Source organism: Mycobacterium sp. UM_11, from assembly GCF_001414075.1.
GTDB lineage: Bacteria > Actinomycetota > Actinomycetes > Mycobacteriales > Mycobacteriaceae > Mycobacterium.
In genome coordinates, this window is record NZ_LATC01000003.1 from 1 (window position 1) to 57,409 (window position 57,409).

A 57,409-nucleotide genomic window follows, 5' to 3' on the forward strand; every position below is an offset into this window, starting at 1 on the left:
AGATGTGTATAAGAGACAGACCAGATTCAGCGGGTGGTCATGTCGCGGGCGTTGCTGCGTTGACCTATAGGATCTCCGGCGGTTAACCGCTCTCGGGCCGTACGGCCACCGTAGAGTCGTCCAGATGGGTCGTTCCGCAGCCAGGGGGGTCGAAGTGAACAGCGCGACTTCCTTTGCGCGTCGACGGGTGACCGGGATTTGATGCCCGCGGGCGCTCCCGTGACGCCGGCGGCGAGTTGGCAGTCCCTGTCGTTGCTGCTGGTCGAGGATGACCGTGCCGACGCCCTGCTGGTGGAGGAACTGATCGCCGACGCGCTGGCCGACATCCGGGTGGTGTGGGCGCAGTCGATGGCGCACGCCGAGCGCGAGCTGGCGTCCGCCCGCCCCGACTGCGTGCTGCTGGACCTGCACCTGCCCGACGCCAACGGCATCGACGCGCTGGACCGCATCGCGCAGCGCGATGCCACCGTCCCGATCGTCGTGCTGACCGGGCTGAACGACGAGTACTTCGGAGCCTCCGCGGTCGCGGCGGGTGCGCAGGACTACCTGGTCAAGGGCCGCGTCGAGCCCGAGATGCTGCGCCGGGCGCTGCTGTACGCGATCGAGCGCAAGCGCGCGGAGCTGATCGCCGCCGACCTACACGCGACCCAGCTGCGTGCCCGCGAGAACGCGTTGCTGGAACGCGGCCTGCTGCCCTCGCCCCTGCTGCTGGACCACCCCGGGGTCGACATCGTCGCCCGGTACCGGCCCAGCCGGGAGAATGCGTTGCTCTGTGGCGACTTCTACGACGTCGTCCAGACGCCCGACCGGGTGGTCCACGTCCTGATCGGCGACGTCGCCGGCCACGGGCCGCACGAGGCCGCGCTCGGCGCGGCGCTGCGGATCGCATTTCGCGCGCTCACCCTCGCCGGCGTGCACGGCGTGGAACTGATGCGTCAGCTGGAGCGGGTGCTGCACTCCGAGCGAACGGGCACAGGGGTTTTCGCGACGGTGCTCGGCCTGGAGATCCCGGCCGATGGCCCGCGCATCACCGCCATCCGTGCCGGCCACCCGGCGATGCTGTTGCAGCGCGACGGGACCGTCGAATGGGTGGAGCCGCCGGGGGGCCCGGCGCTGGGGCTGCGCGCCGACGACTGGCCCCGCTACGAGATGGACCTGCCGGCGGGGCAGGGCCTGCTGCTGCTGACGGACGGGCTGTTCGAGGGCTATGCCGGACGCGGCAACCAACGCCTCGGCGAGGACGGCCTGCTCGAGCTGGCCCGGGCGCACGCGGACAAGCCCGGCCCGGAGTTCGTCGACGCGTTGATCGACGGCGCCCAGGGGCTCGCCCAGTCCCACGGCGGGCTCACCGACGACATCGCCGTGCTGCGGATCGAAAGGACCACCGCGTGACCGCGACGTTGCGCGGCCTGCGTCTCTCGGAGCTCACCGTGCGCGGGTGGCAGGCCGTCGTGCTGATCAGCATGGGTGTGATGGTGCTGGCCGGCGCGGTCGTCGGTGCGCTGCTGCTGAACCGCACCGACGACATGACGCACCAGCTCGTCGACAACATCCAGCCTGCGCGGGTGGCGGCCTTCGAGCTGCAGGCCGCGTTGCGCGACCAGGAGACGGGCATCCGTGGCTATCTGATCGCCGGGGATCGGCAGTTTCTGACCCCGTACTACGACGGGCAGCACGCCGAACAGGCCGCGGCGGAAGAGATCCGGCGACGGCTGGGTCAGCGGCCCGACCTCATCGGCGACCTGGACGCGATCGAGAACGCCGCGGGCAACTGGCGCGCAAGCTATGCCGAACCGGTGATCGCCGACGTGATCCCCAACGGCAAGAACGTCACGAACAAACCGTCCGCGGAACGCGGCAAGGCCCAATTCGACCATCTGCGAACGCTTTTCGACAAGCAGAATGCCAACCTGTCCGCGGCGCGGGCGGCCGCGGCCGGCGACCTCAAACGCACCGACGCGTGGCGCGACCGGGCGCTCTTCGCGATGGTGCTGTTGTTCTTCGTCACCGCCGCCCTGCTGGGATTCTTGATCCGGGACACCGTCGCCCGACCGCTCGCGGCGCTGGCCGCGGCGTGCCGGCGGATCACCAACGGCAATTTCGAGGAGAACATCGCGCCGCCCAAGCGGCCCAAGGACGTTCGCGACATGGCGCTCGACGTGGAGAACATGCGCAAGCGGATGGTCGAGGAACTGGACGTATCGCGTGCGGCCCAGGCGCAGTTGGATGAGCAGGCCGCCGAACTGCGAAGGTCCAACACCGAACTCGAGCAATTCGCCTACGTCGCGTCGCACGACCTGCAGGAGCCGCTGCGCAAGGTCGCCTCGTTCTGCCAGCTGCTGGAGCGCCGCTACGGCGACCAGCTCGACGAGCGCGGCATCGAATACATCGGCTTCGCGGTGGACGGCGCCAAACGGATGCAGGCGCTGATCAACGATCTGCTCACCTTCTCGCGCGTGGGCCGGCTGGGCACCACGGAAGCCGACGTGGAACTCGACACGACGCTGGATTCCGGCATCGCCAATCTGGCCACTGCGATCGAGGAGTCGGACGCCGAAATCGTGCGCCCGGAGCGTCTTCCGCAGATCAAGGGCGACCCGATGCTGCTGACCATGTTGTGGCAGAACCTCATTGGCAACGCGGTGAAGTTCCGGCACAAGGATCGCCGGCCACGCGTCGTCATCGAATGCGAAGCCGGCACCGGCAGTCGCGACGGCGAATGGGTGATCAGCGTGTCGGACAACGGCATCGGCATCCCCGAGGAATTCGCCGACAAGGTCTTCGTCATCTTCCAGCGCCTGCACGGCCGCGACGTGTACGCCGGGACCGGCGTCGGGCTCGCGCTGGTCAAGAAGATCGTCGAGCACCATGGCGGCACGATCCGGATCGACACCACCCGCACCGACGGCACCCGGTTCGAGTTCACCCTCCCCATGCCCGCAGTCGCCGAGCAAGCAGACTCAGACGCTTTGGAAGGAGCGCATCAGTGACATCCGACGGTAGAGCCATCGACATCCTGCTCGTCGAAGACGACCCGGGAGACGAGCTCATCACGCGAGAAGCGTTCGAGCACAACAAGCTCAAGAACCGGCTGCACGTCGCGCACGACGGCGAGGAGGGCCTCGACTACCTCTATCGACGCGGCCAGTTCGAGGACGCGCCGCGGCCCGACCTCATCCTGCTTGACCTGAACCTGCCCAAGTACGACGGCCGCCAGCTGCTGGAGAAGATCAAGTCGGACCCGGACCTGGCCCGCATCCCGGTGGTGGTGCTCACCACGTCCTCGGCCGAGGAGGACATCCTGCGCAGCTACAAGCTGCACGCAAACGCGTACGTGACCAAACCCGTTGACCTGGACCAGTTCATGAAGGCGGTCCGGCAGATCGACGAGTTCTTCGTTCAGGTGGTGCGCCTGCCCAGCCTGTGACGGCTTACGGCGCCGCCTGCGGCGCGGTGAGGAACTCGTCGTTGTGCTGCCCCGGCGCGGGCGGGGGATCGGTGGCCACCGCGTCGAAGCTCGAATAGCGCGCGGGCATGCGGACCACCGTGATCGCGTCGTCGCCGCTGCCCACCCGCAACGCCAGCTCGTTCTCGGCGAACAGCGGGGTGTCGACCACCTGCTTCCAGGTGTACGCCAGGCAGGCCATCAGGCCGCCTTCCTGAAGCAGCGCCACCCATTCCGCCGCCGTCTTGGCCGCCAGCGCCGACTCGAGCTCGTCGGTCAACTCGGGGTAATTCATTGCGCGCGAACGCTGGTCGACGAACCGCTCGTCGGTCAGCAGGTCCGGCCGGCCGATGAGCTCGCACAGCTTCGCCCAGTGCTTGGGCACGTACGCGCTGATCACGAGGTAGCCGTCGGCGGCCTTGAACGCGTCGGACGGTTGGGTGGCGAAGCCAACCCCCTTGCGTTTCTTGGCTTTTGGCGCGGCGTCCGGCTTGGGCGCCGCGCTGGGCTTGTTCAAATGGATGGTGAGCTGGCTGGCCTGCAGGTTCACCGCGACGTCGTACATGGCGACCCGCACCACGTCGGCCACCCCGTGGCGTTCGCGATTGAGCAGGGCGGCCAGCACCGCCTGGGCCAGCACGTGACCGCTGGAAGCGTCGACGAGCTGGAACGGGATGATCTGCGGCTTGCCGGTGGGCGTCGGCATGCCGGTGGACATGCCCGACTCCGAGGCGACCATCAGGTCGACGCCGGGCCTGCTGCCGTGCGGGCCGTTGCCGCCGTAGGCCGACAGGCGCGCGTAGATGAGCCGGGGGTTGCGGGCCCGCAAGTCGTCGGGGCCCAGGCCCATGCGCTCCATCACGCCGGGGCGAAAACCCTCCAGCACGACGTCGGCGGTGTCGACCAGCCGCAGGATCTGCTGCTTGGCCTCGTCGTCGGTGAGGTCCACCGCCACCGACTTCTTGCCCCGGTTGTGGGGCAGAAACAGCGTGGGCAGCGGCGGGCGCCCGGGCAGGACCGCGGTGATCTGCCGGGCCGCCTCGCCCAGCGGCGCCTCGACCTTGATCACCTCGGCGCCCAGGTCGGCCAGCACCTGCCCGGCCAGCGGCCCGGCGATGTTCTGGGTGAAATCGAGTACCCGGAATCCGTCAAGTGGCTTGGCGGGGGTGCTGTTTGCCATGGGTGGCCTTCCGTGCCGTGGTGCGCTGCAAAGGTAACCCGTGTCGGCCGGCAGCCGATTCAGGGGGCCTTTGACACGGTTGTGTTACCACCTCGTGTCAGGGCGCGCGGGCGCGGCCGATCGCCGCTAGCCTCGCGCAGATGACCACGTTCCCCGCCGTCGCCGATGAATGCACCGTCGCCGCGACGCGGGACGCCGGGTGGCGGCGCGACGCCGATTGGGCCCGGCGCCTGGCGTGGGTCAGCCTGGTCGCGGTGCTCGTCGAGGGCGGCATCGGCCTGTGGCAGGGCCTCGCCGTGGGGTCGGTGGCGCTGACCGGGTGGGCCCTTGGCGGGGTGTCCGAGGCGCTGGCCAGCGCGATGGTGGTGTGGCGGTTCAGCGGCGCGCGGACCTTCTCCGCCCACGCCGAGCGGCACGCGCAGCGCGGCGTGGCGGTGTCGTTCTGGCTGACCGCCCCCTACATCGCCGCCGAGTCGATCCGCGAGCTGATCGGCGAGCGCCATCCCGAGGCGTCGCCGATCGGCATCGCGCTCGCGGCCGCCGGGTTGCTGGTGATGCCGATGCTGGGCCGGGCCAACCGCCGGCTGGGCGCGCGGCTGGACTCCGGCGCCACCGAGGCCGAGGGGATCCAGAACTACCTGTGCGCCGCCCAGGCGGCCGGGGTGCTCGTCGGGCTGGCGGCGACGGCGCTGTGGTCCGGCGGGTGGTGGATCGACCCGGCGGTCGGGCTGGGCATCGCCGGCGTCGCGGCCTGGCAGGGCGTGCGCGCCTGGCGCGGCCACGCGTGCTGCTGCTAATCCAACCGATACCGAATCAGTCGGGAACTGTTGGCCACCACCGCGACCGACGACGCGTTGTGCAGGATGGCGGCCAGCACGGGGGACAGCGCGCCGCCGGCGCCGATGATCAGCCCGGCGGCGTTGACGGCGATCGACATGCCGTAGTTCTCCCGGATGACGTCCACCGCGCGGGCGCCCAGGTCCCGCACGTCGAGCAGCCGATGCAGGTCGTCGTTGGCCAGCGCCACGTCGGCGGTCTCCACGGCGACGTCGGTTCCGGCCAGCCCCATGGCGATCCCGATGTCGGCGGCCGCCAAGGCCGGGGCGTCGTTGATGCCGTCACCGACCATGCCGACCACGTGGCCGTCGTTCTGCAGCGAGCGCACCACCTCGAGCTTGTCCTCGGGCATCACCTCGGCGCGCCACTCGTCGATCCCCAGCTCCTCGGCGACCACCCGGGCGATGTCGGGATGGTCCCCGGTGAGCATCACGATCCTGCGAATTCCGCTGTCCCGCAAGCGCTTCAGCACCTCGACGGCCTCGGGCCGCACCTCGTCGCGCAGGCTGATCAGCCCCACCAGCTTGCCGTCGACGGCGAGCAGCAGCGGGGTCTCGGCCTGCCGGCGCAGCTTGTCCACCCACTCCGACGCCTTCTTCGACACCCGCACCTTCTCGGCGCGCAACAGCCCGGGGCTGCCCAGCAGCAGGGTGCGGCCGTCGGCCCAGGTGCGCATGCCCAGGCCCACCAGCACCTCGCACTCCTCGTGCGGCGGGATGGTGATGTGCCGCTCCTCGGTCGACCGGATCACCGCCTCGGCCAGCGGATGGCGGGAGTGGATCTCCGAGCTGGCCGCGTACGCCAGCACCCCCTCGGGCTCCCAATCCTTGTGCAGGGCAATGATGTTGGTGACCACCGGACGGCCGACGGTCAGCGTGCCGGTCTTGTCGAACACGATGGCGTCCACCCGGCCGGCCTGTTCGAGGTGGGATCCGCCCTTGATCAGGATGCCGCGGCGCGCGCCGTTGCCGATCGCGGCGCTGATCGCCGTCGGCGTGGACAGGCCCACCGCGCAGGGGCACGCGATCAGCAGCATCGTCATCGCGCGGCGCACGTCGCCGGTGACCGCCAGGGTCAGGGCCGAGACGACGAACGAGGTGGGAACGAAACGGCGGGAGAAGTTTTCGCCGACGGTCTGGATGGGCGCGCGGTCGTGTTGGGCCTCCTCCACCCGGGTGATGATGCGCCCGATCGCGGTCTGGTTGCCGACGGCTTGGGCGCGCACCACCAGCCGGCCGCGCACCACGACCGATCCGGCGTGCACGTGCGCGCCGACCATCACCGAAACGGGCAGGTTCTCGCCGGTGATCGCGGACTGGTTCACGATCGCGTCGCCGTCAACCACCTCGCCGTCGACCGGTATCGCGACGTGGTCGTGGATGATCACCTCGTCGCCGATCTGCACGCTGTCGATGGGGACCTGCACCTCCTGGCCGTCGGCCAGCCGGATCCACGCGGTGTCCTGGCTGCCGCGCAGCAGCTCCGAGATGGCCCGCCGGGTGCGGCGCAGGGTGAGGTCCTGCAGGTATTCGCCGATGTTGAGCAGCCACAGCACGGTCAGGGCCACCACGTTCTCCCGCAGCACCAGGCTCGCCACCGTCGCCGCCGACACCAGGGCGTCGGTGCCGGCGCGCCCCGAACGCAGCGAGCGCAGGGCGCCGCGCAGGAACGGGTAGCCGGTGAAGATCGTGACCCCGGTGGCCAGCACTCGGCCGTTCGGGCCGAGCAGCGGCGGCCGGGCGAACACGTAGCGCCGCACGCCGAGCAGGGCCAGCGCCGCGCCGCCGACGACCATCCGCAACACGTCGGTGTTGCGGATCTCCGACGAATGCGGCGCGCGCGCCGGGATCAGCTCCGCCGCGACGTGGGCGGCGGAGCCGATCGCGGCCAGCACCGCGGCGCGGTCGCAGCGAAGGGGCGAATACCAGACGACGACGGAACCGGTGCGCGGGTAGGCATGCACCACGCGCACGCCGTCCTGCGCGGCGACCCCCTCCTCGACGGCCACCGCGCGGCGCGAATCGCCCCGCAACCATTCGACGGAGACCCGCATGCGCCCGGCGGCGTCCGAAATGACCCGCAGCGCGGCGTCATTCGTGGCGATGTCGGGCACCACGGCCAGGTGGGCGGGCATGTCCGCGAAAGATCAGTGGTCGTGCTGGTGGACGTCCGCGACGGCCGGTGTGGGCGCCTCCTCGCCGATGCGTTCGCGGGCTTCGGCCATCACGTCGGCGAGCTTCAGCCGCGCCGACTCGGCGGCCTCCTCGGCCTTGCGGGTTCCACGCAGCCCCAGCTCCGCCGCCGACACCGCGGTCTCGTGCAGCGGCGCCTTGGCCAACCCCTTGCGCACCACCTCGTAGGCCGTCACGCCGACCAGGCCGGTGACCACCGTCGATGCCGCCTTCGCCAAGAGCGCGTACCCCGCCATTTGCCCGGACCTCCGTATCGTCGCCGCGTCAGCTGATGCTCGCTCGACGTTAACATTGAAATATAGCGATATCAATATGAATCGGCGGGCTACAGCGTCTTGGTGACCTTCTCCGTCTCGATCCGGCGCGCCAGCGCCGACGCGTCGGGATTGGCCACCTGTACCAGCGACCCGCCGGCGGCCAGTATCGCCAGCAGGCCGTCCACCAGGTCGTCGGGTTGCGACCACGCGGCGGTGGACAGAACACGGTCGGTGGCCGCCAATTCCCTTGCAGTGGAATAACTTTGGCACGCGGCCAGGACCTCGTCGACCGATCGCCCGTCGAGCGCGGGCCCGGGCCGGCCCTCGGGAACGATCTGGTCGCCGTGCACCCGCACGGCCGTGGCGTAGTCGGTGACGCCGATCGGCAGGTCGCCGGCGGGGCGCCCGAACGGATCCAGCGACAGCACCGCCACCTCGGCGGCGCCCAGCTCGTCCGCCTCGTCCAGCCGGTCGGCGGTGCACAGCGCGACGTCGGGCGGGCCGTGCGCGCCGAGGACCGCCTCGGCGCCGATCCACCACACCCCGAACAGCACGGCCGCGGTCTGCCAGTGCGCCGGCAGCAGGATCGCGACCCGGCTGCCCGGCCCGGCGCCCAGTTCGTCGCGCAACAGGTTGCCGGTCTTGGCGGCCCAGTTGGCCAGCGTCACCGCCGACAACTCGATGCGCTCGCCGGTCGCGTCGTCGTAGTAGGTGATACGCGGGCCCACCGGGTCGGCCCGCAGCATCGGGTCGAGGATCGCGGCGGAGAGCGTGCTCAGTTGATGCACTCGGGCTTGTCGGAGCCGGCCGTCAGGATCGGCGACGGCGCGGGGACGTTCGGGTCGGCCGCCACCGAACCGACGTTGGACACCCGGGCCGGCATCACCGAGCCGGTGCCGGAAAGCCCCGAGCCCGGCCCGCTGTAGTCGTTGCCCAGCACCACCCGCACCGAGCCCGGCGCCAGCGACGGATCCGCGACCACCGGCAACCCGCCCAGCTCCTTGGCCACCTCCTGGGCGCCCAGGTCGTCGGCCTTGGCGGCGCGCACCTGGCTGCCCTTGACGTGGCCGCCGTCGTTGTTGCCGACCGTGCCCGCGCCAAATCCCTTGGCGGTCAACACCTGTGAGACCGCCGACGCCAGCCCGTTGATGTCGGTGTCGTTGACCACGCTGGCGGTGGTCTTGGCCGGGGTGTAGGCGATCTCATCGGTCTTGCCCTGCTCCTGCTCGTGCAGCAGCCCGCTGACCCAGTCGGCGACCTGGTGCGGGTCCACCCGCACCACGCTTTGCATGCCGTCGTCGCTCCACCCGGCGCCGTCGAGCACCGGGATGGTGGCGAACGCGACGTTGCCGCCGGCCAGCTTCTGCATCTGCTGGACGAAGTCCATCACGTCCCAGCCCGACGAGATCACCACCGAGCGCTGCACGGCCGCCTCCAGCCGCTTGAGCGTGGTGGGGCTGGACAGCGTCTTGCCGGAGATGACGCGGTGGGCCAGCGAGGCCATCACCACCTGCTGACGCACCACCCGGTCCAGGTCGCCGCGCGGCAGCTCGTGGCGCTGCCGGACGAAGCTGAGCGCCTCCGGCCCGTCGAGCCGCTGCTGGCCGGCCGGGAAGTCGGCGCCCGAAAGCGGTTCGAACACCGGCTCTTTGAGGCAGACGTCAACGCCGCCCAGCGCGTCGGTGATCAGGGAGAAGCCGAGCAGGCCGATCTCGGCGTAGTGGTCGACGGTGACGCCGGTGAGGTCGGCGACGGTCTTGATCAGCGCCTCGCGCCCGGCCTCGGTGCCCTGTGCCGCGGCGTCCGCGGCCGAGTCGCCGGCCTTGACCAGGCTGGTGCGCTTGGCCTCGCGGGCCTGGCCGTAGACGCCGTTGATCTTCGTCTTGCCCAGGCCCGGCGCGGCGACGTAGGAGTCGCGGGGGATCGAGATGGCGGTCGCCGACTTCCCGTTGTTGGGGATGCGGATCAGGATGATCGTGTCGGTGTTGGTCGCCTCCTCGTCGCCGACCCGCAGCGAGGCCAGCTCGTCGGCGGACAGCGGGTTGCCGTGGGCGTCGGTGCGGCTGTCGAGGCCCACCAGCAGGATGTCGATCGCGCCGTCGTCGCCGCCCTTGCCCAGCGAGGGTGCGGACATGTGGAAGATGCCGTCCTCGAACGAGCGGACGTTGCTCCACGCCAGCCCGGTGCCGAGAACGACGACGAGCGTGAGCGCAGTGGCAATCACACGAACCACACGTTGCACAGGCATCCCACTAGATTACTTGCGGCACACGTGCTTCGTGGGTAGCGAAGCCCCGCGCGCCCCGGGCGTTCGCCCGCGCTTTCCCGGGCATGCCAGACTCAAACCATGTCGAGCAGGATTGTGATCGCCGGCGCCGGTGGGCAGCTGGGCGCCCATTTGCGCGCGCTGGCGGCCGATCAGGGGCGGGACGTGCTGGCGCTGACGTCGTCGGAGTGGGACATCACCGACCCGGCCGCCGCCGAGCGGATCATCGAGCGCGGCGACGTGGTGATCAACTGCGCGGCGTACACCGACGTCGACGGCGCCGAGAGCGACGAGGCCGGCGCCTACGCCGTCAACGCCGAGGGCCCCGAGCACATGGCCAAGGCTTGCGCCGGTGCCGACGCCCGGTTGATCCACGTCTCCACCGACTACGTGTTCAACGGCGACTTCGGCGGCGCGCAGCCGCGCCCCTACGAGCCCGACGACCCGACCGCCCCGCAGGGCGTGTACGCCCGCAGCAAGCTCGCCGGCGAGCGGGCCGTGCTGGCGGCGCTGCCCGAGGCGGTCGTGGTGCGCACCGCGTGGGTCTACACCGGCGGCACCGGCAAGGACTTCGTCGCCGTGATGCGCCGGCTGGCCGCTGGTGACGGCCCGGTGCGGGTGGTCGCCGACCAGATCGGGTCACCGACCTACGTGGGCGACCTGGCCGCCGCGCTGCTGCAGGTCATCGACGACGACGTGCCCGGGCCCATCCTGCACGCCGCCAACGAGGGCGCGGTGTCCCGCTTCGAGCAGGCGCGCGCGGTGTTCGCCGAATGCGGCGCCGACCCGGAGCGGGTGCAGCCGGTCAGCACCGCGGAGTTCCCCAGGCCGGCGCCGCGCCCGCCCTACACCGCGCTGTCCGGCCGGCAGTCCGCCGCGGCCGGGCTGCGACCGTTAAGACCCTGGCGCCCTGCGCTTGTCGCGGCGCTGGCGGCCGCTCGACCGTTACCCTCTACGCGTGACTGACGTTCTGCCGGTCGTGACGGTGACCTACTCACCGGGCCCACACCTCGAGCGCTTCCTGGCCTCGCTGTCGCTGGCCACCGAGCGGCCGGTGTGCGTGCTGATGGCCGACAACGGCTCCACCGACGGCACCCCGCAGGCCGCCGTCGAGCGGTACCCGAACGTGCGGCTGTTCCACACCGGGGCCAACCTCGGCTACGGCACCGCGGTGAACCGCGCGGTCGCGCAGCTCGCCGAGTCGGCGGACGTCGACGCCGACTGGGTGATCGTGGCCAACCCGGACGTGCAGTGGGGGCCGGGCAGCATCGACGCCCTGCTGGACGCCGCCGCCCGATGGCCGCGGGCCGGCGCGCTGGGCCCGCTGATCCGCGATCCGGACGGCTCGGTTTACCCGTCGGCGCGCCACCTGCCCAGCCTGGTCCGCGGCGGCATGCACGCGGTCGTGGGGCCGTTCTGGAAGCGCAACCCGTGGACGGCGGCCTACCGCCAGGAACGGCAGGAGCCCAGCGAGCGGGTGGTGGGCTGGCTGTCGGGCTCGTGCCTGCTGGTGCGCCGGTCGGCCTTCGGCCAGGTCGGCGGGTTCGACGAGCGCTACTTCATGTATATGGAGGACGTCGACCTGGGTGACCGGCTCGGCAGGGCCGGCTGGCTGAGCGTCTACGTGCCGTCGGCCGAGGTGCTGCACCACAAGGGCCACTCCACCGGGCACGACCCGGCCAGCCACCTGGCGGCACACCACCAGAGCACCTACCTGTTCCTGGCGGACCGGCATTCGGGCTGGTGGCGGGCGCCGCTGCGGTGGACGCTGCGGGCCTCGCTGGCGCTGCGCTCCCGCCTGATGGTGCGCGGCGCGCTGCGCGACCGGAGACGCAAACTGGCGGAAGGGCGGCGCTCACATGGCTAACCCCCAGGTCGATGCCGTGGTCCTGGTCGGCGGCAAGGGCACCCGGCTGCGGCCGCTGACGCTGTCCGCGCCCAAGCCCATGCTGCCCACGGCCGGTCTGCCGTTTCTGACCCACCTGCTGTCGAGGATCGCCGCGGCGGGCATCGAGCACGTCATCCTGAGCACCTCGTACCAGGCCGCGGTGTTCGAGGCCGAGTTCGGCGACGGGTCCAAGCTGGGCCTGCAGATCGAATACGTCACCGAGGAGCGGCCGCTGGGCACCGGGGGCGGGATCGCCAACGTCGCCGGGCACCTGCGGCACGACACCGTGATGGTGTTCAACGGCGACGTCCTCGCCGGGTCCGACCTCGGCCAGATGATCGAGTTCCACCGGGCCCAGCAGGCCGACGTCACGTTGCACCTGGTGCGGGTGGGCGACCCGCGGGCCTTCGGCTGCGTGACCACCGACGAGGACGGCCGGGTCACCGCCTTCCTGGAGAAGACGCAGGACCCGCCGACCGACCAGATCAACGCCGGCACCTACGTGTTCGCCCGCGACATCATCGACCGGATCCCTCGGGGCCGCGAGGTGTCGGTGGAACGCGAGGTGTTCCCGGCCCTGCTCTCCGATCCGGACGTCAAGGTGTGCGGCTACGTCGACGCCAGCTACTGGCGCGACATGGGCACGCCGGAGGACTTCGTCCGGGGCTCGGCCGACCTGGTCCGGGGGATCGTGTCGTCGCCGGCTCTGCACGGCCACCGCGGCGAGCAGCTGGTGCACGACGGCGCCGCGGTGTCACCGGGCGCGGTGCTGGTGGGCGGCACCGTCGTCGGGCGGGGCGCCGAGATCGGCCCCGGCGTCCGGCTGGACGGCGCGGTGATCTTCGACGGCGTCAAGGTCGAGGCCGGCAGCGTGATCGAGCGCTCGATCATCGGATTCGGCGCGCGCATCGGGCCGCGGGCGCTGATCCGCGACGGCGTGATCGGCGACGGCGCCGACATCGGGGCGCGCTGCGAGCTGCTGCGCGGCGCGCGGGTGTGGCCCGGCGTCTCGATTCCCGACGGCGGGATCCGCTACTCGTCCGACGTCTAGGCGGCATCCTCTCGAACGTCACGCTGGCGTAGCGCTCGACGCCGACGGCCGCGCTAGCGTGACGCTCGGCCCGTCGCGCGGGCGACGAGGTACGCCAGCGCGTGGTCGCTGCCGTCCGGCAGCGCGTCGGCGGGCCACCACCGCAAATCGTCGGACTCGTCGCTGATCGCGATCCGCGCGCCGGGCGGCGCGTGGGCCACGAACTGCAGGTCCAGGTGCCGGGTGGGTACGCCCAGTGAACAGGTGACCGGGTGCACGTGGATGGCGGCCAGCTCGGGCTCGATGCGCAGACCGCTGACGCCGGACTCCTCGGTGGCCTCCCGCAGCGCGGCGGCGACGATGTCGCCGTCGTCTTCGTCGCAGTGGCCGCCCAGCTGCACCCAGCGGCCCACCCGCGGATGCAAGGTGAGCAGCACCCGGTCGCCGGTGTGGTCGACCACCAGCGCCGAGGCGGTGACGTGGCCCGGCACGCACTCGCGCCGGCAGGCGTCCGGTCGGGCGAGCACGAAGGCCAGCACCGCGTGCCGCAACGAATCCTGGGCCGCGTCGGGCGCCCGCCAATCGGTCAGCAACGCGATCACCGACTCCCGCACGCTCACCGGGAACCCCGCCGTTTCCGGCGATCCCGCAGCGACGCCCAGGCCGCGCGGCAGTCCGCCACCGCCTCGGGCCGCAGCCCCAGCCCGTCGATCAGCACGTGGCGGTCGACGAGGTCGAGCGCCTTCTCGATCTCGTTGGCCTTCAACAACACATCGACGTCGCCGGCGAGGCCCGGGCCGGCGAGCGCCGGTGGGGGAATGGGCAGCTGCTCGGCTTCGCGGGGTTCGAGCTCCAGGATGCCCCCGCCGTAGCTGCGGCCGATGATCTCGGCGAAGGCGAACGTCACGCTGTTGTGGAAGACGGCGGCCAGCGCGGTCGCGTCTTCGAAATCGGAGCCCGCGCTCAGGCGCAGCCGGTGCACGGTGTCGGTGCTCGTCGCGGCGGCGGCGTTGACGGTCAGGCGCGGCGCCAGGTGAATCTGGCGCAGCAGGAACAGATCCGGGACCCACGGCGACGGCGTGGTCCACCACGGCTTGCGGATCGAGCATTTGTAGCCCCGGTGCACGCCGGCGGACTCACCGGCCCGGATGTGTGCGATCAGCGCGGGGTCGTCCGGCTCGCGCGGCGCGTCGAGCAGCCAGGTCCGTCGCCCGGCCGCGACATCGCCTGCCCGGCAATCGGTGTCGTAGACCAGTCCGGACAGCTGCGCGCTGCGCGACACGAGCGGGACGCAGTGGGGGAGCAGCCCGAGTTCGCGGGCCTGCGCGTCGGTGAAGGTGAAGAAGCTGTTGCGGCCCGTCACGATGCCCACGTCCACCGCGGCGACCGACCCGAGCCGGGTCAGGGCCGGCGATCGCTTGAGCGTGCGCAGCAGCCGGATCGCGGCCGGGTCCAGGAAGTACTTGGTCCACTTCTCGTTTTCGTGCAACAACGCGGGAGCCGCCTCGACGTCGAAGTCCGCGTCCGCGAGCGCGTCGGCGCCGGCGAGGTGGACCGTGCGGATGCGCGCCGGCCCGGCGCCGGCGACCCCGCAGAACAGCACGACCTCCTGCAGGATGCCGTCGAAGACCAGGCGCTCGAACGTGACCAGCGTGATGTCGGCGAAGCGGCCCAGCAGGAACTCGCGCAGCTGCGCGGCGTAAGAGACCTGGAGCAACTCGGCGGGCAGCACCAGCCCCACCCGGCCGCCCTCGCGCACCAGGATCGAGCTCGCCACCACGAAGGGCACCCACGCGTTGGTCAGCCGGGTCGGCCGCAAACCCGCGCGCCTCATCAGTTCCAGCGCGGGGTCGCGCTGCTCGGGCGCCCAGTTGCCGAACCGGATGTAGGGCGGATTCCCCGCGACCCCGTCCCAGCCGCCGGGCTCGGCCGCGGGGAGCCAGGCGAACAGGTTCGCGGCGTCGACGGGGGCGAATCGGCGCGCCTTGGCCGCCTCTGCGGGCACCAGCTCGACGCCGCGCGCCCCGCCGCCGAGGGCGGCCAGCTCGCGCAGGATCGCGCCGTCGCCGCAGGACGGTTCCACGATGCGCGGGCCGGCTTCGCCGACCCAGCGGGCCAGGAACCGGGCCACCGGCGCGGGCGTGTAGTAGCCGCCGCGGACCTTGTCGGCGGACGCCGCCGGCTTGCCCGCGAATCTCATGGGCCGATTATCGCCGACGGACGTCGCTCACTTGCGGATCAGCAAATCCCCGGGGTCCACCGCGTCGCGCGGCCCGGCGGTTTCCTCCGGGTAGCCGATCGCGATGGCGCCCAACGGCTCCCAGTCGGCGGGCAATTCGAGCTCGGCGCGCACCAGGTCGGCGGCGAAGATCGTCGAGCCGATCCAGCAGCTGCCCACCCCCCGCACGGCCAGCGCGACCAGCAGCGCCTGCACGGCCGCCCCGACCGCGACGGTGAACATGGTGTGCTCGGCCTCGGTGCGGGCGGCGTCGGGATAGGAGTGCGCGCCGTCGGGGACCAGCATCGGGATGACGACCTCGGGTGCGTCGTAGAGGATCTGGCCGCGCGCCACCCGGCGCTCCACCGAGTCGGCGGGCCGGCCGTCACCGGAAAGGTCGGCGCGCCACTTGTCTTTCATGCGGTCCAGCAACCGGATCCGGGCGTCGCGGGCCCGCAGCCAGACGAACCGGACCGGGCGGGTGTGGTGCGGGGCCGGGGCGGTGAGGGCCTCGGCGACGGCGGCTTCGATCAGCTCGGGCGCCACCGGCTCGGCGCTGAACCGGCGCACCGATCGGCGCAACAGCTGGGCCTGCCGCCGGCCCAGGTCGATGGCCTCGGCGGTGCCCAGCCAGAACAGGTCCTCCTCGCCGGGCCGTAGCAGCTGCCGCGCGGTCGAGCCGTCGTCGCTCACCGTGAGGCCGCGCACCACGGCCACCGGCATGGCGGTCAATTTCCCCTTCACCAGATCGGCCGCCGCCGCCACCTCGTCGGCGACCGCGATCTCGGTGACCACCAGCTCGTTGCCGTGCCGGTCGACGGACCCCGAATAGCCGTGCAGCACAGCCAGACCGGACGATCCCACCGCCGCGTCGATCTGGCCGTTGCGCCAGGCGCGGCCCATGGTGTCGGTGATGACGACGGCGACGTCGACGCCGAGCAGCCGGGCCAGCCCGGCGCGCAGGGCCGCGGCGCTGCCGTCCGGGTCGAGCGGCAGCAGCGCCAGTTCGTCGCGGCCCACGTTGGATCCGTCCACGCCCGCGGCGGCCTGGATCAGGCCGATGCGGTTCTCGGTGATCAGGGTGCGCCCCTTGCGCGCCAACACCCGCACCGCCTCGTCGTCGACCAGTTTGCGGCGGAGTTGGTCGCGCTCCTCGGCGTCCTGCGGCGCCGGCACCAGCCGGCCCTCGCACTTGGACACCACCTTGCTCGTCACCACCACGACGTCGCCGTCGCGCAGCCAGGGGGCGGCCGCGGCCAACGCCGCGCTCAGGTCGTCGCCGGGCCGGAATTCGGGCAGCCCCGCGACGGGCAGGATTTCGATCGCCGCGGCCGTGCCGTGTTCGGTCACGCCGTCACGCCCGCAAGCTCGAGCCCCGCGGCGACCATCTCGGCCGTCGCCTTGGGATCGGTCATCAACAGCGGAACGGCGGTCACCGCCACGCCGTCGATGTCGGCGTGATCGCCTTCGTGCACCAGCCAGCAATCGAGGATTCCGGTGCCGCGGCGCGCGCCGTAGTGCCGGCCGACCGCCTCCGCGGTGGATGGGACCCCGATGACCGACAGGCACGCATCGGCCATGCCGCGCAATGGCTTTCCACCGATGATCGGCGAGTAGCCGACGACCGGGGCGCGCGCCGAGCGCAGCGCGGAGCGGATGCCGGGGACGGCCAGGATGGCGCCGACGCTCACCACCGGATTGGACGGCGCCAGCAGGATGACGTCGGCGTCGGCGATGGCCGCCACCGCTTCACTTGTGGCGGAGGCCTTTTCGGCGCCGATGAAGGCGAAGCTGTGGGTGGGCACGTCGGCGCGGTAGCGCACCCACCACTCCTGGAAGTGGATGGCCCGCCGGTTGCCGTCGTCGGGATCGGTGATCACCACGTGGGTCTCGCAGCGGTCGTCGCTGGCCGGCAGCAGACGGGCGCCGGGTTGCCAGCGGTCGCACAGCGCCGTGGTGATCTGTGACAGCGGGTAGCCGGCGTTGAGCATCTGGGTGCGCACCAGGTGGGTGGCGATATCCCGGTCGCCGAGACCGAACCAGTCCGGTTGCACGCCGTAGCGCGCCAATTCCTCTTTGGCGTGCCAGGTTTCGTCGCGGTGACCCCACCCACGCTCCGGGTCTACGCCTCCACCTAAGGTGTACATGCAGGTGTCCAAATCCGGGCAGACCCGCAGTCCATGAATCCAGGCGTCGTCGCCGATGTTGACGATGGCGTTGAGTTCGTGGTTGCTGGTTCCCGCATCCGGGTGCCGTTGCGTTTCGAACTGACCGAGCCCGAGCAGCTGTTGAACCCCCAGCAGGAAGCGGGCGCCGCCAACCCCACCGACCAGAACGGTGACCTTCACTTGGACGACAGTACTGCCCGGCGACCGTGCGGTGTCGGGGCCGTTACGCGGCCCTTAAGCATAGTTGCGGGCGGTGTGATCGACACGCCGAATGCGCAAAACAACGGAAACGCCGTAATTCGGTCACGAGATGGTATGGAAATGCGCCGTAATGCTTGACCCGGCAGGTCAACCCGTGTCTAATCACAACAGTGTCATTTCCCGGTTGGCCGGCCGGTTCCGGTGTCGCAGACCGAGATTCGATCACTTGTTCGAATTGTCTGTACACATCAGAAAAGTGGGAACCACTCACTCTCTCAATCAAACTGAGGAGGCGGACGACCGTATGTCTTACGAACATCTTCGAGGAGTCATGGCGAGCACGCCGCACACCCCCATCGCTTCGGCGCCGGCCCTGCCCGCGCGGCCGCACCTGACCGTGGTTCCTGATGCGCCAGTCGCATTCGAGCCCGAGCCGATGCCGATGCCCGTTGCGGACCAGTGGCAGGACCGGGCGCTGTGCGCCCAAACGGATCCCGAGGCCTTCTTCCCGGAGAAGGGCGGATCCACCCGCGAGGCCAAGAAGATCTGCCTGGGGTGCGAGGTGCGTCATGAGTGCCTGGAGTACGCCCTGGAGCACGACGAGCGCTTCGGCATTTGGGGCGGTCTCTCCGAGCGCGAGCGCCGGCGCCTCAAGCGCGGCATCATCTAGCGCGCCCGCGCCGCCGGAGTTTATTCGTCGTCGATCGTCGGGTCGATGACCGACGGTTCGACATCGAGGTAGATGGCCACCTGGGCCACCAAGATTTCGTGCAGTAAATCACCGAGCTCGACGGTGTCCTTGGCCCGTCGTTCAATCGGCTTGCGGAACAAGACAATTCGTGCCCGCGTGGCGTTGCCGCGGACGTCGACGCCGGCCGGGATCAATCGCGCCAGCGGGATCGGCCCGTCGGCGATCACCTCCGGCGGCCACTGCACGCTGTCGGGATCCTTGGCCGCGATGCGGGGAATCTCGTCGACCGCCACGTCCAACTCGGCCAGCCGGGCCTGCCAATGTCGTTCGATCGGTTCGTAGGCCTCGAGCACCGCCATGTCGAACCGCTCGGCCCGGCTGCGCCAGCCCGGCACCGTCGGCGGCAGCAGCGGACCGCGCACATCGCGGCCCCGCCGCGACGACCGGTGGGAGGCGAACCGGCCCGGAGACCGGCCCCTGTGCGGGGAGCTGCGCGAATCGCCCACGGGCCGATGGTAACGGTTGCACATCGGGCGCCGAGGCGTTGCGCGTGTCCGGCGCTTCCCGGACGTTTGCGCACGATAGCCTTTCGGCGTGAACGTTCCCCGTCGCTGTTGTCGGCCCGGGTGTCCGCACTACGCCGTGGCGACCTTGACGTTCGTCTACTCGGACTCGACGGCGGTGGTCGGCCCACTCGCGACCGCGCGGGAACCGCATTCGTGGGACCTGTGCGTCGGCCACGCCGGCCGGATCACCGCGCCCCGCGGATGGGATCTCGTGCGCCACGCCGGCCCGCTCTTCACCGAGCCGACCCATCCCGATGAGGACGACCTGGTCGCCCTCGCCGACGCGGTGCGCGAGGGCGCTCCCGGCGAGCGCGGCGCGGCCTACGGCGGCACCGGCGCGCCTCGCAACGGATTTGACGGCTTCGGCGATCCGCTCGTCCATCACGGCGGGTCGCAGGCCACCGCGCCCAGCAGCAGTGTGCTGGCGCCGCCCGAGCATCGTTCCGGCCGGCGCCGCGGGCATCTGCGGGTGTTGCCCGACCCCAGTGACTAGCCGTTCCGGCGTCGCGGGCAATCCCCGCGCACCACTGCGGTCCCGTGTTTCCTCCGGGCCGATAGGCTGACGGCCAAGAGGCGAAGGAACGAAGCAATTCCAAGGCGTCAGGAGGCCCCCGCATGTCTCGGCTCGCCGCGACTGTGCATCGTGTCGTCAAGGCGTACGACGTGCGAGGGCTGGTCGGCGAGGAGATCGACGAGCCTCTGGTCACCGCGTTGGGGGCGGCCTTCGCCAAGCTGATGCGCGGCGAGGGTGCTGGGCGGGTGGTGATCGGCCACGACATGCGGGACAGTTCGCCGGCGCTGGCCGAGGCCTTCGCGGCCGGGGTCCTGGGCCAGGGCCTGGACGTGGTGCGGATCGGCCTGGCCTCCACGGATCAGCTCTACTTCGCCTCGGGGTCGCTGGACTGCCCGGGCGCGATGTTCACCGCGAGCCACAACCCGGCGGCCTACAACGGCATCAAGCTGTGCCGCGCCGCCGCCAAGCCGGTCGGCGCCGAGAGCGGCCTGCGCGCGATCAGCGAGGACGTCATCGCCGGGGTCGAGCCCTACGACGGACAACCCGGAACCGTCACCGACCGCGACGTGCTCGACGACTACGGCGCGTTCCTGCGCTCGCTGGTGAACACCTCGGGGCTGCGGCCCCTGCGGGTCGCCGTGGACGCCGGCAACGGCATGGCCGGTCTCACCGCGCCCGCCGTGCTCGGCGCGATCGACTCGATCACCCTGCTGCCGTTGTACTTCGAGCTCGACGGCTCGTTTCCCAATCACGAGGCCAACCCGCTGGATCCGGCCAACCTGGTGGACCTGCAGGCCTACGTCCGCGAGACCGGCGCCGACATCGGGCTGGCCTTCGACGGCGACGCCGACCGCTGCTTCGTCGTCGACGAACTCGGCCGCCCGGTGTCGCCGTCGACGGTCACCAGCCTGGTGGCCGCGCGGGAACTGGGCCGGGAGATCGGCGCCACCATCATCCACAACGTCATCACCTCGCGGGCGGTGCCGGAGTTGGTGACCGAGCGCGGGGGCACGCCGCTGCGCTCCCGCGTCGGGCACTCCTATATCAAGGCGATGATGGCCGACACCGGCGCCATCTTCGGCGGGGAACACTCGGCGCACTATTACTTCCGTGACTTCTGGGGCGCGGACTCCGGGATGCTGGCGGCGCTGTACGTGCTGGCCGCCCTCGGCGAGCAGGACCGGCCGTTGTCGGAGTTGACCGCCGACTATCAGCGCTACGAATCGTCCGGCGAGATCAACTTCACGGTGTCCGACGCCGCGCTGTGCACCGAGGCGGTGCTCAAGTGCTTCGGCAGCCGCATCCACTCCATCGACCACGTGGACGGGGTGACCGTAGACCTCGGCGACGGCAGCTGGTTCAACCTGCGCAGCTCCAACACCGAGCCGCTGCTGCGGCTCAACGTGGAGGCGCGCAGCACCGAGGACGTCGACGCGGTGGTCGCCGAGGTCAGCGCCGAGATCCGCGGCCAGTCCGCCCCCGCGGAGGCCGCGACGTGAACGCCGTGCGGGCGATCGATCTCGAGGACACCGAGGGCCTGCTCGCCGCCGACCGGGACGGCCTGCTGCGCTCGGCCTCGTCGGCCGGGGCGCAGGTGCGCGCCGTCGCCGCCGCCGTCGACGAGGGCGCGCTGGACCCGCTGCGGTCCGACGACCGGCCGCGCAGCCTGATCTGGGTCGCCGGCCGCGGGGCCGCCGAGGCCGCCGGCGCGATGGTGGCCGCGACGGTGGCCGGTGCCGCCTCCGAGCCGATCGCGCTGACCGCCGAGGTGCCGCCGTGGATCGGCCCGCTCGACGTGCTGGTGGTCGCGGGCGACGACCCCGGCGATCCCGCGCTGGTCAGCGCGGCCGCCACCGGGGCGCGCCGCGGGGCGCGCGTCGTCGTCGCCGCGCCGTACGAGGGCCCGCTGCGGGATTCCACGGCGGGGCGGGCGGCGGTGCTGGCCCCGCGGCTCCCGATCCCCGACGAGTTCGGATTGTGCCGCTACCTGGCCGCCGGCCTGGCCGTCGTGCAGGCGGTGGACCAGCGACCCAGCATCGACCTGCGGGCGCTGGCCGACGAGCTGGACGCCGAGGCGCTGCGCAACAGCGCGGCCCGCGAGCTGTTCACCAACCCGGCCAAGACCATCGCCGCGCGCCTGGCCGGCCGGCAGGTCGCGTTGACCGGCGACTGCGCCGCCACGCTGGCGCTGGCCCGGCACGGCAGCTCGGTGCTGCTGCGGGTGGCCCATCAGGTGGTCGCCGCCAGCGGGCTGGCGGACGCCGTCGTCGCGCTGCGCGCCGGGGGGCCCGGCGGCCTGCCGGATCCCGCCGACGCGATCTTCCACGACGAACAGATCGACGGGCCGCTGCCCCAGCGGCTGCTGGTGCTGGCGCTCACCCTGTCCGCCGAACAGACGGTGGTGGCCGCCCGGACGGCCGGGCTCGACGACGTGTACCTGCTGGCCGCCGAGGACGTGCCCGACGGACCCGGCGGCTCGGCCGGCTCGACGGTTGCGCCGAAGTTGGGCGGTGCCATCAGCGCCGAGCAGCAACTGGCAGTATTAGCCGTTCGACTGGAGATGGCCGCGGTTTACGCGCGCCTGGCGCGGGGATAGATAGAACAGTGGAACTGCTTCGCGGGGCGTTGCGTACGTACGCCTGGGGATCGCGTACCGCCATAGCCGAATTCACCGGGCGTTCGGTACCGGCCGCCCATCCCGAGGCCGAGCTCTGGTTCGGCGCCCACCCCGGCGACCCGGCCTGGCTGGAAACGGACGCGGGCGAGATATCTTTGCTCGACGCCCTGGTCGCCGACCCGGAGGGCCAGCTCGGTCCCGGCGCGCGGGCCCGGTTCGGTGACGTGCTGCCGTTCCTGGTCAAGGTGCTGGCGGCCGACGAGCCGCTGTCGCTGCAGGCCCACCCGAGCGCGGCGCAGGCCGCCGAGGGCTACCTGCGGGAGGAGCGGCTGGGCATCCCGCTGGCCTCCCCGGTGCGCAACTACCGCGACACGTCGCACAAACCCGAACTGCTGGTGGCGCTGCAGCCGTTCGAGGCGCTCGCCGGATTCCGCCAGGCCTCGCGCACCATCGCGCTGCTGCGGGCGCTGGCCGTCTCCGACCTCGACCCGTTCATCGACCTGCTCAACGACCAATCCGACGCCGACGGCCTGCGCGCGCTGTTCACCACCTGGATCACCGCGCCGCAGCCCGACATCGACGTGCTGGTGCCCGCCGTGCTGGACGGCGCCATCCAGTACATCAGCTCCGGGGCAACGGAATTCGCCGGCGAGGTGAAGACGGTGCTGGAGCTGGGGGAGCGCTACCCCGGCGACGCCGGCGTGCTGGCGGCGCTGCTGCTGAACCGCATCACGCTGGCCCCGGGCGAGGCGATCTTCGTGTCGGCGGGCAGCCTGCACACCTACCTGCGTGGCTTCGCGCTGGAGGTGATGGCCAACTCGGACAACGTGTTACGCGGCGGCCTGACCCCCAAGCACGTCGACGTCCCCGAGTTGTTGCGGGTGCTGAACTTCACGCCCACCACCGAGGAACAGGTGCGGGCCCCGATGCGCCGCGAGGGTTTCGGCCTGATCTACGAGACCCCGGCCGACGAGTTCGCCGTCGCGCTGCTGGAGCTCGACGGTGAGTATCTGGGTCACGAGGTCGACGCGTCGTGCAGCCACGAGGGCCCGCAGATCCTGCTGTGCACCGAGGGCTGCACGACCGTGCACGGCAAGTCGGGATCGCTGACGCTGCAGCGGGGGATGGCCGCGTGGGTGGCTGCCGACGACGCCCCGATCCGGCTGGTCGCGCGCGAGCCCACGAAGTTGTTCAGGGCGACCGTAGGGCTGTAGGAGTGCGCCCGCGGTCGCCACGGGCGGCCTGACGGCGCTCGCCCAGCCACAGCCGCATGTTGTGCGCGATGGTCCGGCCGACGATGCGCGGCGGCGGAACCATGTAGAGGCTGTCCAGCAGCGAGAACCGCCGCAAAAACCATTCCGCCAGAACGGGATCGGTCTCCGCGGCCCCCAGGAACTGGTCGAACAGCGCGCCGGACGGCCGCCACCACCACGGGGCGGGCTGCTTCGGCTCGGCGTGGTGGAAGGTGACGTCGCCGATGGCGTTCATCGTCCAGACGGGGAACGTGCTCTTGGCCGTCGCCCGGCTCAGCGCGGCGGCCACCTCGTCGTCGGGCAGCTGCAGCGCGCGGCGCAGATGCCCCGCCTGCAGCGAGGTCATCGTCATGCCCTGCCCGAAGGTGGGGTTGAAGCTGGCCACGGCGTCTCCGAACGGAAGGATGCCGGCGGGTAGGCGGTCCAGCTTGTCGTAGCGCCGCCACTTGCTGGCCGGGAAGGCGTGGAATGCCGGCTCGCCGATGGGGTCGGCCTGCTTGAGCGCCGCGTTCACGTGCGCCGGCACCAGCTCCTCGGCCAGCTCCAGCATCTCGGGAAAGGTTTGCGGCGGTTTGACATTCGCCACCCCGAAGGTGGTCAGCACCCAGGTGCCGTCCTCGTAGCACAGCATGCCCAGCCCCAGCGACTTGTCGTGCGAGGCGCCGGCGACCACCACCTTCTCCGCGATCAGCCCGTCGGGGATGCGGAACTGCTGGGTGGCGTAGTAGATGCCGATGTCGAGGACTTCCTCCGTCGGGCGCTCGTACCCCCACTGGGTCAACCACACCGGCAGCCGCGTGCCCCGGCCGGCCGCGTCGACGACGAGGTCCGCGGCAACGAATTCCGGCTCCCCGCCGTCGCCCGCCGGATCCAGCAGCACCCCGGTCACCCGCTGACGCACCGGGTCGAACCGCGGTTCGGCCACCGAGCGCCGCGCGATGGTGACGTTGGCGGTGTCCTGGACCCGTTTGCGCAACTGCCACTCCAGGTGCGGGCGGCTGGGCACGTACGCGGTGAATTCGTCGCGCAGGGTGTGCCCGGTCCCGAGCACGTGCCCGGCGGCGCCGAGGTGGATGCAATCCGGCCGGTTCTCCAGCATGGGCACGCCGGCGGCGACCATGTCTTCCAGCAGGCCGGGGAACAGGCTCTCGAACTCCATTGCGCCACGGGCCATCAGCATGTGCAGGTGCCGGTCCTGGGGGACCGTCGCGCGGTTCGACGGCGTGCTCGGCAGCTCGTCGCGTTCGTAGACGGTGACGCGGGCATAGGAGTCCGAGAGCACCCGCGCGGCGCACAGGCCGGCGATGCTCGCTCCGATGACCACCGCGTGGTCCCTGGTGTTTGCTTTGGTGTCCGGCATCTCGGCAGAGTACCCAGTACTGTGACGGACCAATGGGTCCCACTCGTTGGGAAAGGGCGGCGGATGGCCAATCGATGGCGCATGAAGTCGGTCGAACAATCGATCGCTGACACCGACGAGCCAGACACCCGGCTACGCAAGGAGCTGACCTGGCTGGACCTGGTCGTCTTCGGGGTGGCCGTGGTGATCGGCGCCGGAATCTTCACGGTGACCGCGTCCACCACCGGCGACATCACCGGCCCGGCGATCTGGATCTCGTTCGTGATCGCGGCCGTCACCTGCGCGCTCGCGGCGCTGTGCTACGCCGAGTTCGCCTCGACCCTGCCGGTCGCCGGCAGCGCCTACACCTTCTCTTATGCCACCTTCGGCGAGTTCCTGGCCTGGATCATCGGCTGGAACCTGCTGTTGGAACTGGCCATCGGCGCGGCGGTGGTGGCCAAGGGGTGGTCGAGCTACCTGGGCAACGTGTTCGGGTTCGCCGGCGGCACCAGCCAGTTCGGGTCGGTCAGCCTGGACTGGGGCGCCCTGCTGATCGTCGCCGGGGTGGCGACCCTGATCGCGCTGGGCACCAAGCTGTCGTCCAGGTTCTCCGCGGTGATCACCGGCATCAAGGTGTCGGTGGTGCTGCTGGTGGTCGTCGTCGGAGCCTTCTATATCAAGGCCTCCAACTATTCGCCGTTCATTCCCAAGCCCGAGGCCGGGCACGAGGCCTCCGGCGTCAACCAGTCGGTGCTGTCGCTGCTGACCGGGGCGCACAGCAGCCACTATGGCTGGTACGGCGTGCTGGCCGGCGCCTCGATCGTGTTCTTCGCGTTCATCGGGTTCGACATCGTCGCCACCATGGCCGAGGAGACCAAGCGGCCCCAGCGCGACGTCCCGCGGGGCATCCTGGCGTCGCTGGCGATCGTGACCGTGCTCTACGTGGCGGTGTCGGTGGTGCTGTCCGGGATGGTGTCCTACACCCAGCTCAAGACCGCGCCCGGCCACAAGCCGGCGAACCTGGCCACGGCGTTCACGGCCAACGGCATCAACTGGGCCAGCAAGATCATCGCCATCGGGGCGCTCGCCGGACTGACCACCGTGGTCATGGTTCTGATGCTCGGCCAGTGCCGCGTCCTGTTCGCGATGGCGCGCGACGGCCTCCTGCCGCGGCAGCTGGCCAAGACCGGTTCGCGCGGCACCCCGGTGCGCATCACCGTGCTCGTCGCGATCGTCGTGGCCGCGACGGCCTCGGTGTTTCCGATCGCCAAGCTCGAGGAGATGGTGAACGTGGGCACGCTGTTCGCGTTCGTCCTGGTCTCGGCCGGCGTCGTCGTGCTGCGACGCACCCGCCCCGACCTGGAGCGCGGCTTCCGGGCGCCATGGGTGCCGGCTCTGCCGATCGCGTCGATCTGCGCCTGCGTGTGGCTGATGCTCAACCTCACCGCGCTGACCTGGGTGCGGTTCGGCGTCTGGCTCGTGGTGGGCACCGCGATCTACGTCGGCTACGGCTACCGGCACTCCGTGCAGGGCACGCGCGACGCCGGGCATCCCGACAAGGAACCCGACCCCGACGCGACTTCCACCGCGGCATAGGCCGGCGGGCGCCGGCGGGCGCAAATCCAGCTCGTCCGGTGTGCGCGCCGGGCCTTGCGCGTGCGCTTGCGGCATTCGCGGTGCGTCCCGGGCGAGAAACGGGCCCGGTCCGCGACCTCACTGCACATTCGACGCCGTGGCCGCACGCTCAAACTGGTTTACAAAATAGCACTCTGTGTCTAGACACGAGACGGAAGAGTCGATATTGTCAACCTCAATGCGTGGTGTGACTCACAAGGAGGTTTGGCATATGACCACAGTCGAACGGCGGGTAAACCCGGAAGCGGCCGAGCCGCCCGTCTGGCGGGACAAGAAGCGGCGCCTCTGGCTGATGGGACTGATCGCCCCGACGGCGCTGTTCGTGATGCTGCCGGTCGTCTGGGGGCTCAACCAGCTCGGCTGGCACGCCGCCGCGCAGGCGCCGCTGTGGATCGGGCCGATCCTGGTCTACGTCCTGCTGCCGATCCTGGACCTGCGCTTCGGGCCCGATGGGCAGAACCCGCCCGACGAGGTGATGGAGCAGCTGGAGAACGACAAGTACTACCGCTACTGCACCTACATCTTCATCCCCTTCCAGTACCTCAGCGTGGTCTTCGGCGCGTACCTGTTCACCGCCTCGAACCTGAGCTGGCTGGGCTTCCCGGCTGGCTCTGACGGCCCGCTGGGCTGGGCGGGCAAGCTGGGCGTGGCGCTGTCGGTGGGCGTCCTCGGCGGTGTCGGCATCAACACCGCCCACGAAATGGGCCACAAGAAGGACGCGCTGGAGCGGTGGCTGTCCAAGATCACCCTGGCGCAGACCTGCTACGGCCACTTCTACATCGAGCACAACCGCGGCCACCACGTGCGGGTGTCGACGCCGGAAGACCCCGCGTCGGCCCGCTTCGGGGAGACCTTCTGGGAGTTCTTGCCGCGCAGCGTGTTCGGCAGCCTGCGCTCGTCGCTGCGGCTCGAGGCCCAGCGCCTGCGCCGCCAGGACAAGAACCCGTGGAACCCGGCGACGTATCTGTCCAACGACGTCCTCAACGCGTGGCTGATGTCAATCGTGTTGTGGGGCGCGCTGATCGCGGTCTTCGGCCCGGCGCTCATCCCGTTCGTGATCATCCAGGCCGTCTTCGGCTTCAGCCTGCTCGAGGCCGTCAACTATCTGGAGCACTACGGGCTGTTGCGGCAGAAGAACGCCAACGGTCGCTACGAGCGTTGCGCGCCGGTGCACAGCTGGAACTCCGACCACGTCGTCACCAACCTGTTCCTGTACCACCTGCAGCGGCACAGCGACCACCACGCCAACCCCACTCGCCGCTACCAGACGCTGCGCAGCATGGAAGGCGCGCCCAACCTGCCCAGCGGCTACGCGTCGATGATCTCCCTGACCTACGTGCCGCCGCTGTGGCGCAGGGTGATGGACCACCGGGTGCTCGAGCACTACGACGGCGACATCACCAAGGTCAACATCCACCCGCGGGTGCGCGAGCGGGTGCTGGCGCGCTACGGGGCGTCGGCATGACCGCCTACCGCTGCCCGGGCTGCGACTACACCTACGACGAGGCGAAAGGCGATCCGCGGGAAGGCTTTCCCGCGGGCACGCCCTTCGGCGACATCCCCGACGACTGGTCTTGCCCGGATTGCGCGGTGCGCGAAAAGATCGATTTCCAAGAAATAGGAGCCATCCGATGACCGATTACAAGCTCTTCATCTGCGTGCAGTGCGGGTTCGAGTACGACGAGGCCAAGGGCTGGCCCGAGGACGGCATCGCGCCCGGAACCCGTTGGGATGACATCCCCGACGACTGGAGCTGCCCGGACTGCGGCGCCGCGAAATCCGACTTCGAAATGGTGGAGATAGCCCGGTCGTGATCGGCACCGGCGCCGCGGTGAAAGCGGCTATTGTCGCGCCTGTGAAGCGGATGCCCTACCCCGAGGCGTCGCGCGTCCTGCTGCGCGACTCGGTGCTGGACGCGATGCGCGAGCTGCTCGGCAGCCGCGACTGGTCCGCCATCACGCTGTCGGACGTGGCCCGCGCCGCGGGCATCAGCCGGCAGACCATCTACAACGAATTCGGCTCGCGGCAAGGCCTGGCGCAGGGATACGCCCTGCGCCTGGCCGACCGGCTGGTCGACGCGGTCGGAGGCGCGATCGACGCCAACGTGGGCAACATCTACGAAGCGTTTCTGCAGGGTTTTCGCGCCTTCTTCGCGGAGTCGGCGGCCGACCCGCTGGTGATCTCCCTGCTGACCGGCGTCGCCAAGCCGGACCTGCTGCAGATCATCACCACCGACAGCGGTCCGATCATCACCCGGGCGTCGGAGCGGCTGAGCACCGCCTTCACCCAGAGCTGGGTGGCCACCAGCGACGAGGACGCCGGCGTCCTGGCGCGGGCGATCGTGCGGCTGGCGATGAGTTACGTGTCGATGCCGCCCGAGGCCGATCTGGGGGCACCTCCCGCCGAAGGCGGGGGAGACGTGGCGGCGGACCTGGCGCGGCTGATGACGCCGTTCGCCGAGCGTCACGGCGTCGTCAACGTCCCCTGACGCCTCCCGGTGCCCAGGCCGCCGACTACAGTGGCGCAAGAGCGGATACCTAAGCTAAGTAATCCGCTTGGAACCCAAGCCGCAGAAGGAATGAGAACTTTTATGACGACGACCGAAAGCTCGCTGACCGCCGACGTCCGCAACGGCATCGATTTCAAGGTCGCCGACCTGTCGTTGGCGGAATACGGTCGCCGGGACATCGAGCTCTCCGAGCAGGAGATGCCGGGTCTGATGTCGCTGCGCCGCGAGTACGCCGAAGTGCAGCCGCTCAAGGGCGCGCGGATCTCGGGCTCGCTGCACATGACCGTGCAGACCGCGGTGCTCATCGAGACCCTCGTCTCGCTGGGTGCGCAGGTTCGCTGGGCGTCGTGCAACATCTTCTCCACCCAGGACCACGCCGCCGCCGCGGTGGTCGTCGGCCCCTACGGCACGCCCGAGGAGCCCAAGGGCGTCCCGGTGTTCGCCTGGAAGGGCGAGACGCTCGAGGAGTACTGGTGGGCGGCCGAGCAGATGCTGACCTGGCCCGACGAGCCGGCCAACATGATCCTCGACGACGGCGGCGACGCCACCATGCTGGTGCTGCGCGGCGCGCAGTACGAGAAGGCCGGCGTGGTGCCGCCCGCCGAGGAGGACGACCCCACCGAGTGGAAGGTCTTCCTGGAGCTGCTGCGCAACCGCTTCGAGACCGACAAGGACAAGTGGACCAAGATCTCGGAGTCCGTCAAGGGCGTCACCGAGGAGACCACCACCGGCGTGCTGCGGCTCTACCAGTTCGCCGCGGCCGGCGACCTGGCCTTCCCGGCGATCAACGTCAACGACTCGGTGACCAAGTCCAAGTTCGACAACAAGTACGGCTGCCGGCACTCCCTGATCGACGGCATCAACCGCGGCACCGACGTGCTGATCGGCGGCAAGAAGGTGCTGGTCTGCGGCTACGGCGACGTGGGCAAGGGCTGCGCCGACTCGGTCAAGGGCCAGGGTGCGCGCGTCGTCGTCACCGAGATCGACCCGATCAACGCGCTGCAGGCGCTGATGGAGGGCTACGACGTCGAGACCGTCGAGGACGCGATCGGCACCGCCGACATCGTCATCACCGCGACCGGCAACAAGGACATCATCACCCTCGAGCACATGAAGGCGATGAAGGACTACGCCGTGCTGGGCAACATCGGCCACTTCGACAACGAGATCCAGGTGGCCCAGCTGGAGCGCTCCGGCGCCACCAAGACCAACATCCGCCCGCAGGTCGACGTGTGGACGTTCCCCGACAGCGGCAAGTCGATCATCCTGCTGTCGGAGGGCCGGCTGCTGAACCTGGGCAACGCCACCGGGCACCCGTCGTTCGTGATGAGCAACAGCTTCTCCAACCAGGTGATCGCCCAGATCGAGCTGTGGACCAAGAACGACGAGTACGACAACGAGGTGTACCGGCTGCCCAAGCACCTCGACGAGAAGGTGGCCCGCATCCACGTCGAGGCGCTCGGCGGCACGCTGACCAAGCTGACCAAGGAGCAGGCCGAGTACATCGGCGTCGACGTCGACGGCCCCTACAAGGCCGACCACTACCGCTACTGAGGTAGCGCTTTCTCGCCGAACGTCACGCCAGCGTGGCGTCCGGCGTCGAGTGTCACGCCAACGTGGCGTCCGGCGGCGGGCTTAGGCTGGGCGCCGTGCTGATCGCGATCGAAGGGGTGGACGGCGCGGGCAAGCGGACGTTGTCCGAGGCCCTGCGCAAAGCCTTCCAGGCGGCGGGAAAGTCCGTGGCTATCACGGCTTTTCCGCGTTACGGCCAATCGGTGACCGCCGACGTCGCGGCCGAGGCCCTGCACGGCCAGCACGGGGACCTGGCGTCGTCGGTCTACGCGATGGCGATGCTGTTCGCGCTCGACCGGGCCGGGGCCGTCGAGGACATCGAGGCGCTGTGCCGCGACCACGACGTGGTGATCCTGGATCGCTACGTCGCGTCCAACGCGGCCTACAGCGCCGCGCGCCTGCACGAGGACGCGGCCGGCGCGGCGGCCGCGTGGGTGCTCGAGCTCGAGTACCGGCGGCTGCGGCTGCCCGCGCCCGACTGGCAGGTGCTGCTCGCGGTGCCGGTGGAGCTGGCCGGGCAGCGCGCCCGCAGCCGGGCGCAGTCCGACCCCGGGCGGGCCCGCGACAGCTATGAGCGCGACGACCAACTACAGCTGCGCACCGGCGCGGTGTACGCCGAGCTGGCCGCCGCGAGCTGGGGCGGGCCCTGGCTGGTCGCCGACGCGGACGTCGATCCGGCCGAGCTGGCGGCGACTTTGACCGCCGGTTAGCACAGAATTGTCACGATTTGGCGGTATCGGGCACGAAACGCCCGTGTGGCGTGCCGGGTTTGTCCCGATCTGGTGACACCATGGACTCCATGAGGCAAAGGATTCTCGTCGTCGATGACGACGCTTCGCTGGCCGAGATGCTCACCATCGTGTTGCGTGGGGAGGGTTTCGACACCGCGGTCATCGGTGACGGCACCCAGGCCCTGACCGCGGTGCGCGAGCTGCGCCCCGATCTGGTGTTGTTGGACCTGATGCTGCCCGGCATGAACGGCATCGACGTCTGTCGCGTGTTGCGTGCCGATTCGGGCGTGCCGATCGTCATGCTGACGGCCAAGACCGACACCGTGGACGTGGTCCTCGGCCTCGAGTCCGGTGCCGACGACTACATCATGAAGCCGTTCAAGCCCAAGGAGCTGGTGGCGCGGGTGCGGGCCCGGCTGCGGCGCAACGACGACGAGCCGGCGGAGATGCTCTCCATCGCCGACGTCGAGATCGACGTGCCGGCGCACAAGGTCACCCGCAACGGCGAGCAGATCTCCCTGACGCCGCTGGAGTTCGACCTGCTGGTCGCGTTGGCGCGCAAACCGCGGCAGGTGTTTACTCGTGATGTGCTGCTCGAACAGGTGTGGGGCTACCGGCACCCGGCGGACACCCGCCTGGTGAACGTGCACGTCCAGCGTCTGCGGGCCAAGGTTGAGAAGGACCCGGAGAATCCGACCGTGGTGCTGACCGTTCGAGGAGTGGGATACAAGGCCGGACCTCCGTGATCCGGGAGCGTCGTTGATTTGGCGCTCGCCGCGACGGACTAGGAGCCGCTGGGGGCGTTCGGGTCCCATGACCCGCGGCATGGGTGCGGTGAGTCGCGCCGTTGCCGTTGCGTGGCGCCGGTCGTTGCAGCTGCGTGTCGTCGCGCTGACGCTCGGACTGTCCCTGGCCGTGATCCTGGCGCTCGGCTTCGTGTTGACTTCTCAGGTCACCAATCGGGTGCTCGACGTGAAGGTCAGGGCCGGCATCGAGCAGATCGAGCGGGCGCGCACCACCGTCGGTGGGATCGTCAGCGGCGAGGAGACCCGCTCGCTGGACAGCAGCCTGCAGCTGGCCCGCAACACGTTGACCTCCAAGACCGACCCGGCGTCCGGAGCGGGGCTGGCCGGCGCCTTCGACGCGGTGCTGATCGTGCCGGGAGACGGGCCGCGCGCGGCCACCACGGCCGGGCCCGTCGACCAGGTGCCCAATTCCCTGCGCGGGTTCGTCAAGGCCGGGCAGGCGTCCTACCAGTACGCCACCGTGCACACCGACGGCTTCTCCGGCCCGGCGCTGATCATGGGGACGCCGGCCTCCTCACAGGTGGCCAACCTGGAGCTGTACCTGATCTTCCCGTTGAAGAACGAGCAGGCCACCATCACGCTGGTCCGCGGCACCATGATCACCGGCGGCGCCGTGCTGCTGGTGCTGCTCGCCGGGATCGCCCTGCTGGTGTCCCGCCAGGTGGTGGTCCCGGTGCGGTCGGCGTCGCGGATCGCCGAACGGTTCGCCGAAGGCCACCTGTCCGAGCGGATGCCGGTGCGCGGCGAGGACGACATGGCCCGGCTGGCGGTGTCCTTCAACGACATGGCGGAAAGCCTGTCCCGCCAGATCACCCAGCTCGAGGAGTTCGGCAACCTGCAGCGCCGGTTCACCTCCGACGTCAGCCACGAACTCCGCACGCCGCTGACCACCGTCCGGATGGCCGCCGACTTGATCTACGACCACAGCGAGGATCTCGACCCGACGTTGCGCCGGTCCACCGAGCTGATGGTCAACGAGCTGGACCGGTTCGAGTCGCTGCTCAACGACCTGCTGGAAATCTCGCGCCACGACGCCGGTGTCGCCGAGCTGTCCGTCGAGGCGGTGGACCTGCGCACCACCGTGCAGAGCGCGCTCGGCAACGTCGGCCACCTGGCCGAGGACGCCGGCATCGAGCTGCTCGTCGACCTGCCCGACGAGGAGGTGATCGCCGAGGTCGACACCCGGCGGGTGGAGCGGATCCTGCGCAACCTGATCGCCAACGCCATCGACCACGCCGAGCACAAGCCGGTGCAGATCCGGATGGGCGCCGACGAGGACACCGTCGCGGTCACCGTCCGCGACTACGGGGTGGGCCTGCGGCCCGGCGAGGAGAAGCTGGTGTTCAGCCGGTTCTGGCGGGCCGACCCGTCGCGGGTGCGCCGGTCCGGCGGCACCGGGCTCGGCCTGGCGATCAGCGTGGAGGACGCGCGCCTGCACCAGGGCCGGCTGGAGGCGTGGGGCGAGCCCGGCGAGGGCTCCTGCTTCCGGCTGACGCTCCCGCTGGTTCGCGGCCACAAGGTGACCACCAGCCCGCTGCCCATGAAGCCCATCCCGCCGACGGCCACCACGAACCCGGCGGCCCCGCCGCCGGCGAAAGAACGCTCGCGGCTGCGTGAACCGGCCGAGAGGAGCGGGTGATGCGGCGCCTGATCGGGCTGCTGCTGCTCGCGGTGCTGCTGGCGGGCTGCGCCGGCGTGCCCAGCTCGTCGGCCCCACAGGCCATCGGCACGGTCGAGCGGCCGGCGCCGTCGAACCTGCCCAAGCCGACGCCGGGCATGGATCCCGACGTGCTGCTGCGCGAATTCCTCAAGGCCACAGCCGATCCCGCGAACCGGCATCTGGCCGCGCGGCAGTTCCTGACCCAGTCGGCCTCCAACTCCTGGGACGACGCCGGTAGCGCGCTGCTGATCGACCACGTGGTGTTCGTGGAAACCCGTGCCGCCGAACGGGTTTCGGCGACGATGCGGGCGGACATCCTGGGGTCGCTGTCGGACATGGGGGTGTTCGAAACGGCCGAGGGGGTGCTGCCCGACCCGGGCCCGATCGAGTTGGTGAAGACCTCCGGCGGATGGCGGATCGACCGGCTGCCCAACGGGGTCTTCCTGGACTGGCAGCAGTTCCAGTCGACCTACAAGCGCAACACGCTGTACTTCGCCGACCCGACCGGCAAGACCGTGGTTCCGGATCCGCGCTACGTCGCGGTCGCCGATCACGATCAGCTGGCCACCGAGTTGGTCTCCAAGCTGATCGCCGGACCGCGGCCCGAGATGGCGCACACGGTCCGCAACCTGCTCGCCCCGCCGCTGCGGCTGCGCGGGCCGGTGACCCGCGCCGACGGCGGCAAGAACGGCATCGGGCGCGGCTACGGCGGCGCGCGCATCGAACTGGAGAAGCTGTCCACCACCGATCCGCACAGCCGGGCTTTGCTTGCGGCGCAGATCATTTGGACGCTGGCCCGGGCGGACATCCGGGGGCCGTATGTGATCAACGCCGACGGCGCGCCGCTGGACGACAGGTTCGCCGAGGGCTGGACCACCTCCGACGTCGCCGCCACCGACCCGGGCGTGGCCGACGGCGCGGGCGCCGGGCTGCATGCCCTGGTGAACGGGTCGCTGGTGTCGCTGGACGGCCAGCACTTCGCGAACGTGCCCGGGGCCTTCGGGCGCATGGGCGACCAGACCGGCGCGGCGCTGTCGCGCAGCGGGCGGCAGGTGGCGTCGGTCGTGACCCTGCACCGCGGCGCGCCCGACGAGGCGGCGTCGCTGTGGATCGGCGACCTCGGCGGCGAGGCGGTGCAGTCCGCCGACGGGCACGGCCTGTCGCGCCCGAGCTGGTCGCTGGACGACGCGGTCTGGGTGGTGGTGGACGGCAACAACGTGCTGCGCGCGATCCAGGAACCGGCCTCGGGCCAACCCGCCCGCATCCCGGTCGATTCCGTCGCCGTGTCCAGCCGGTTCCCGGGCCCGATCACCGACCTGCAGCTGTCCCGCGACAGCACGCGCGCCGCGATGGTGATCGGCGGTCAGGTGATCCTGGCCAGCGTCGAGCAGACCCAGGCCGGCCAGTACGCCCTGACGTATCCGCGGCGGCTCGGCTTCGGGCTGGGGAACTCGGTGGTCTCGCTGTCCTGGCGCACGGGCGACGACATCGTGGTGACCCGCACCGACCCCAGCCACCCGGTCTCCTACGTCAACCTCGACGGGGTGAACTCCGACGCGCCCGCCCGCGGCCTGCAGATGCCCGTGCTGACGGTCGCGGCCAACCCCTCGACCGTCTACGTCGGCGCGTCCCAAGGGGTGCTGCAGTATTCGGCGGCGGCGGCCGAGGGCCAGCAGGGCTGGTCCGAGGTGCCCGGGCTGATGGTGTTCGGGGCGGCGCCGGTGCTGCCGGGCTGACCCGGGGTTGTCGGTCCCGCCCGCGACACTGGCCCCATGCTCGACCTCATCCTGCCGCTGCAGTGCGGCGGCTGCGGCGCCCCATCGACCCGCTGGTGTGCGGCCTGCGCCCGGGAGCTGTCGGTGGCCGCCGACCAGCCGCATGTGGTGAGCCCGCGCGTCGACCCGGGGGTGCCGGTGTTGGCGCTCGGCCGCTACGCCGGCGCCCGCCGGCAGGCGATCCTGGCGCTCAAGGAGCACGGCCGCGCCGATCTGGTCGGCCCGTTGGCGGGGGCGCTGGCCACCGGCGTGCACCGGCTGCTGTCGTGGGGCATCGTCGAGACCCCGCTGAGCCTGATACCGGCGCCGACGCGTCGTTCGGCGGCGCGCCGGCGCGGCGGCGACCCGGTCACGAGGCTCGCGCGCACGGCGGTGGCGGGCCACCCGGCCATCACGGTCGCCCCGGCGCTGCGGATGAGGGCGCTCGCTCGCGACTCGGTGGGGCTGGGCACGGGCGCCCGCGAGCGCAACGTCGCGGGCCGGGTGCGGCTGCGCCGCGCGCCCCCGGCCACCGAGGTCTTGATCGTCGATGACGTCGTCACCACCGGGGCGACGGCCCGCGAATCGGTGCGGGTACTGCGGGCGGCGGGGGTTCGGGTCACCGCAGTGCTGACGCTCGCGGCCGCCTGAGGCTGGGCGGTCGCCAAGAGTATGTGAAGAACTCGCAACAGCTCCGCGAAATCAGTGGCATGGCGAGGCGAACACGAGCTAACGTCGAGAACAACGTTAATCGACTCACTGGTCTGACTCACTGGTCGCGACATTCCCAGGTTGAGACCCCACTCGCGGGAAGGGGTGAGTATTCGACACCTTGCATCGGCGAGCAGCCTGCAGCGGTGATTTACCGAAAAGACCCGCTCTCCCCACCTCGTCGGCGCGTCGTCAGCAAGCCGGGCACGCAGGGCGCGTGCGACGTGAAAGAGAAACGAGTTGTCACGTATGTCAAGGCTATCCGTGGATTCCGGTCAAATTCTTGACCCACCGCCGACGCAAACCGACGGCCAAGCCCAACCGACGACGACCGAAGCCGAAGTCGTCTTCAAGGGCCGCAATGTTGAAATCCCAGACCACTACCGGGTGTACGTCTCCCAGAAACTCGCCCGCCTCGAACGGTTCGATCGCTCCATCTATCTCTTCGATGTCGAGCTCAAACACGCGCCCAACCGCCGACAGCGCAAGTCGTGTCAACGCGTGGAGATCACCGCCCGCGGCCGTGGGCCGGTGAGCCGCGCGGAGGCCTGCGCCGACAGCTTCTACGCGGCGTTCGAGTCCGCGGTCGACAAACTCGAGAACCGGCTGCGCCGCGCCAAGGACCGCCGCAAGGTCCACTACGGCGACAAGACCCCGGTGTCGCTGGCCGCCGCCACCGCGGTCGTGCCGCCGCCGCGCCCCGAACCCACGCCCGAGCCGACCGTCGACCATGACGGCGCCGACACCGACCACGAGCCCGGCCGGATCGTGCGGACCAAGGAACACCCGGCCAGGCCGATGACGGTCGACGACGCGCTCTACGAGATGGAGCTCGTCGGGCACGACTTCTTCCTGTTCCACGACAAGCAGACCGAACGGCCGTGCGTGGTGTACCGCCGCCACGCCTACGACTACGGGCTGATCAGGCTGTCCTGACGTTCGCCGGGTCGACGGCCATCACGCCGTCGTCACCTACCATGGGAGTCGCTTCAAGAGAAGAGACTCCCAACCAACAGGGGACATAGCTGTGCTGTCGAAGTTGCTGCGCCTTGGCGAAGGTCGCATGCTCAAACGTCTCAAGCGGGTGGCTGACTACGTCAACACCCTGTCCGACGAGGTCGAAAAGCTCACCGACGCGGAGCTGCGCGCCAAGACCGATGAGTTCAAGAAGCGGCACGCCGACGGCGAAAGCCTCGACGACCTGCTGCCCGAGGCGTTCGCGGTGGCCCGCGAGGCGGCCTGGCGGGTGCTCGACCAGCGCCCGTTCGACGTGCAGGTGATGGGCGCCGCGGCGCTGCACTTCGGCAACGTGGCGGAGATGAAGACCGGTGAGGGCAAGACGCTGACCTCGGTGCTGCCGGCCTATCTCAACGGCATCGGCGGCAAGGGCGTGCACGTCGTCACGGTCAACGACTACCTGGCCAAACGCGACAGCGAGTGGATGGGCCGCGTGCACCGCTTCCTCGGCCTGGACGTCGGCGTGATCCTCGCGCAGATGACGCCCGACGAGCGGCGGGTGGCGTATGCCGCCGACATCACCTACGGCACCAACAACGAGTTCGGCTTCGACTACCTGCGCGACAACATGGCGCATTCGCTCGACGACCTGGTGCAGCGCGGCCACAACTTCGCCATCGTCGACGAGGTCGACTCCATCCTGATCGACGAGGCCCGCACCCCGCTGATCATCTCCGGGCCCGCCGACGGCGCCTCCAACTGGTACCTGGAGTTCGCCCGGCTGGCGCCGCTGATGGAGAAGGACGTCCACTACGAGGTGGACCTGCGCAAGCGCACCGTCGGGGTGCACGAGCTGGGCGTCGAGTTCGTCGAGGACCAGCTCGGCATCGACAACCTCTACGAGGCCGCCAACTCGCCGCTGGTCAGTTACCTCAACAACGCGCTGAAGGCCAAGGAGCTGTTCAACCGCGACAAGGACTACATCGTCCGCGACGGCGAAGTGCTCATCGTCGACGAGTTCACCGGCCGCGTGCTCTACGGCCGCCGCTACAACGAGGGCATGCACCAGGCCATCGAGGCCAAGGAGCACGTGGAGATCAAGGCCGAGAACCAGACGCTGGCCACCATCACGCTGCAGAACTACTTCCGGCTCTACGACAAGCTCGCCGGCATGACCGGTACCGCCCAGACCGAGGCGGCCGAGCTGCACGAGATCTACAAGCTCGGGGTCGTGTCCATCCCGACCAACAAGCCGATGGTCCGCGCCGACCAGTCCGACCTGATCTACAAGACCGAGGAGGCCAAGTACATCGCGGTGGTCGACGACGTCGTCGAGCGCTACGAGAAGGGCCAGCCGGTGCTGATCGGCACCACCAGCGTCGAGCGCTCCGAGTATCTGTCGCGGCAGTTCCAGAAGCGCCGCGTCCCGCACAACGTGCTCAACGCCAAGTACCACGAGCAGGAGGCCGGCATCGTCGCGGTGGCCGGCCGGCGCGGCGGGGTCACCGTGGCCACCAACATGGCCGGCCGCGGCACCGACATCGTGCTGGGCGGCAACGTCGACTTCCTCACCGACCAGCGGCTGCGCGAGCGCGGCCTGGATCCGGTGGAGACCCCCGACGAGTACGAGGCCGCGTGGCACGAGGAGCTGCCCAAGGTCAAGGAGGAGGCCGGCAAGGAGGCCGCCGAGGTGGTCGAGGCCGGCGGCCTGTACGTGCTGGGCACCGAACGCCACGAGTCGCGGCGCATCGACAACCAGCTGCGCGGCCGCTCCGGCCGCCAGGGCGACCCGGGCGAGTCGCGCTTCTACCTGTCGCTGGGCGACGAGCTCATGCGCCGCTTCAACGGCGCCGCCCTCGAGGCGATGCTGAACCGGCTGAACCTGCCCGACGACGTGCCGATCGAGGCCAAGATGGTCACCCGCGCGATCAAGAGCGCCCAGACCCAGGTCGAGCAGCAGAACTTCGAGGTCAGAAAGAACGTCCTCAAGTACGACGAGGTGATGAACCAGCAGCGCAAGGTGATCTACGCCGAGCGCCGCCGCATCCTGGAGGGCGAGAACCTCAAGGAGCAGGCGCTCGACATGGTCCGCGACGTGGTCACCGCCTACGTCACCGGCGCGACCGCCGACGGTTACGCCGAGGACTGGGACCTCGAAGCGCTGTGGACGGCGCTGAAGACGCTGTATCCGGTCGGCATCGACCACCACACGTTGATGCGTCTGGACGCCGACTCCGAGCGCGACGACCTCACCCGTGAGGAGCTGCTCGACGAGCTGCTCAAGGACGCCGAACGCGCTTACGGGGCAAGGGAAGCCGAGCTCGAGGAGATCGCCGGCGAGGGCGCGATGCGTCAACTCGAACGCAACGTGCTGCTCAATGTCATCGACCGCAAGTGGCGCGAACACCTCTACGAGATGGACTACCTCAAGGAGGGCATCGGGCTGCGCGCGATGGCGCAGCGCGACCCGCTGGTGGAATACCAGCGCGAGGGTTACGACATGTTCATGGCCATGCTCGACGGCATGAAAGAGGAGTCGGTCGGCTTCCTGTTCAACGTGACGGTCGAGGCGGTGCCCAGCCCGCAGGTCGCCCCGGTGGAAACGCCGGAGGGACTCAAGGAGCTGGGAGCCGCGGCCGATCAGGGCGACACCACCCCGCCCACGCGCGAAGAGGCGCCAACCCAATTGCGCGCCAAGGGAATCGAGACCGAGGCGCCGGCCATGACCTACTCCGGCCCGTCGGAGGACGGCTCGGCGCAGGTGCAGCGCAACGGCGGCAACGGTCAGAAGACGCCGGCGGGCGTGTCCGGGGGAGGTTCCCGGCGCGAACGGCGTGCGGCCGCCAGGCAGCAGGGCCGCGGCGCCAAGCCGCCGAAGTCGGTGAAGCGGCGCTAGGGCGCGCCTTTATCTCCCGCCGAGCGTGCGGCGATGCGAGCGGCGCCAGATCGCGCGGCCAACGGCCACGGCGACGCACAGCACGAGCCCGGCGAGCAAGGACTGCAACGCGAAGACCGCGAAGTCGTTGACGTCGTAGGCGCCGCCGTCGCCGACGCACTGGAAGCTCACGCTGGTGCCCGACTGGCCCGGCTTGTAGCTGTAATGCGAAGTGTTGTAAGCCATCTCGTACCCGCTGCGGCAGACGATCGGGCTCATCCACAGCGCGGCCGACGGAATGACCGCGGTCACCGCCGCGCCGACCCCGGCGCACAGGGCGATCACTGCACCCAGTACCGCGACGACGGGTAAGACCCACCCGGCCCCCGCGCGCTTGCGCGTTGGCGCGGCGTACGCGATGGGCTCCGGTTGGCGTCGCTCGACGGATTGATCCCCTCCCGCGGCGGCCCTGGCGTCGGCCAGCTGGCGCTCTAATTCCGCGATGCGCTTTTGCTGCGCGAGCTGGCGTTCCAGTTCGGCGATGCGCTGCTGCGGGTCGTCCATCAGCACATGATCGCACTGCGCGACGGCGCGGCCGCGAGAATTTGAGGCAGCCGCCCCATGCGGTGCGGGCGCGCCCGCGCGCACCATTCACGCATGACCACTTCACGCACCCCGCTGGACGCCGCCACGGCCGTCCTGCGCAATCCCCGCCTGCCCGCCGGAGACGACGAACGCTTCGTCGGCTTCGGCGTGATGGGCCTCCCGTTCGCCAGCGGACACTATCTGGCGCTGCGGCACTTTCCCGCCACGTCGTTCTCGCCCGGCTATCGCTCGGTGTGGCATCGCGACCCCGACGGGGAGTGGACCTTCTACGCCACCACGCCGGGACCGCAGAGCTGCGCCCGCTTCTTCAGCTCGGCGACGCCCAACGACGCGGTGCAATGCGACATCGACGTCGCCTGGGTCACCCCCTGGTCGCTGTTCGTCGAGATCCCGAATCTGCTTGCCTGGCATATCGATATCGGCGCCACCCCGTCGACCCGGCTGATGAGCGCGGTCGGCGGCCGGTTGCCGGCGCGCGCGTGGACGAACCGGGCGATGCTGGCCGCCCTGGGCCGGGCCGCCGGCCCCACCCTGCGCGCCGGCCGGGTCCGGCTCGCGGGAACGGCGCCGAATGGGCAGCGCTTCATGATCGCCCCCGCACAGGTGTGGGCGGTGACGGACTCGCGCGCCGCGTGGCGTGGGGCCGACCTGGGACCGGTCGGCCCACTGCCGGATCAGCCGCGGCTGGCCGGCTTCCGGCCGCCGCAGCGCGGACTGTTCGTCGTCGGCTCGGGGCATTTCGAAACGTTCGACGCCGCCCGCCACCACGGCGTCGGGCGCACTGTGCCAATCGGCTGACCACGGGCCGATGAGCTGGGCACAATGAGGCCCATGTCGGAGCCCGAATTGCCGACCCGCGCCGAGCTGCTGGCGGCGCTGTCGGTGGCGATCGACCTGGGCCTTGGGCAGCCCGCCGAGCACATGCTCCGGGCGGCGCTCATCGCGACCAGGCTCGCCGACCGCCTCGGGCTCGACCAGGAAGAACGGGACTGCACCTACTACACGACGCTGGTCATGTGGATCGGCTGTCACGCCGACTCCCACGAATACGCCCGCTGGTTCGGCGACGACATCGCCGTGCGCCACGACTCGTACCTGGTCGACTGGTCGGGGCTGCCGTACCTGCGGTTCCTGGCCGGCAACGTGGGCCGCGGCCAGCCGTTGGCGCACCGATTGAGCTTGATGGCAACGCTTTTCGCCAACGCGCGCGGCCACATCTCCCGATTGATTCACTCGCATTGCACCTCGGCGGCCGTGCTGGCCGACCGAATCGGCTTGGGCCCCAACGTCCAGGCGGCGGTGGCGTTCGCGTTCGAGCGCTACGACGGCGGCGGCCTGCCCGCCGGCGCGCAGGGCGACGAGATTCCGATTCAGATGCGGATCGCCCAGCTCGCCGACATGGTCGAGGTGCACCACCGCAACTACGGTGTGGCCGGGGCCATGGCCATGGTGCGCGACCGGTGCGGCGGCCAGTTCGATCCGAAGGTCGCCGACGCGTTCTTGCGCGACGCGGAGAAGGTCCTGGCCGGCCCGCCGGCCGGCGACGCGTGGGCGGCGGCATTGGCCGCGGCGCCCGAGCAAAGCCGTCTCGACGACCGGTCGCTGGACGCCCTGCTCGTCGCACTCGGCGACTTCGTCGACTTGAAATGTCCGTTCACCCTTGGCCATTCACGCGCGGTGGCCCGGCTCGCCGGGGACGCGGCGCGGGCCGCGGGCGTGGACGCCGACGCGGTGGCGTTGACGCGGCGCGCCGGCCACGTGCACGACCTGGGCCGCATCGGGGTGTCCAATCAGATCTGGTCCCGGCAAGGGCCGTTGACGGCGGCGGAATTCGAACGCGTGAGGCTGCACCCGTACCTGACGGTGCGCATCCTCAACCAGGTTCCGGCGCTTCGGCAGCTCGCGGAGGTCGCGGGCAACCACCACGAATGCCTGGACGGCTCCGGATATCCGCGCGGGCTCGCCGGGTCGGCGCTCGGCCTGCCGGACCGCATCCTGGCGGCCGCGGTCTCCTACCAGTCCGCCTGCGAGCCCAGGCCGTACCGCGAGGCGATGTCCCCGGACGCGGCGGCCCGGCGGCTGCGCGGGCGGGTGCAGGCCGGCGAGCTCGAGTCGGTGGCCGTCGAGGCGGTGCTGCACGCGGCGGGCCAGCCGGCGCAGCGGCCCAACGTGCGCCCGGACGGCTTGACGCCCAGGGAGATCGAGGTGCTGTGTCTGGTCGCCCGCGGCGCCTCGAACAAGGACATCGCGGCGTCGCTGGTGATCAGCGAGAAAACCGCCCGCAACCACGTCGAGCGGACCTACGCCAAGATCGGCGTATCGAACCGCATCGGCGCCAGCATGTACGCGCTGCGCAACGGACTGGTCAAAAATACCTAGTGGCCCGGCCGGCAAAGATGAGGCAAACGACCTATGGTCGTGCGCTTCCACGCGGCGGACACTAAGCCCATGAAGCGATACTTGACGCTTGGTTACGGCGCCGCGGCGTACCTGCTCTTCCTTGCGGCCTTTCTGTATCTCATTGCCTTCGTGGGCAACTTCGCGGTGCCACGAAGCGTCGACCGCGGGCTCACCGCGCCCCTCGCCGAGGCGATGCCGATCAACGCGGCGTTGGTCGCCCTGTTCGGGATCCAGCACAGCGTGATGGCCCGGCCCGGGTTCAAGCGCTGGTGGACGCGCTTCGTGCCGTCGGCGATCGAGCGCAGCACCTACGTGCTGTTCTCGAGCGTGGTGCTGGCCCTGCTGTATTGGCAATGGCGAACGATGCCGACGGTGATCTGGGATGTGCGGATGCCCGCGGCCCGCGGGGTGCTGTGGGCGCTGTTCTGGCTCGGCTGGGCGATCGCGCTGCTGGCGACCTTCCTGATCAACCACTTCGACCTGTTCGGGTTGCGGCAGGTGTACCTGGCGTCGCGCCAACAGCCCTACACCAGCATCGAATTCCGCGTCCGCCTGCTCTACCGGGTGGTGCGCCACCCGCTGATGCTCGGCATGGTCATCGCGTTCTGGGCCGCGCCCGTCATGACGGCCGGACACCTGCTGTTCTCGATCGGCATGACGGGCTACATCCTGATCGCCACGCAGCTCGAGGAGCGCGACCTGATCGCGGCGCTCGGCCACCAGTACGCCGACTACCGCCGCGAGGTGTCCATGCTGCTGCCGATTCCGCGCCGGCACAGCACCGAGATGGCGCAGCAGGGCTGATTTCAGCAGTTCTATAGGAGCCCGCCGATCCGGCACCGGCGCCGCCGTCCGACCTGTCAGGATTAACGGTATGGATGTCAAGGAGGTGCTGCTGCCGGGCGTCGGCCTTCGCTACGAGTTCACCGACCACAAGGGCGACCGCATCGGCATCATCGCGCGGCGCAGCGGCGACTTCGAGGTCGTCGTCTATGCCCGGGAGGATCCCGACGAGGCCCGCCCGCTGCTGCACCTCAGCGAGGAAGAGGCCGAGGCGGTCGCCGCGATCCTGGGCGCGCCCCGGATCGCCGAGCGGTTCACCGAGCTGGCCCGCGAGATACCCGGACTCGAGACCGGACAGGTTCACATCCTGGCCAGCAGCCCGTTCGTCGACCACCCGCTGGGCGACACCCACGCCCGCACCCGCACCGGCGCCTCCATCGTCGCGATCGTGCGCAACGACGAAGTGCTCGCCTCGCCTGGGCCGGCCGAAATGCTGCATGCCCGAGACGTTTTGATCGTAATCGGAACCCAGGACGGCATCGCCGGCGTCGAGCAGATCATCGACAAGGGCTGAGCCGGTGCAAGTTTCGTGGGCGCTGCTGCTACAAGTCGGCGCCCTCCTGGCCACGCTGGCCGTATTGGGCGGCGTGGCACGCCGTTTCGCGTTGTCACCGATTCCGGTTTACCTGCTCGCGGGCCTGTCGCTGGGTAAGGGCGGAATCCTGCCGCTGGCCGCCGGCGGCCAGTTCATCACGACGAGCGCGCCCATCGGCGTCGTGCTGCTGCTGCTGACCCTGGGCCTGGAGTTCTCCGCGGCCGAATTCGCCGCGAGCCTTCGGCACCACCTGCCGTCGGCGGGCGTGGACGTCGTGCTGAACGCGACCCCCGGCGCGGTCGCCGGCTGGCTGCTGGGACTGGACGGCGTGGCCATCCTGTGCCTGGCCGGCGTCACCTACATCTCCTCCTCGGGCGTCATCGCGCGCCTGCTGGAGGACCTGCGCCGGCTCGGTAACCGGGAGACGCCGGCGGTGCTGTCCGTGCTGGTGCTGGAGGATTTCGCGATGGCGGCCTACCTGCCGCTGTTCGCCGTGCTGGCCTCGGGCGGCGGGTGGCTGCACGCCGTCGTCGGGATGGTGGCGGCGGTGGCCGCGCTGCTGGCGGCGTTCGCCGCGTCCTACCGCTGGGGCCACCACGTCGGCCGGCTGGTCGAACATCCCGATTCCGAGCAGCTGCTGCTGCGGGTGCTGGGCGTCACCCTGATCGTGGCCGCGATGGCCGAATCGCTGCACGCGTCGGCCGCCGTGGGCGCGTTCCTGGTGGGGCTGACGCTGACCGGGGAGACGGCGAAACGGGCGCGTGAGGTGCTGGGGCCGTTGCGCGATCTGTTCGCCGCGATCTTCTTCCTGGCGATCGGCTTCTCGGTCGACCCGCACGAGCTCATCCCGATGCTGCCGGCGGCGCTGATATTGGCCGTGGTCACCGCGGCGACCAAGGTGGCCACCGGGGTGTTCGCCGCCCGGCGCGACGGGGTGGCCCGGCGCGGGCAACTGCGCGCGGGCACCGCCCTGATCGCGCGGGGCGAGTTCTCGCTGATCATCATCGGGTTGGCGGGCACGTCGATTCCCGCCGTCGCCGCGCTGGCGACGTCGTACGTCTTCATCATGGCGATCGTGGGTCCCGTGCTGGCCCGCTATACCGGCGGCCCGCTGACGCCCAGCCCCGGGCCCCCGCGCTAGGGGAGTCAACCGATGTGCAGGGCCACCACCAGCCACCCGGCGGGCGAGCGCTCGACGCGGCAGGCGATGGCGTGGACCCGGTTCCCGCGGCTGTAGGAGCCGAACACCTCGGCGGCGGTGTCCGGGTCGCGGTGACCCGCCGGCTGCAGCCGCAACCGGCGCAGCACCGCGGCGCCCTGCTGGCCGGCGGCCGAATGGCTTACCGCGACAACGGAATCCATCAGTGTCGGCGTCAGCAACGGGCGCAGTTGGGCGACGGGGCGGCGGCGGTCGATGACTTCGAGCACCCGGCGCAACGCGGCGTCGGCGAAGGTCGCCGCCTGGCGCATCGCCGCCGACATGACGGGGCGGGGCTGCTCCGCGGGTTGCCTGCCGGGCGGAAGGGGACGGTGCGGCGCGCGCGGGCTGCGCCGGCGCAGCGGCGCGCGCGTCGACGGGCGGCACGCGGGCGCGTTCTGCGATATGTCTTGTGGGGGTGGCTCGTAGTCGACGACGGGTAGGACGGCGAAGGCGCCAGACGGACCCGCGACTGGGCTGGTGTTCACGCGCACTCTCCAACTCTTCGGCCGAACTCGCAAGAGCCCGCTGGAGAGTGGCAGGCAGTCGTCATCATGGCACAACTCGGGCTCGCGCGTGCCCGCGCTCGGCCGGGCGATTACGGTGGGCGGGACATCTCCTTTCCCAGCAGGGCGATGATTCGATGAGGAGGACTGCGCCCACATGGTGACCCGGTTGTCCCCATCGGACGCGTCGTTTTTTCGGCTGGAGAACACGGCCACCCCGATGTACGTCGGATCGCTGTCGATCCTGCGCCGGCCCCGCGCGGGGCTGAGCTACGAGACGCTGCTGGCCACCGTCGAACATCGGTTGCCCCAGATCCCGCGCTATCGCCAGAAGGTCCGCGAGGTGCGGGTCGGCTCGGCCCGGCCGGTCTGGGTGGACGACGCCGACTTCGACATCACCTACCACGTACGGCGCTCCGCGCTGCCCTCGCCGGGCAGCGACGAACAGCTGCACGAGCTCATCGCCCGGCTGGCCGCCCGGCCGCTGGACAAGTCACGCCCGCTGTGGGAGATGTACCTCGTCGAGGGTCTGGCCAAGAACCGGGTCGCCCTGTACACCAAGTCGCATCAAGCCCTGATCAGCGGCATGGCGGCGCTCGAGATCAACCACGTCATCGCCGACCGCACCAGGCGCCCCCCGGCGCTGCCCGAGGATATCTGGGTCCCGGAACGCGACCCGGGCAACGCGAGGCTGATCTTCGGCGCCATCGGCGACTGGTTCGTGGGGCCGGGCACCCAGCTGCAGGCCGTCGGGTCGGCCATCGGCGGCCTGGTGACCAACCACGGCGAGCTCCTCGCGGCGGGCCGCCGGGTGGTCGATTTCGCGCGGGCCGTGGCGCGCGGCACCGCGCCGAGCAGCCCGCTGAACGCCACCGTCTCGCGGCACCGGAGGTTCACGGTGGCGAGCTGCAACCTCGAGGACTACCGCACGCTGCGCGCGCGATACGACTGCGACGTCAACGACGTGGTGCTCGCGGTGATCGCCGGCGCGCTGGGCAACTGGCTGATGTCACGCGGGGTTGCGGTGTCGCCGACCGCGACGGTGCGCGCCATGGCGCCGCTGCCGATCTATGCCGACGGTCAGCTCGACGCGACCGGCCCTGGGCAGGCCATCAGCCAGGTGATGCCGTTCCTGGTCGACCTGCCGGTGGGGGAGCCGAACGCGGTGGTGCGGCTGTCGCAGATCGCGCACGCCACCGAGTCGAACCCCACGGGCGCCCGCCTGGTGGACGCCAGGACCATCGTCACCCTGTCCGGGTTCGCGCCGCCCACGCTGCACGCGATGGGCATTCGCGTCGCCACCAGCTTCCCCAGCTTCTCCCGGCGGACGTTCAACCTGCTGATCACCAACGCGCCCGGGGCCCAGTCGCAGATGTACGTCGCCGGCACCAAGCTGCTGGAGACCTACGCCGTGCCGCCGCTGCTGCACAACCAGGCGCTGGCCATCAGCGTGACGTCCTACAACGGCATGCTGTACTTCGGCATCAACGCCGACCGGGAGGCGATGAGCGACGTCGAGTTGCTGCCCGGCCTGTTGAGCCAATCGCTCGAGGAATTGCTGGAAGCTTCCCGGTAATTACCCGGGGTGAAAGCGCTGGCCGGTTCTATCATTCGTTGGTGTGAGTACCGCGACAAAGGGCCCCAAGGCGAAGGCGGCGAAATCCACGCCGCCGAGCGCGCCCAAAATTTCCGCCGACGTATATCAAGCCGAATTGTTCCGGCTGCAAACGGAATTCGTGAGGCTGCAAGAGTGGGTGCGGCATGCCGGCCAACGTGTGGTGATCGTCTTCGAAGGTCGCGACGGCGCGGGCAAGGGCGGAACCATCAAGCGGATCACCGAATACCTCAACCCGCGCGCGGCCCGCATCGTCGCGCTGCCGGCGCCGACCGATCGGGAACGCGGCCAGTGGTATTACCAGCGCTATATCGCCCACCTTCCCGCCAAAGGCGAGATCGTCTTGTTCGATCGGTCGTGGTACAACCGCGCCGGCGTGGAGAAGGTGATGGGATTCTGCACGCCCCAAGAGCATGCGCTGTTCTTGCGGCAGACCCCGATCTTCGAGCAGATGCTGATCGATGACGGGATCCTGCTGCGCAAGTATTGGTTTTCGGTTTCCGCGGCCGAGCAGCTGCGCCGGTTCAAGGCGCGGCTGAATGATCCTGTGCGGCAATGGAAACTCAGCCCTATGGACACCGAATCGCTGTATCGCCGGGAGGACTATTCACGTGCCAAGGACGAGATGATGGTGCACACCGACACCCCCGTCAGCCCTTGGTATGTGGTGGAATCCGACATCAAGAAGCACGCGCGGTTGAACATGATGGCGCACCTGCTGTCCAGCATCTCCTATCACGACGTCGAGCGGCCCCACGTCAAGCTGCCCAAGACGCCGGTGGTGAGCGGGAACTATCAGCGTCCGCCGCGCGAGCTGTCCAGGTACGTCGAGGACTATGCGGCGACACTGATGGGGGATTCGTGACGGTGGTTTACATACCGGCCACGCTGGCCATGTTGCAGCGTTTGGTCGCGGAGGGCTCGTTGCGGCCCGTCAACGGCACGGCGTTCGCGCTGACGCCGACGCTGCGCGAGTCCTACGCCGAGGGCGACGACGACGAGCTCGCCGAGGTCGCGCTGCGCGAGGCGGCGCTGGCGTCGCTGCGCCTGCTGGCCGACCCGGACGCGGAGGGATCCCTGCCGCCGCGGCGCGCGGTGCTGGCCGCCGAGGCCTCCGACCTCAGCTTCCGGCCCGACCTCGACGACGCCGTGGTGAGACTGGGCGCGCCCGTCGCGCTGGAGGACGTGATCGCCGCGTACGTCGACAACGCGGAGGCGGAGGCGGACGTGACCAGGGCGATCGAAGTCATCGACGCCGCCGACCTGGGCGACGAGGACGCCGAGCTGATCGTCGGCGACGCGCAGGATCACGACCTGGCGTGGTACGCCAACCAGGAGCTGCCGTTCCTGCTCGAGCTGCTCTGACGCGCAACGATGTGACGCATTCGGAGCCGCCGACCTAGCTACGCAACCGTAGGTTACGGTACCGTAGGTTTCGTGAGGCCCTCAGAATCGACCACAATGGTGAGCGCAACCAAGACGCCGCGCGATGGTCAGGAGCTTCCGCTGGGCAGACGTAACCCCTCGATCACGGGCAACGTCGTCGAGACCAAGCGGCCCGTGGTCGCCGGCGCCGACCGGCACCCCGGCTGGCACGCGCTGCGCAAGATCGCCGCGCGCATCACCACACCGCTGCTGCCCGACGACTACCTGCACCTGGCCAACCCGCTGTGGTCCGCGCGCGAGCTGCGCGGCCGCGTCCTCGAGGTGCGCCGCGAGACCGAGGATTCGGCGACGTTGGTGATCAAGCCGGGTTGGGGGTTCAACTTCGACTACCAGCCGGGTCAGTACATCGGGATCGGCCTGCTGATGGACGGGCGCTGGCGCTGGCGGTCGTATTCGCTCACCTCCAGCCCCGCCGAAACGTCCGGTTCCGGGTCGTCGCGCACCGTCACCATCACCGTGAAGGCGATGCCCGAGGGCTTCCTGTCGACCCACCTGGTCGCCGGCGTCGAGCGGGGAACCGTCGTCCGGCTGGCCGCGCCGCAGGGCAACTTCGTGCTGCCCGACCCAGCGCCGCCGTCGATCCTCTTCCTCACCGCGGGGTCCGGAATCACGCCGGTGATGTCCATGCTGCGAACACTGGTGCGCCGCAACCAGATTGGCGACATCGTCCACGTCCATTCGGCGCCCACCGAATCGGATGTGATGTTTCGCGCGGAGCTGGCCGCGCTGGCCGCCGATCACCCGGGCTATCGCCTGCAGCTGCGGGAGACCCGCAGCCGGGGCCGCTTGGACCTCGCCCTGCTCGACCACGAGGTCCCGGACTGGCGCGAGCGTCACACCTGGGCCTGCGGGCCGGAGGGCATGCTGACGCAGGCCGAGCGGGTGTGGTCGTCGGCCGGCATCGGCGAGCGGCTGCACCTGGAACGCTTCGCCGTGTCCAAGGCGGCGCCCGCGGGCGCCGGCGGAACGGTCACCTTCGCCCAGAGTGGTCGCTCGGTGGCCGCCGACGCGGCGACGTCGCTGATGGACGCGGGCGAAGGCGCCGGAGTCCAAATGCCCTTCGGCTGCCGAATGGGTATATGTCAGTCGTGCGTGGTCGGCCTCGTGGAGGGCCACGTGCGCGACCTGCGCACCGGCGCGGAACACGACCCGGGCACCCGGATTCAGACCTGCGTGTCGGCCGCGTCCGGCGATTGTGTGCTCGACATCTAAAGGCTACTCACAGGTAACCTACGGATTCGTAGGTTACGATAGCGTAGGTATTGCACCGACGACACGACCGTAGGGAGATGACGACGAGTGGCAATCACAGACGTCGACGTATTCGCCCATCTGACGGACGCCGACATCGAGAGCCTGGCCGTTGAGCTGGACGCCATCCGCCAGGACATCGAAGACTCTCGCGGGGCGCGCGACGCCCGCTACATCCGCCGCACCATCGCCGCGCAGCGCGCGCTGGAGGTCTCGGGCCGGCTGATGCTGGCCGCGAGTTCCCGCCGCTCCGCGTGGTGGGCGGGGGCCGTCACCCTGGGCGTGGCCAAGATCATCGAGAACATGGAGATCGGCCACAACGTCATGCATGGCCAGTGGGACTGGATGAACGACCCGGAGATCCACTCCTCGACGTGGGAATGGGACATGAGCGGGTCCTCGAAGCACTGGCGCTACACCCACAACTTCGTGCACCACAAGTACACCAACATCCTCGGGATGGACGACGACGTCGGCTACGGCCTGCTGCGCGTCACCCGCGACCAGCGCTGGAAGCGCTTCAACATCCTCAACTTGGTCTACAACACCATGCTCATGCTCCTGTTCGAGTGGGGCGTCGGCCTGCAGCACGTGGAGATCGGCAAGATCGTCAAGAAGCGGATGGAGCACGACGACGCCCGGCAACGGGTGGACGAGTTCCTGGCGAAGGCCGGCCGGCAGGTCTTCAAGGACTACGTCGCCTTCCCGGCGCTGACCTCGCTGTCGCCGGGTGCCGGCTACCGGTCCACGGCGACGGCCAACGCCACCGCCAACATCATCCGCAACGTGTGGGCCAACGCGGTCATCTTCTGCGGCCACTTCCCCGATGGCGCAGAGAAATTCACCAAGACCGACATGATCGGCGAGACCAAGGGCCAGTGGTACCTGCGCCAGATGCTGGGCAGCGCCAACTTCGACGCCGGGCCGGTGCTGCGGTTCATGAGCGGCAACCTGTCCCACCAGATCGAGCACCACCTGTACCCGGACCTGCCGAGCAACCGGTACGCGGAGATCGCGGTGCGGGTGCGGGAGGTGTGCGACAAGTACGACCTGCCCTACACCACCGGCTCGTTCCTGGTCCAGTACGCCAAGACCTGGCGCACGCTGGCCAAGCTGTCGCTGCCGAACAAATACCTGCGCGACGGCGCCGACAACGCGCCGGAAACCCGCAGCGAGCGGATGTTCGACGAGTTGGGGCCCGGATTCGCGGGCACCGACCCCGAGACCGGCCGGCGGCGCGGGCTGAAGACCGCCATCGCGACCGTGCGGGGTTGGCGGCGGGCCAAGCGCGTTGAGCGCGACGCCCGGCGCGCGGACGACCTGGCGGCCTAGCACCCGCGCCGAGCGTGTACTGAGCGCGAGATTTCGGGCTGATTCTCGCCGTTCGCCATACTGGGATACGTGCCGGTGTTCGTCGGGTCGCAGGTCTCGCACTGGGACTTTCCGCGGAGCACGGCCAGCATCGCGTTGATGACCGAATTCGGTTGTGAGAACGGGCTTGCCGCGGCCGACGTGCTCGACGGCACCGGCCTGTCGGAGGCCGACCTGCGCGACCACCAGCGGATGATCGTCGGGCGTCAGGAGCTGGCGGTCGCCACCAACCTGGTGAACCTGCTGGGCAACGCGGCCGACCTTGGCGTGCGGGTGGGCGGCAGCTATCACGTCGGGTCGTTGGGCATCTTCGGCTTCGCCTGCCTGACCAGCTCGACGCTGGGCGACGCCGTGCGGTTCGCGGCGCGGTTCTACGACCTCAGCTACGGCTTCTGCCTGCCGACCGTCATCGTGGAGGGGCCGGTGGCGGCGTTGCGGCTCGACCTGCCCGACCTGACCGGTCCGGTGGCGGAGTTCCTGGTGCGGCGCGACCTGGCGGCCATCGCCCGGGTCATGGCGGAGATGTTGGGCCGCCCCGTCCCGTTCACCGCGATCGATTTCACCGGTCCCGCGCCGTCATCGGATGCCTTGGCCCGCAAGGCGTTTGGCGTGACACCGGGTTACGACGCGCCGGCCAACGTCGCGCGCTGGCCCGCCGCCCTGCTGGACAATCCGCTGCCCCAGGCCAGCGAGCAGACCGTGGCGATGTGCGAGCAGCAGTGCCGCGCCCTGCTGGAGCGCCGCCGGCAGCGGACCGGTGTCGCCCGCCGCGTCCGCGAGCGGCTGGCCTCCGTCGACGGCGAGCCCCACACCATAGCCGCCGTCGCCCGGCAACTGGCGATGAGCGAGCGGACGCTACGCCGGCGCCTGGCCGAGGAGAACACGTCGTTTCGGGATCTGCTCGAGGAGGTGCACCGGGTGCTCGCCGAGGAGCTGTTGGCGACGGGCGCGCTGTCGGTCGACGACGTCGCGCTGCGGCTGGGCTACGCGGAGGCGACGAGCTTCATCGCCGCGTTCAAGCGGTGGACGGGCACGACCCCGGCGCGCTATCAGCGCTCGGTCGCGCCCCGGGCCCGGCTGCAGGCCGGCTGATCGTGGCCGGAATCATGGATTTGCCGACCGCAATCGGTTGCCGGTGACGCGTCGCGCGGCCCTAACGTTTGCCGCATGACTTCGACTACTCGCAAGCCCCGCGTACTGGTGATCGGGGCCGGCTTCGGCGGCCTCGCCGCCGCCTACGAGCTGTCCAGGGACGGTCTCGCGGACGTGACGGTGCTGGAGAAGGCCGACGACATCGGCGGCGTCTGGCGGGAGAACACCTACCCCGGCGCGGCCTGCGACGTCCCGTCCAACCTGTACTCCTACTCCTTCGCCCGCAAGACGGACTGGGGGCGGCGCTACGCCGAGCAGCCCGACATCCTCGGCTACATCCACGACACCGCCGACCGGTTGGGCCTGCGGGACCTGGTCCGCACCGGGGTGGAGGTCACCTCGGCGCGCTACGACGACGACACCGCCACCTGGCGGGTGACGACGTCCGACGGCGCGACGCGCGAGGCCGACGTGCTGGTGCCCGCGGTGGGCCAGCTGTCGCGGCCGGCGTTCCCGAACATTCCGGGACTCGACACGTTCGCGGGCCCCTCGTTCCATTCGGCGCAGTGGCGCCACGACGTCGACCTGACCGGCAAGCGCGTCGCGGTCCTCGGCACCGGCGCGTCGGCGATCCAGTTCGTCCCGCGCATCCGCCAGACCGCGGGGCGCGTCACCGTGTTTCAGCGCTCCGCGCCGTACATCATCCCGAAGCCGGACCGCGCCTACACCCAAGCGCACCACACCGCGTTCGCCAAGGCGCCGGGGTTCGCCGCCGCCATGCGGGGGCTGATCTGGGAGATCTCGGAGTTCTTCGGCCTCGCGCTGACCAGGGTCGCCCCGCTCGCCCGGCTGATCGGCATCGTCGCGTCGGCAAACATCAAGCGGCACATCAAGGATCCGGTGCTGCGGGCCAAGGTCACCCCCGACTATCCGATCGGCTGCAAGCGCGTGTTGTTCAGCAACGACTGGTATCCGGCGCTGGCCAGCGACAACGTCGACGTCGAGACCGAGGCGATCAGCGAGGTGACGCCGGCGGGGGTGCGCACCGCCGACGGCCGGCTGCACGAGGTCGACGTCATCATCTACGGCACCGGGTTCAAGGCCACCGAATTCCTGGCCCCGATGACGATCACCGGCCGCGACGGCCGTGACCTGCACGCCGAATGGGCCGGCGGTGCGCGCGCCCATCTGGGCATGGCCGTGCCGGGTTTCCCGAACATGTTTCTGATCTACGGGCCGAACACCAACCTGGGCAGCAGCTCGATCATCCTGATGATGGAGCAGCAGGCCCGCTATATCCGTCAGCTCACCGAGGAGCTCGCCCGCGGCGGCGTGGGGCGCGCGTTCGAGGTGCGGGCCGACGTGGAACAGGCCTACGACGCGGAGGTCCAGGCCCGCCTGGACGCCGGCGTGTGGACCACCTGCGACTCCTGGTACCGCACCGCCTCGGGCCGGGTCACCACCAACTGGCCGGGGCTGGTGCACGAATACCAGCGCCGCACAAGGGCCGTGGCGCTGGCGGACTACGAGGTGGTCCTGCCGGAACGCGCGGCCAGCAAGGTCGGCGCCTGACGGGACTACGCTGCAAGGCATGCTCGCAGCGTTCGGATTCGAAACCATGGGTGTGGTCGTCGGCGACATGTTTTTCGTCGACCCGCGCCCGCTCGAGGGTCAGGAGACGCCGGAGCGGGGCGTGCGGCTGGAACTGCGCCTCGTCGACAGGGACGAGCCGCAGGGCTCGATCTACGCCGGCGTCCCGATCGGGTTCAACCGCCCGGTGTGGCGGGTCGATCTGTTCGGCTCCACCGAGAGCCCGCCGGGCACGCTGGACCGAGCCCATCACCACCCGCGGTTCGACGGTTGGGAGCCCGGCCGCCGGCATTTCGTCCCGGAGCTGTCCGCCGACCCGGTGGCCTGGTTGGCCAATCAGCTGGCCGACCCGGCCGCCGTGCTGGCGCGGGCCGGCGTCGATCCCGACGCAGTTCCCGAGGCCGACAAGGCCGGTCTGGCCGCGGCCGCCCCGGAGATCGTGGCCGCGGTGAAACGGATGCTCGACGGCGTGCGGGACGGGGAGTTGGCTCCGTCGCCGCCCGAGCCGGTCGCGGCCGCCCGCACCGGCTGGCTCTAGCCGGTCACCTTTTCGGCCAGCGCGGCCAGCTTGGCGTCGAGTTGCAGTGCGGCGCTGAGCAATTCGGGGTTGGGTTCGACGACCATCAGCGACGACGGCTTGACGTAGGTCAGGCTGCTGCCTGCGCCCTCGTCGGTGATCATTAGCTCGACCGGGGCGAACAGGCCCGCGGTGACGTCGTGGCGCAGCATCGTGATCGCGATCAGCGGGTTGCCGAGAACGACGCGGGTCACCTTGCGGTCGATGCCGGCCTTGGCGATCCACGCCCCGTGGTCGAAGGCGCCGAACAGCATGAATCCGCTGGGCCCGACGTGCGTTTCGACGCGCTGCCGGTAAGCGTCCCAGCCGTCGGTGCTCGCCGCGATGTCGTTGATGGGGACGGGCCGCTCGCCGATGTCGGCCAGCAGCGCGGCGAGCACCTCGTCGTAGCTCTTGGCGCTCTCGTAGCGCACGCGCACGCCGTTGAAAACGGTCTCGGTCATAATCTCCCCGTCCTTCGGTCCTCGCCGATCTTGAGGATCGGCGTCCGATTCTCCGGTTGAACCCGTTCCCACAGGCCGCCCTTGCCCAGCGCCCTTCCCGACTCGTCCTCTCGGCGGAGCCACTCCTCGGCGCTCCTGATCCGATTCGGGTGAATCTCGTCGAGCAGGGCGTAATCACGCTTGATGACCTCGTACCTCCACAAGTTCCAGAACCCGGTGAAGTTGTCGCGGATGTTCATGGTGCTCTTGTCGTTCGGGTCCGCGTTGTACCCGGCGGGCGCGTCCGCGGCCCTGCTGAGGGGCCCCTCGCGCCAGTAGGTGTCCAGATCGGTGTCGATGTAGCGGGCCGGATGCCCGGTGACCTCCTCGAACGCCGCGGCAAGATCGGCGTAGCGGATCTGGTCAATGGCGACTTCGAGATCGAGGCCATTCGCGCGCTCGGGATGGTCGAAAAGCCAACGGACGTAATACCCGCAGTCTTCGAGAGCCACGTGGGGTACGGCTCCCTCGCCGAGTGGAACCCGCCACGTCACCACGCCGTCCTCGATCGTGGGTGCCATCGGCGTGCCGGGCGAAATCACCATCTCGATGTACGGGCCCGTCGTGAACACCGCCGCGCCCATTCGGTTTCCGTTCACCCGATTCTGAAACAGGATCCACTCACCCACGCGGCCCTTGCCGTCATAGTGGCCGGTGCGGAATTTGGAGTCATACCCCGACTTCTTGAGCCCGTAGTCGAGGTTCCCGTAGACGAAGAACTTGATGCCCTCTTCGACGGCTATCTCGTAAGCGCGCATCGCCCAATAGATCTCGGTTTTCTCGCCGGTGTTGAACCCGTCGATGTTGACGAACGCTCCGTCGGCGCCGCGGAACCCTTCGCGCAGCGTCGCTTCGTCGGCGAACGAACCTTCCAGGACGGAGACGTTGTCGAGGGCGAGCAGCTCCTTGGCCCGCCGGGACGCGGGGTCGCGGCTGAGGAATCGAACCGAGTATTTCTGGTCGGCGACCAGGGCGCGAATGACGGGCATGCCCTGGGCGCCGGTGCCGCCGATGACGAAGATCTTCGAGGTTTTGTGCGGGGACATCGTCGCCTCACAACCGCTCGATGATGGTGGCGTTGGCCATGCCGCCGCCCTCGCACATGGTCTGCAGCCCGTACCGCCCGCCGCGCTGCTCCAAAGCGTTCACGAGCGTCGTCATGATGCGCGCACCGCTGGCGCCCAGCGGGTGGCCGATCGCGATCGCGCCGCCGTTCACGTTGGTCTTGGCCAGGTCGGCGCCGGTGTCGTGCGCCCAGGCGAGGACGACGGGCGCGAAGGCCTCGTTCACCTCGAACAGGTCGATGTCGGCCAGCGTCAGCCCGGCGCGGCTCAGCACCTTTTCGGTGGCCGGGATGACCCCGGTCAGCATGTAGAGCGGATCGGAGCCCACGACGGTGGTGGTGTGGATGCGGGCCAGCGGGCGCAGGCCCAGTTTCTTGGCCGTGTCGCTGGTGGTGATCAGCACGGCGGCGCTGCCGTCGGACAGCGGCGAGGAGTTGCCGGCGGTGATCTCCCAATTGATCTGGGGGAAGCGGGCTTTCATGGCCTCGCTGTAGAACGCGGGCCGCAGGCCGGCCAGCGTCTCGACGGTGGTGCCGGGGCGGATGAATTCGTCGGTGGCAAGCCCGGCGATTCCGATCAGCTCGTTGTCGAACAGCCCGTCCTTGGTGGCGCGGGCGGCCTTGTCGTGGCTGGCGGCGGAGAACTCGTCGAGCTGGGTGCGCGAGAAGCCCCAGCGCGCCGCGATCAGCTCGGCGCTGATGCCCTGCGGCACCAGGCCGTCGGGGTAGCGCCGCGTCATGTCGTCGCCGAACGGGTTGCTGCCCGGCAGCACCGAGGTGCCCATCGGGACGCGGCCCATCGACTCCACACCGGCGGCGACGACGAGGTGGTAGGCGCCGGAAATCACGCCCTGGGCGGCGAAGCTGATGGCCTGCTGGCTGCTGCCGCACTGCCGGTCGATCGTGACGCCGGGAACCGATTCCGGGAATCCCGCGCCCAGCAGCGCGTTGCGGGCGATGTT

Annotated in this window: 54 protein-coding genes (1 of these 54 cut by a window edge); 38 read left to right on the forward strand and 16 right to left on the reverse strand. The window is 70.1% G+C overall.

Features of this window, described 5'->3' with window-relative positions; translation table 11 throughout:
- The first annotated feature begins 201 nt into the window (after positions 1–201).
- The 3 genes from WU80_RS01420 to WU80_RS01430 all read left to right on the forward strand — a co-directional run bounded on the left by WU80_RS01420 (position 202) and on the right by WU80_RS01430 (position 3,427).
- On the forward strand, positions 202–1,392 hold the full coding sequence (locus WU80_RS01420) for a PP2C family protein-serine/threonine phosphatase (RefSeq protein ID WP_055399139.1): 1,191 nt from the start codon (positions 202–204) through the stop codon (positions 1,390–1,392).
- A 71-nt stretch (positions 1,393–1,463) separates the two neighbouring features.
- Positions 1,464–2,990, forward strand: coding sequence for a CHASE3 domain-containing protein (locus WU80_RS01425; protein WP_369808478.1), 1,527 nt, complete (start codon positions 1,464–1,466; stop codon positions 2,988–2,990).
- Positions 2,987–3,427: a response regulator gene (locus WU80_RS01430; RefSeq protein WP_055399136.1), complete on the forward strand. Its 441-nt coding sequence runs from the start codon at positions 2,987–2,989 to the stop codon at positions 3,425–3,427. Before WU80_RS01425 ends, WU80_RS01430 begins: the two co-directional genes overlap by 4 nt.
- 4 nt (positions 3,428–3,431) lie before the next feature.
- Here WU80_RS01430 and WU80_RS01435 read toward each other — a convergent pair whose 3' ends face one another.
- Complete coding sequence (locus WU80_RS01435) at positions 3,432–4,625, reverse strand: CoA transferase (protein WP_055405718.1); 1,194 nt, start codon at positions 4,623–4,625, stop codon at positions 3,432–3,434.
- A 140-nt stretch (positions 4,626–4,765) separates the two neighbouring features.
- On the opposite strand from WU80_RS01435, the gene WU80_RS01440 reads away from it, so the two are divergent.
- Positions 4,766–5,422, forward strand: coding sequence for a cation transporter (locus WU80_RS01440; RefSeq protein ID WP_055399133.1), 657 nt, complete (start codon positions 4,766–4,768; stop codon positions 5,420–5,422).
- Here WU80_RS01440 and ctpC read toward each other — a convergent pair.
- From ctpC to WU80_RS01460, 4 genes are all read right to left on the reverse strand, one after another.
- The gene (ctpC, locus tag WU80_RS01445; RefSeq protein ID WP_055399130.1) at positions 5,419–7,596 is read right to left on the reverse strand and encodes a manganese-exporting P-type ATPase CtpC; all 2,178 of its coding nucleotides are present in this window, start codon (positions 7,594–7,596) and stop codon (positions 5,419–5,421) included. The genes WU80_RS01440 and ctpC overlap by 4 nt on opposite strands.
- A 12-nt stretch (positions 7,597–7,608) precedes the next feature.
- Positions 7,609–7,890: a DUF1490 family protein gene (locus tag WU80_RS01450; protein WP_055399127.1), complete on the reverse strand. Its 282-nt coding sequence runs from the start codon at positions 7,888–7,890 to the stop codon at positions 7,609–7,611.
- Between the two features lie 89 nt (positions 7,891–7,979).
- Positions 7,980–8,699: a TIGR03089 family protein gene (locus WU80_RS01455; RefSeq protein WP_197281013.1), complete on the reverse strand. Its 720-nt coding sequence runs from the start codon at positions 8,697–8,699 to the stop codon at positions 7,980–7,982.
- On the reverse strand, positions 8,687–10,159 hold the full coding sequence (locus WU80_RS01460) for an LCP family protein (protein ID WP_055399125.1): 1,473 nt from the start codon (positions 10,157–10,159) through the stop codon (positions 8,687–8,689). Before WU80_RS01460 ends, WU80_RS01455 begins: the two co-directional genes overlap by 13 nt.
- 99 nt (positions 10,160–10,258) lie before the next feature.
- Between WU80_RS01460 and rfbD the strand changes: the two genes are divergently transcribed.
- Genes rfbD through WU80_RS01475 form a run of 3 tightly spaced genes read left to right on the forward strand, consistent with a single transcriptional unit; the run spans position 10,259 to position 13,116 of the window.
- Positions 10,259–11,143: a dTDP-4-dehydrorhamnose reductase gene (gene rfbD, locus WU80_RS01465; protein ID WP_055399123.1), complete on the forward strand. Its 885-nt coding sequence runs from the start codon at positions 10,259–10,261 to the stop codon at positions 11,141–11,143.
- Positions 11,136–12,044 (forward strand): glycosyltransferase family 2 protein, encoded by a 909-nt coding sequence (locus WU80_RS01470; protein WP_055399121.1) that lies wholly within the window; start codon positions 11,136–11,138, stop codon positions 12,042–12,044. The genes rfbD and WU80_RS01470 overlap by 8 nt, the downstream gene beginning before the upstream one ends.
- Positions 12,037–13,116: a sugar phosphate nucleotidyltransferase gene (locus WU80_RS01475; RefSeq protein ID WP_055399119.1), complete on the forward strand. Its 1,080-nt coding sequence runs from the start codon at positions 12,037–12,039 to the stop codon at positions 13,114–13,116. The genes WU80_RS01470 and WU80_RS01475 overlap by 8 nt, the downstream gene beginning before the upstream one ends.
- 53 nt (positions 13,117–13,169) lie before the next feature.
- Here the strand turns inward: WU80_RS01475 and WU80_RS01480 are convergent, their stop codons facing one another.
- From WU80_RS01480 to cofD, 4 genes are read right to left on the reverse strand one after another with little or no spacing between them, the layout of a single operon-like run.
- On the reverse strand, positions 13,170–13,715 hold the full coding sequence (locus WU80_RS01480) for an NUDIX hydrolase (RefSeq protein WP_055399117.1): 546 nt from the start codon (positions 13,713–13,715) through the stop codon (positions 13,170–13,172).
- Positions 13,712–15,295 carry a class I SAM-dependent methyltransferase gene (locus WU80_RS01485; RefSeq protein WP_055399115.1) on the reverse strand — a complete coding sequence of 528 codons (1,584 nt, stop codon included), beginning with the start codon at positions 15,293–15,295 and terminating at the stop codon, positions 13,712–13,714. The genes WU80_RS01480 and WU80_RS01485 overlap by 4 nt, the downstream gene beginning before the upstream one ends.
- A gap of 27 nt (positions 15,296–15,322) precedes the next feature.
- Positions 15,323–16,663: a coenzyme F420-0:L-glutamate ligase gene (locus WU80_RS01490; RefSeq protein WP_055399113.1), complete on the reverse strand. Its 1,341-nt coding sequence runs from the start codon at positions 16,661–16,663 to the stop codon at positions 15,323–15,325.
- Positions 16,660–17,661 carry a 2-phospho-L-lactate transferase gene (cofD, locus tag WU80_RS01495; protein ID WP_055399111.1) on the reverse strand — a complete coding sequence of 334 codons (1,002 nt, stop codon included), beginning with the start codon at positions 17,659–17,661 and terminating at the stop codon, positions 16,660–16,662. Before cofD ends, WU80_RS01490 begins: the two co-directional genes overlap by 4 nt.
- 352 nt (positions 17,662–18,013) lie before the next feature.
- Here cofD and WU80_RS01500 point away from each other — a divergent pair, with 352 nt between their 5' ends.
- Positions 18,014–18,352: a WhiB family transcriptional regulator gene (locus tag WU80_RS01500; protein ID WP_055399109.1), complete on the forward strand. Its 339-nt coding sequence runs from the start codon at positions 18,014–18,016 to the stop codon at positions 18,350–18,352.
- Between the two features lie 20 nt (positions 18,353–18,372).
- On the opposite strand, the gene WU80_RS01505 is transcribed toward WU80_RS01500, so the two are convergent.
- Complete coding sequence (locus tag WU80_RS01505) at positions 18,373–18,795, reverse strand: metallopeptidase family protein (RefSeq protein WP_047322002.1); 423 nt, start codon at positions 18,793–18,795, stop codon at positions 18,373–18,375.
- A 172-nt stretch (positions 18,796–18,967) separates the two neighbouring features.
- Here WU80_RS01505 and WU80_RS01510 point away from each other — a divergent pair, with 172 nt between their 5' ends.
- The 4 genes from WU80_RS01510 (at position 18,968) to manA (ending at position 23,284) form a co-directional block, all read left to right on the forward strand.
- A complete protein-coding gene (locus tag WU80_RS01510) occupies positions 18,968–19,432 on the forward strand; it encodes a DUF3499 domain-containing protein (RefSeq protein ID WP_082459688.1) in 465 nt (154 codons plus the stop codon).
- A 122-nt stretch (positions 19,433–19,554) separates the two neighbouring features.
- A complete protein-coding gene (locus tag WU80_RS01515) occupies positions 19,555–20,952 on the forward strand; it encodes a phosphomannomutase/phosphoglucomutase (protein WP_055399104.1) in 1,398 nt (465 codons plus the stop codon).
- Positions 20,949–22,049, forward strand: coding sequence for a hypothetical protein (locus WU80_RS01520; protein WP_055399102.1), 1,101 nt, complete (start codon positions 20,949–20,951; stop codon positions 22,047–22,049). The genes WU80_RS01515 and WU80_RS01520 overlap by 4 nt, the downstream gene beginning before the upstream one ends.
- An 8-nt stretch (positions 22,050–22,057) precedes the next feature.
- Complete coding sequence (manA, locus tag WU80_RS01525; RefSeq protein WP_055399100.1) at positions 22,058–23,284, forward strand: mannose-6-phosphate isomerase, class I; 1,227 nt, start codon at positions 22,058–22,060, stop codon at positions 23,282–23,284.
- On the opposite strand, the gene WU80_RS01530 is transcribed toward manA, so the two are convergent.
- Entirely contained in the window at positions 23,262–24,647 is a 1,386-nt protein-coding gene (locus tag WU80_RS01530) for an NAD(P)/FAD-dependent oxidoreductase (RefSeq protein ID WP_197281019.1), read from the reverse strand. The two genes, manA and WU80_RS01530, sit on opposite strands and share 23 nt — an antisense overlap.
- Before the next feature lie 99 nt (positions 24,648–24,746).
- Between WU80_RS01530 and WU80_RS01535 the strand changes: the two genes are divergently transcribed.
- The 13 genes from WU80_RS01535 to secA all read left to right on the forward strand — a co-directional run bounded on the left by WU80_RS01535 (position 24,747) and on the right by secA (position 39,893).
- A complete protein-coding gene (locus WU80_RS01535) occupies positions 24,747–26,258 on the forward strand; it encodes an APC family permease (RefSeq protein ID WP_055399096.1) in 1,512 nt (503 codons plus the stop codon).
- Positions 26,259–26,508: 250 nt separating this feature from the next.
- Complete coding sequence (locus WU80_RS01540; RefSeq protein ID WP_055399094.1) at positions 26,509–27,762, forward strand: alkane 1-monooxygenase; 1,254 nt, start codon at positions 26,509–26,511, stop codon at positions 27,760–27,762.
- Positions 27,759–27,932: a rubredoxin gene (locus WU80_RS01545; RefSeq protein WP_055399092.1), complete on the forward strand. Its 174-nt coding sequence runs from the start codon at positions 27,759–27,761 to the stop codon at positions 27,930–27,932. Before WU80_RS01540 ends, WU80_RS01545 begins: the two co-directional genes overlap by 4 nt.
- On the forward strand, positions 27,929–28,111 hold the full coding sequence (locus WU80_RS01550) for a rubredoxin (RefSeq protein ID WP_055399090.1): 183 nt from the start codon (positions 27,929–27,931) through the stop codon (positions 28,109–28,111). The genes WU80_RS01545 and WU80_RS01550 overlap by 4 nt, the downstream gene beginning before the upstream one ends.
- Before the next feature lie 50 nt (positions 28,112–28,161).
- On the forward strand, positions 28,162–28,785 hold the full coding sequence (locus WU80_RS01555) for a TetR family transcriptional regulator (RefSeq protein WP_055399178.1): 624 nt from the start codon (positions 28,162–28,164) through the stop codon (positions 28,783–28,785).
- Positions 28,786–28,887: 102 nt separating this feature from the next.
- The gene (gene ahcY / locus WU80_RS01560; RefSeq protein WP_055399088.1) at positions 28,888–30,360 is read left to right on the forward strand and encodes an adenosylhomocysteinase; all 1,473 of its coding nucleotides are present in this window, start codon (positions 28,888–28,890) and stop codon (positions 30,358–30,360) included.
- A 95-nt stretch (positions 30,361–30,455) separates the two neighbouring features.
- Entirely contained in the window at positions 30,456–31,088 is a 633-nt protein-coding gene (locus WU80_RS01565; protein ID WP_055399176.1) for a dTMP kinase, read from the forward strand.
- An 80-nt stretch (positions 31,089–31,168) separates the two neighbouring features.
- On the forward strand, positions 31,169–31,855 hold the full coding sequence (mtrA, locus tag WU80_RS01570) for a two-component system response regulator MtrA (RefSeq protein ID WP_007168097.1): 687 nt from the start codon (positions 31,169–31,171) through the stop codon (positions 31,853–31,855).
- 13 nt (positions 31,856–31,868) lie between these two features.
- Entirely contained in the window at positions 31,869–33,554 is a 1,686-nt protein-coding gene (gene mtrB / locus WU80_RS01575) for an MtrAB system histidine kinase MtrB (RefSeq protein ID WP_082459687.1), read from the forward strand.
- Positions 33,554–35,311, forward strand: a complete 1,758-nt coding sequence (gene lpqB, locus WU80_RS01580; protein ID WP_156349391.1) for an MtrAB system accessory lipoprotein LpqB — start codon at positions 33,554–33,556, stop codon at positions 35,309–35,311. The genes mtrB and lpqB overlap by 1 nt, the downstream gene beginning before the upstream one ends.
- A gap of 36 nt (positions 35,312–35,347) precedes the next feature.
- Positions 35,348–35,980 carry a ComF family protein gene (locus WU80_RS01585; RefSeq protein ID WP_055399082.1) on the forward strand — a complete coding sequence of 211 codons (633 nt, stop codon included), beginning with the start codon at positions 35,348–35,350 and terminating at the stop codon, positions 35,978–35,980.
- Positions 35,981–36,304: 324 nt separating this feature from the next.
- Positions 36,305–36,976 (forward strand): ribosome hibernation-promoting factor, HPF/YfiA family, encoded by a 672-nt coding sequence (gene hpf / locus WU80_RS01590; protein ID WP_055399080.1) that lies wholly within the window; start codon positions 36,305–36,307, stop codon positions 36,974–36,976.
- Between the two features lie 91 nt (positions 36,977–37,067).
- Positions 37,068–39,893, forward strand: a complete 2,826-nt coding sequence (gene secA / locus WU80_RS01595; protein WP_055399078.1) for a preprotein translocase subunit SecA — start codon at positions 37,068–37,070, stop codon at positions 39,891–39,893.
- A gap of 9 nt (positions 39,894–39,902) precedes the next feature.
- Here the strand turns inward: secA and WU80_RS01600 are convergent, their stop codons facing one another.
- Positions 39,903–40,436 (reverse strand): hypothetical protein, encoded by a 534-nt coding sequence (locus WU80_RS01600; RefSeq protein ID WP_156349390.1) that lies wholly within the window; start codon positions 40,434–40,436, stop codon positions 39,903–39,905.
- Between the two features lie 93 nt (positions 40,437–40,529).
- Between WU80_RS01600 and WU80_RS01605 the strand changes: the two genes are divergently transcribed.
- From WU80_RS01605 to WU80_RS01625, 5 genes are all read left to right on the forward strand, one after another.
- Positions 40,530–41,276: a hypothetical protein gene (locus WU80_RS01605; RefSeq protein WP_055399174.1), complete on the forward strand. Its 747-nt coding sequence runs from the start codon at positions 40,530–40,532 to the stop codon at positions 41,274–41,276.
- Between the two features lie 33 nt (positions 41,277–41,309).
- Positions 41,310–42,857: an HD domain-containing phosphohydrolase gene (locus WU80_RS01610; RefSeq protein WP_082459689.1), complete on the forward strand. Its 1,548-nt coding sequence runs from the start codon at positions 41,310–41,312 to the stop codon at positions 42,855–42,857.
- A 69-nt stretch (positions 42,858–42,926) separates the two neighbouring features.
- Positions 42,927–43,682, forward strand: a complete 756-nt coding sequence (gene mddA, locus WU80_RS01615; protein ID WP_055399172.1) for a methanethiol S-methyltransferase — start codon at positions 42,927–42,929, stop codon at positions 43,680–43,682.
- A gap of 70 nt (positions 43,683–43,752) precedes the next feature.
- On the forward strand, positions 43,753–44,235 hold the full coding sequence (locus tag WU80_RS01620) for a cation:proton antiporter regulatory subunit (protein ID WP_055399072.1): 483 nt from the start codon (positions 43,753–43,755) through the stop codon (positions 44,233–44,235).
- Between the two features lie 4 nt (positions 44,236–44,239).
- The gene (locus WU80_RS01625) at positions 44,240–45,397 is read left to right on the forward strand and encodes a cation:proton antiporter (protein WP_055399070.1); all 1,158 of its coding nucleotides are present in this window, start codon (positions 44,240–44,242) and stop codon (positions 45,395–45,397) included.
- A gap of 5 nt (positions 45,398–45,402) precedes the next feature.
- Here WU80_RS01625 and WU80_RS01630 read toward each other — a convergent pair whose 3' ends face one another.
- Positions 45,403–45,942 carry an Rv3235 family protein gene (locus tag WU80_RS01630; protein ID WP_055399068.1) on the reverse strand — a complete coding sequence of 180 codons (540 nt, stop codon included), beginning with the start codon at positions 45,940–45,942 and terminating at the stop codon, positions 45,403–45,405.
- 175 nt (positions 45,943–46,117) lie between these two features.
- On the opposite strand from WU80_RS01630, the gene WU80_RS01635 reads away from it, so the two are divergent.
- The 8 genes from WU80_RS01635 (at position 46,118) to WU80_RS01670 (ending at position 54,863) form a co-directional block, all read left to right on the forward strand.
- Positions 46,118–47,536, forward strand: coding sequence for a wax ester/triacylglycerol synthase family O-acyltransferase (locus WU80_RS01635; RefSeq protein WP_055399066.1), 1,419 nt, complete (start codon positions 46,118–46,120; stop codon positions 47,534–47,536).
- Positions 47,537–47,579: 43 nt separating this feature from the next.
- Complete coding sequence (ppk2, locus tag WU80_RS01640; RefSeq protein WP_055399065.1) at positions 47,580–48,440, forward strand: polyphosphate kinase 2; 861 nt, start codon at positions 47,580–47,582, stop codon at positions 48,438–48,440.
- Entirely contained in the window at positions 48,437–48,940 is a 504-nt protein-coding gene (locus WU80_RS01645) for a hypothetical protein (protein ID WP_156349389.1), read from the forward strand. Before ppk2 ends, WU80_RS01645 begins: the two co-directional genes overlap by 4 nt.
- Before the next feature lie 99 nt (positions 48,941–49,039).
- Positions 49,040–50,233 carry a ferredoxin reductase gene (locus WU80_RS01650; protein ID WP_369808479.1) on the forward strand — a complete coding sequence of 398 codons (1,194 nt, stop codon included), beginning with the start codon at positions 49,040–49,042 and terminating at the stop codon, positions 50,231–50,233.
- Between the two features lie 87 nt (positions 50,234–50,320).
- On the forward strand, positions 50,321–51,604 hold the full coding sequence (locus WU80_RS01655; protein WP_055399063.1) for a fatty acid desaturase: 1,284 nt from the start codon (positions 50,321–50,323) through the stop codon (positions 51,602–51,604).
- Between the two features lie 69 nt (positions 51,605–51,673).
- Positions 51,674–52,735 carry an AraC family transcriptional regulator gene (locus tag WU80_RS01660; RefSeq protein ID WP_082459686.1) on the forward strand — a complete coding sequence of 354 codons (1,062 nt, stop codon included), beginning with the start codon at positions 51,674–51,676 and terminating at the stop codon, positions 52,733–52,735.
- 75 nt (positions 52,736–52,810) lie between these two features.
- Entirely contained in the window at positions 52,811–54,307 is a 1,497-nt protein-coding gene (locus WU80_RS01665) for an NAD(P)/FAD-dependent oxidoreductase (RefSeq protein ID WP_055399061.1), read from the forward strand.
- A 19-nt stretch (positions 54,308–54,326) separates the two neighbouring features.
- Complete coding sequence (locus tag WU80_RS01670; protein ID WP_055399059.1) at positions 54,327–54,863, forward strand: hypothetical protein; 537 nt, start codon at positions 54,327–54,329, stop codon at positions 54,861–54,863.
- Here WU80_RS01670 and WU80_RS01675 read toward each other — a convergent pair.
- The 3 genes in view from WU80_RS01675 to WU80_RS01685 are tightly spaced (at most 7 nt apart) and all read right to left on the reverse strand, a layout consistent with a single transcriptional unit that may run on beyond the window.
- Positions 54,860–55,345, reverse strand: a complete 486-nt coding sequence (locus WU80_RS01675) for a DUF302 domain-containing protein (protein ID WP_055399057.1) — start codon at positions 55,343–55,345, stop codon at positions 54,860–54,862. The two genes, WU80_RS01670 and WU80_RS01675, sit on opposite strands and share 4 nt — an antisense overlap.
- Positions 55,342–56,430 (reverse strand): NmrA family NAD(P)-binding protein, encoded by a 1,089-nt coding sequence (locus WU80_RS01680; RefSeq protein ID WP_055399054.1) that lies wholly within the window; start codon positions 56,428–56,430, stop codon positions 55,342–55,344. The genes WU80_RS01675 and WU80_RS01680 overlap by 4 nt, the downstream gene beginning before the upstream one ends.
- A gap of 7 nt (positions 56,431–56,437) precedes the next feature.
- Positions 56,438–57,409 carry the 3' portion of a thiolase family protein gene (locus tag WU80_RS01685; protein WP_055399052.1) on the reverse strand. 201 nt of this gene lie beyond the right edge of the window, so the window shows 972 of its 1,173 coding nt (coding positions 202–1,173); its start codon lies beyond the right edge, outside the window; its stop codon occupies positions 56,438–56,440.

Excerpts from the sequence above, each read along its gene's own strand:
- WU80_RS01420 (WP_055399139.1), top strand. The coding sequence starts at position 202 with ATGCCCGCGGGCGCTCCCGTGACGCCGGCGGCGAGTTGGCAGTCCCTG.
- WU80_RS01425 (WP_369808478.1), top strand. The coding sequence starts at position 1,464 with ATGGGTGTGATGGTGCTGGCCGGCGCGGTCGTCGGTGCGCTGCTGCTG.
- WU80_RS01435 (WP_055405718.1), bottom strand. The coding sequence starts at position 4,625 with ATGGCAAACAGCACCCCCGCCAAGCCACTTGACGGATTCCGGGTACTC.
- WU80_RS01440 (WP_055399133.1), top strand. The coding sequence starts at position 4,766 with ATGACCACGTTCCCCGCCGTCGCCGATGAATGCACCGTCGCCGCGACG.
- ctpC (WP_055399130.1), bottom strand. The coding sequence starts at position 7,596 with ATGCCCGCCCACCTGGCCGTGGTGCCCGACATCGCCACGAATGACGCC.
- WU80_RS01450 (WP_055399127.1), bottom strand. The coding sequence starts at position 7,890 with ATGGCGGGGTACGCGCTCTTGGCGAAGGCGGCATCGACGGTGGTCACC.
- WU80_RS01460 (WP_055399125.1), bottom strand. The coding sequence starts at position 10,159 with ATGCCTGTGCAACGTGTGGTTCGTGTGATTGCCACTGCGCTCACGCTC.
- rfbD (WP_055399123.1), top strand. The coding sequence starts at position 10,259 with ATGTCGAGCAGGATTGTGATCGCCGGCGCCGGTGGGCAGCTGGGCGCC.
- WU80_RS01475 (WP_055399119.1), top strand. The coding sequence starts at position 12,037 with ATGGCTAACCCCCAGGTCGATGCCGTGGTCCTGGTCGGCGGCAAGGGC.
- WU80_RS01485 (WP_055399115.1), bottom strand. The coding sequence starts at position 15,295 with ATGAGATTCGCGGGCAAGCCGGCGGCGTCCGCCGACAAGGTCCGCGGC.
- WU80_RS01500 (WP_055399109.1), top strand. The coding sequence starts at position 18,014 with ATGGCGAGCACGCCGCACACCCCCATCGCTTCGGCGCCGGCCCTGCCC.
- WU80_RS01515 (WP_055399104.1), top strand. The coding sequence starts at position 19,555 with ATGTCTCGGCTCGCCGCGACTGTGCATCGTGTCGTCAAGGCGTACGAC.
- WU80_RS01535 (WP_055399096.1), top strand. The coding sequence starts at position 24,747 with ATGGCCAATCGATGGCGCATGAAGTCGGTCGAACAATCGATCGCTGAC.
- WU80_RS01540 (WP_055399094.1), top strand. The coding sequence starts at position 26,509 with ATGACCACAGTCGAACGGCGGGTAAACCCGGAAGCGGCCGAGCCGCCC.
- WU80_RS01545 (WP_055399092.1), top strand. The coding sequence starts at position 27,759 with ATGACCGCCTACCGCTGCCCGGGCTGCGACTACACCTACGACGAGGCG.
- WU80_RS01550 (WP_055399090.1), top strand. The coding sequence starts at position 27,929 with ATGACCGATTACAAGCTCTTCATCTGCGTGCAGTGCGGGTTCGAGTAC.
- WU80_RS01555 (WP_055399178.1), top strand. The coding sequence starts at position 28,162 with ATGCCCTACCCCGAGGCGTCGCGCGTCCTGCTGCGCGACTCGGTGCTG.
- ahcY (WP_055399088.1), top strand. The coding sequence starts at position 28,888 with ATGACGACGACCGAAAGCTCGCTGACCGCCGACGTCCGCAACGGCATC.
- mtrA (WP_007168097.1), top strand. The coding sequence starts at position 31,169 with ATGGACTCCATGAGGCAAAGGATTCTCGTCGTCGATGACGACGCTTCG.
- lpqB (WP_156349391.1), top strand. The coding sequence starts at position 33,554 with ATGCGGCGCCTGATCGGGCTGCTGCTGCTCGCGGTGCTGCTGGCGGGC.
- WU80_RS01585 (WP_055399082.1), top strand. The coding sequence starts at position 35,348 with ATGCTCGACCTCATCCTGCCGCTGCAGTGCGGCGGCTGCGGCGCCCCA.
- WU80_RS01600 (WP_156349390.1), bottom strand. The coding sequence starts at position 40,436 with ATGGACGACCCGCAGCAGCGCATCGCCGAACTGGAACGCCAGCTCGCG.
- WU80_RS01605 (WP_055399174.1), top strand. The coding sequence starts at position 40,530 with ATGACCACTTCACGCACCCCGCTGGACGCCGCCACGGCCGTCCTGCGC.
- WU80_RS01610 (WP_082459689.1), top strand. The coding sequence starts at position 41,310 with ATGTCGGAGCCCGAATTGCCGACCCGCGCCGAGCTGCTGGCGGCGCTG.
- mddA (WP_055399172.1), top strand. The coding sequence starts at position 42,927 with ATGAAGCGATACTTGACGCTTGGTTACGGCGCCGCGGCGTACCTGCTC.
- WU80_RS01620 (WP_055399072.1), top strand. The coding sequence starts at position 43,753 with ATGGATGTCAAGGAGGTGCTGCTGCCGGGCGTCGGCCTTCGCTACGAG.
- WU80_RS01635 (WP_055399066.1), top strand. The coding sequence starts at position 46,118 with ATGGTGACCCGGTTGTCCCCATCGGACGCGTCGTTTTTTCGGCTGGAG.
- WU80_RS01665 (WP_055399061.1), top strand. The coding sequence starts at position 52,811 with ATGACTTCGACTACTCGCAAGCCCCGCGTACTGGTGATCGGGGCCGGC.
- WU80_RS01670 (WP_055399059.1), top strand. The coding sequence starts at position 54,327 with ATGCTCGCAGCGTTCGGATTCGAAACCATGGGTGTGGTCGTCGGCGAC.
- WU80_RS01675 (WP_055399057.1), bottom strand. The coding sequence starts at position 55,345 with ATGACCGAGACCGTTTTCAACGGCGTGCGCGTGCGCTACGAGAGCGCC.
- WU80_RS01680 (WP_055399054.1), bottom strand. The coding sequence starts at position 56,430 with ATGTCCCCGCACAAAACCTCGAAGATCTTCGTCATCGGCGGCACCGGC.